The sequence below is a fragment of the Leptospira langatensis genome, from assembly GCF_004770615.1.
Taxonomy (GTDB): Bacteria; Spirochaetota; Leptospiria; order Leptospirales; family Leptospiraceae; genus Leptospira_B; species Leptospira_B langatensis.
Map to the genome: position 1 here is coordinate 344152 of NZ_RQER01000007.1, position 57671 is coordinate 401822.

The window sequence follows — 57671 nt, forward strand, 5'->3', positions numbered from 1 at the left end:
GTGCTTGCCCTAGCCGTCTTTTTATTCTTCAATCCATCCATATTTTCGAAAGATATTATATACGCATTCCGTGACGTAGGAATGCCAAAGAACGTCGGTAAGGACGGAATGCCTCGCAAGGAGAAGATGGTCTTGATCGGAGAGACCATGCTCTTTGACAAGGTCAAGCCGATCGAGTACGACGGAAAATACAAGAGCTTCGAATTAGGATACGATACAAGACCGGATATAGTCACCGTCAAAGTGCACCACGATCCTGGAATACGTCCGGGCCAGATCCTTTACTTGATAGAGAAGGACTTCGATCACGAAACATTCAAAGACGGAAGCATAGTTGGTCAGATAGAAGTAAAGTCCGTCTTTCAAACCGCCTTTATCGGGAAACAATTGAGAGGGATCGGATACCTGAGCATGGCAAAAGACAAGGTGCTCACCGTAGCCTACCCCATCTCTTCCGAGTTGACGGGTCCTGCATTAGTAGAACGTAAAAAAGGCGATTATCATTTCAATCGGGACGAGGTCCCGGAATCCATCCAGTCCTATAGAAAGGCGATCCGTTTGGATCCTCTTTCTCCCGTGCCACATTACAGATTAGGAATGTTGTATTTGAACGAAGCTGGAGTCGATCCCAAGGAACCGATCTGCTCCGGGATATTACCGATGAGCGCAGGTGCGGAATTTTCGTCGGCATGGAATAAGAGATCCAGATTTGATTCCGACCAGGATATGGTGCGATTCACGAGGGAGTATGTCTCCTTCTTAAATTGCAAAGCGGACCAGGCTCCTAGTTTTGCAAAAGGAAACAATATCCCGGAAGAATTGCTCAAGGCGCAAGAAGTTGCCAGAGAAGGCTTTCGTTTAGCAAAATCCGATTACGAATTATTGCTCAGAAGTGCGGAAACGTACTATAAATTATATCTTTCTTATGCACCTTCCAAGAAGCCTAAGACAGTTGCAAGTCCCGAAGAAGATCCTAAGCTCAGAAATCGCCAGGAGAAGTCCTGGGAGATCTCTCAAAAACTTTTGAAAGAAGCAAGCCTGGACAATATTACCGATTACAGGATCCATAGACTGACCTCTCTTTTGTATGGAAGAAGATTCCTAGAACTTTCCGGAGGGTCCAAATCCGCAACCTTGAGCGATGAAGCGAATTTCTTACGTAACAAGGCTCTGGAATCGATCGAAGCGTATAAGCTTCACCGACCTAAATCAGTCGTAGGCGACAAGGATCTCCTGCTCTTGGAGAAAGAGCTTTGAGCTCTTTCAATCCGATAGTAAGTCATCTTGATCTAAAAGGTCCTCTTATCTTATCGCCTCTCGCAGGCGGTCCGTCCACACCTGAATTAATAGCGGCAGTTTCAAACGCAGGTGGCCTTGGTTCTCTCGGCCTTGCCTACGACACTCCGGAACAGATCGGTGCGATCATCCGTAAAACAAAAACCCTTACCTCAAAACCCATCGCAGTAAATCTTTTCGTACCCGTAAAGGATCCGGAATTATCAACTGATCAAAAAGAATCCGCATTGAACTCTACGAAAAAGTATAGAGAAGAACTAGGGATCCCTTCTCCCAAGATCGAAGCGCCTTATAGCTTGGATTTTGATAAACAATTCGAAGCCATGCTAAGAGAGAAGCCTTCCGTATTTAGTTTTACCTTCGGGCTCCTGGACAGATCATATCTAAACGAATGCAACAAGAACGGTATCATAACGTGCGGAACTGCCACAACCTTAGAAGAAGGGATCTTGGCAGAAGAAAGCGGAGTCGACTGGCTTGTGGCGCAAGGAATAGAGGCAGGAGGACATAGAGGGATATTTTCCGAAACATCGGAAGACTCTGGGATCGGGTTATTTCCCCTGATCCGTGCGCTTGCCGCAAAGCTTCGTATACCGGTGATTGCGGCAGGTGGCATCATGGATGGAGCAGGGATTGCCGCTGCCCTGTCTTTGGGAGCAATGGCGGCGCAATTAGGAACCGCATTTCTTCTCTGCGAAGAAGCAGGCACCTCTGCGCCTTATCGAAAAGCTTTATTAGATAAAACGAATCTATTAACTAAGACGACTCGAGTGTTCTCTGGACGTATCGCCCGAGGTCTGCAAAATCGATTTCTAAAGGAAATGGAAACAAAACCCGAATCAGTACTCCCATTCCCTGCCCAAAATGCGTTCACGAGAGACATTCGAAGAAAGTCGGCCGAACTGGGGATGTCCGATTTCCTTTCTCTCTGGGCAGGACAAGGAGTGAGTCAGATCAGACAAATGGGAGCCGGTAAACTTGTAGAGATCTTATTCGACGAACTTAAAGAAGCTACAAAAGATCCGATCTTATAAACTCCAGGTGAGTTGGCGCGCCGTTTACACTCTCCAGTTCTGTTCGATTCGATCTGGTTCAAGGGCAGGAATATTCGATCTAGCTTAGTGGAGAATTATTTCTTCCGTCCTACAAATCGGATCACGGAGCCTTTTCCGTTATGATACAAGCCTTCGTTTAGGTCGATCTCTCTCTCGACTAACTCTATTACCTCGTAATTCGGAAAGTCGGATTGCAATTCTTCGATCGAGAATAACATAGGAAGTTCGCGAGGGCCGCCTATCCTTTCATCCTTCATTACATATTCCAAATGCTTCTTACTGAACGCCTCAAACAGGATCATTCCGCCCTTTCGCAGAAATGTATCTAAGGTCTTATGATATAAAGATTTGATCTCCGCGGGAAAATGAGCGTAAATCAAAGCGATCGCATCAAACTGCTCCGGCTTAAAGTCCAAGGTCTGCAATTCGCCGACCTGGTAATCTATCTTTACATGATTCTTCTCGGCTAACTTCATAGCCTTCTTCTTGCCTTCAATACTAATATCAAAAGCAAACGCTTCCCAACCTAGTTTAGCTGCGTAGATCGCATTCCTTCCTTCTCCTTCGGCTGGAAAAAGGATCTTTCCCGGCTTTAGCTTGTCGAGTTGCTCTTTTAGGAAAAGATTCGGCTCTTCTCCGAAAGCAAATTCTTCCTTACTGTATCTATCATTCCATCGATTCAACCATGTGTCATCCATTGGTCCCTCCCATTCCAAAGCCTAATCTTCTATCTTCAACTTTCCGTCTTTTATTGTTTCGCGAATTGCGCGGAAGGTTTCTTCGTATTGGTTCTGGATATTCCAAACAATAAAGCCATCACTCTCGCTGTCCACACTTGCCTCGATCTGGGCCTTAATATAATCCTTTAAGGATTTTCCCGAAGAACGTATGGACATGGTGAATCCTTGGATCCAACCCACGACCCGAGTCGTCGACAAGGATCTTTTCTTCGTATTCAAGAGTCCGTCGTAGATGGTTTGGTACGGATTTGCGATCCGAGAAGGTTGTCCATAAAAATGCGAAGGATACAGCATGGGATAGATCACGTCGATCGCTTGCGCGAAATTTTCCACCTTCTGTCCGATCTGGTCGTCCTTATTGAAAGGAATTCTCCCGAATATGTCGGCACCTAAGTACGGCAACTTCTCACATTGGTTCGCTTCCGTTCGGATCTGATCGATCACTCCCGATATGTTTTTGTATTTCTGTTTGAGAGGGATCTTGATTTCCGTAATATCCGCATAACGTATATAATCCAATTGGATCTCCGGAAATCCCGAAGCACAAGCCTTTCGTACGTAATTCAAAATGGAATTCATCCTATCTTGGCTAGGCAATTCCGTTTTCAATCCGCCTTCGAAGTTTACGAGTCTCCCGACCGGATAAAAACCTAGTTCTTTAACTCGAGCAACCTCGGAAGCAGAGAGTGTAAAAGGTTGCAAGTCGATCACCAGCACATTGATCCCAGCATCGGAAGCGTCCTGCAGGAGTGTTTCCCATTTTTTCCGGGACTTCTTGTCCGAGATAATCGAGTTATTTACGTACAGGCCCCGATAAAACCTGGGAGGAATCGGTCCAGCAGTTTGGTTCCCTGTTCTCGGCCTGGTCCTTTGTATCTTAGGCAAAGAAGTCTCCCTTTCTCTCTCCTTTGCGGCTTCTTCTGTCACGTTCCGAGAAGCCAATTTTGCTTCCTTCTTCTCTTTCTCCTTGATGGAAACCGTGCGAGGTGAGACTCTTTCTTCTCGACTAGACTCGATCGGCGGGACTTCTTTTTTTCGGGCATTTTCCGGGAACGGTATCGTGAATTCGGCACAGACCGGGAAGGCGATTGTTATAAGAAGGGGTAGAAGGGAAAACGGTTTACGCAATTTCTTTCTCCAATGCTGTTTATAATATCGAATCAATTCGTTCGGTTCTTGTCCTCTTTGTAGGACTTCCTACAAAAAACTGGAGTGGAAAATGAAGCTTGGTTACGCTTATGACGATACCTTTCTTTTGCATGATACCGGTTCCTTTCATCCGGAATCCCCGCAAAGATTGGAATCCATCTTAAATCGATTGAATCAGACCTCTTACTTCAAGGATCTGCATTGGATCAAACCGAGTCCCCTTCCCACCGAACTCATTGAGCCCGCTCATAGCAGAAGACATCTGGAAAAATTCCTAAGCATCCAAGGAAAGAGAGGAGGATTTGACGGAGATACTCCCTTTTCCGAATCCAGTTTCGATGCTGCCTTACTCGCAGCGGGAAGCGGAGTGGAACTTGCAAAAAAATTGATACACGGAGAGTTGGATTCCGGGATCGCGCTAGTCCGTCCTCCAGGACATCACGCGGAGACAGGTAAGGCAATGGGTTTTTGTTTGCTGAACAATATTGCGATCACAGCTCATTATCTCTTAGGCCAAGGCGCTCAGAGAATCTATATATTGGATTGGGACGTGCATCATGGCAATGGGACCCAGGAGATCTTTTACGATTCAGACCGGGTCTTCTTCACTTCTTTACATCAATATCCTTACTATCCCGGCACCGGTTCTTATTCCGAAACAGGTCGTGGAAAAGGAGAAGGTTATACGATGAACATTCCCCTTCCTATGGGCTCCGGCGATAAGGAATATCTACATTATTTTCAGGAGAATGTACTGCCTTCTATTTTGGAATTTTCTCCCGACTATCTTTTGATCTCCGCCGGTTTCGACGCTCATAAACGAGATCCTCTTGCAGGAATGAATCTGAGCACGAACGCATTTGCGGAGTTCACTCGTCTGGCGCTATCGGCCTGCAAACAAACGGACTCCAAGCTCATTTCCTTTTTAGAAGGCGGTTATGATCTGGACGCTCTCGCAGACAGTGTTGAGGCTCATGTGGCAGTGCTCGCCGGATAATTCTAAAATTGAGCAAAAAATTGCCGTCTTACCCAACCACTGGCCGATATTCAAACCATGCAGGAATTCTCTCCACAAACCGATCTCGCCCTGCGATTCAGGAACTATGTGATCCTTTTAGATCGCCTGGTCCGAGAAGTGGAAGAAGAACTCCAACACAACCAATCCGTGCGCAACGAATGGTCCGAATGGCATTCGAATTGGAAACGGGCCTGGCTGTCCCCGGGGACCGGCTCTCAAACTTCCCCTCTGAAAGAAAGATTCTCTGTAAAACGCAGGCTGGGTTAGCCCCACCCTCTTTGGGTGGGGGCCGGTGCGGTGGTACCTTCCTCCATTTTCACAAAACAAGCAATTGAACAAGCGAATTTATTCCCGAACTTTCCTGTGGGAACTCCTCTAGAGCTCCCCCAAAAATGGGTTGAAATTATGTCTCTAAACCAATTCAATCGACCCAGAGGCTTAGAATGGGGAGACGTACGCGAACAAAACTCTTTCTTAGTCTTCTACTTTTAGGGATCCTCTCCCAGTCCGCATTCTCTGAACCCCTTCCCAACTTCGGCCTGAAAGAAAGAGAGGCCAGGACCTTTTTCAAACGTGGACTCGCCTATTATAATAAGGGGGAATTCGCCGCAGCTAGGGAGAATTTCCTCAGATCCCTTTCCATAAAACCCGATTTCGTTCATCCTAAGTTCTTTCTTTCCGAGACCTATTATCTAAGCGGTGATTGGCAAGAAAGCCTTACCGAACTGGAACAATTAGAATCTTCTAATAAACTGAATTTGATCCGCAAGAGCCGTTTAGATGCGCTGAGATATCGCTTAGGCGGCGGAAATAGAAAAGAAGCATTAGAATATTATAAATCGATTCTGGGAGACGACCTTCGTCGTTTTAGATTCCGTAATCCTGCCGATCTTGCCGTAGATGAGGAAGGCTATCTCTATGTAGTGAGCTTCGATACTGCAAACGTGGTTAAGTTCGACGCAAATGGTTTTCCCGTGGAAAATTTCAAAGGCGGTATCGGGCGGAATATGGAAGGCCCGGTGGGAATTTCCATTAGAGGCAAGTCCATCTTCATTGCGGACTATGCTGGGGATAAGGTGTATGAATTCGATACCCGAGGTTCCTTTATAAACAGATTCGGTTCTACAGGAAAAGAACCGGGGCAGTTCCACGGACCGGCGGGCCTCTATTTTACTAAAGAAGGCTTCTTATACGTTTCCGACATGGGGAATAATCGGATCCAAAAATTCTCCAGAGAAGGAGAACTCATGCAGGTCATAGGAGTTGGGGTTCTAAAACAACCTGCAGGCATCAAAGTGAATCAAAGAGGAGAGATCTATGTTGCGGATCGAGGCAATCATAGACTTGTAGTCTTCGATAGCGAAGGGAACTATTTAAAAGAAATTACGAATTCTTCCTTCAAGAAACCTCGCAATCTTGCCATCCGAGAGAATAAGATCTACGTCGCGGATGAGAACGCCGGTCTTTTTGCTTACGATTCCGTCGCTAAGACTTGGGCTGCCTTCGAGAATTTTAGGGATTCCAAAAATACGGTCCGCAATTTCGATCAATCCTTCTCTGTTGCATTCGATTATACTGGATCCATGTTCGTTGCGGACTTCAATCGTCATAGGATCGAAGCCTTCGCTCCCAAAGGACAATTGTCTTCCAACTTGGACCTGATCGTTGAAAGGGTGATCAGTTCCGATTATCCGGATATTTCCTTAGTTGTTCATGCAAAGGACAGACATGGAATTCCTGTCAAAGCAATCCCTCGCAATTCATTTCGTATCTATGAGATGGACAATCTTGCTCCTCTGATCGGGCTCACCGATATGAAGAAGTTCAATAATAGGATCACAGTTTCCATCGTAGCGGAGAATTCCAATTTAGTTTCGGACTCGTATCCCACGGTAGAGAAAGCGTTGAAACCTTTCCTGTCCGAGATCCGTACAGACGATAAGATCCAATTGCTTCGTTCGGGAAGGGACACTCAAACAGCTTATCCTTTCGGGAAAAGCATGTACGATATTCTGAAGGCGATCCGTTCCTTTGTTCCGGAAGAAGATTCCCAGATCGGAAAATCCCTGCAAAAAGGAATAACGGATCTATTAGATAGCCTAGGTCCAAGAGCAATCATTGCGATCGTTTCCGGCAAGGATTCTAAAGCGGCATTCACTCAATTTTCTCCCACAAAGATCATTCGCTTTGCTGTAGCACATGATATCCCCATCTACTTCCTATGCCTGGGAGAAAACGGGGAATCCGTCTCCGTTTACAAGGAGATCGCAGAGAAAACGGGAGGGAAATTCCTGACCATTCCTGCAGGCGGAACGGAGAAGAATCTGAGATCCTGGATCGATTCCAAGAAGGACAGGAGATATCTTTTATCCTTCAAGAGCAGGATCAACTCCGAAGGCGGAGACACATACGTCCCTGTCGTAGTAGAATCAATATTCAGAAATTCTAATGGAAAGGCCGAGACCGGGTTCTTCACTCCATGATCCGATCCCTTCTTCCAAACTTTCAAAAGAAATGTCCGATCAAAGCGGCGTTCCTACTCGTCTGCATCGTATTCTCTTCTTCCTTACTTTCTAAGCAGACCATAGATTGGATCAAGGACGGGGAAGCAGCCCTCTCGAACCGAAACTATCCTTTGGCATATGATTCCTTCCGGGAAGCAGTGAATCTAAACCCCCTTTCTGTTCGCTCTAGAATGGGGCTCTCGGAAGCTGCCTTAAAATTGCATAAGGAGAAAGAAGCACTCCAATCCTTGGACAAGGTCTTAGAACTCGAGCCTAAAAACAAAAAAGCAGTCCGAGAAAAAGCGTCTACTCTTGCAAAATTAGGAAGATACGAAGAAGCATTCAATATCCTAAAGCCTTTCTTAGAAGAAGATAAGTACGATGCAGATCTTTTTCCGATCTATATAGAGGTCCAACTCGCTTCCGGAAAGACCCAAAAGGCAAGCTACGAATTCCATTCGGCATTTTCGCGCATTCCCAAGAATAAGGAAATTCGAATGTTAGAAGCGAAGGTCGCCGCCTTCGACGGAAACTTCTCCAAGGCAGCCGCACTTCGGAACCAACTGGAATCGGAATCCTCCGACGATCCAGGGATCTTTTTGGAGTCCGGAAAATTTCTATTGCTCTGGGCCGAGAAATCGCAAGGATCCAAAAGAGACTCCAAAATTGCCGAGGCGGCGGAGAAATTTGAAAGATCCGTTTCCTTACATCCGAACGAAGAGGAATCCCTCAAACTACTTGCAAAAACCAGAATATACTTCGGTCGCTATTCCGAAGCTGAAGAATATCTGAACAGATTGCTTGTGCTCTTCCCCACTTCCACCGAATACCTTTACTTAAGATCCTATTCCAGATTGAGAAGGGACCCTGCATCCAGGGAAGCAAGAGCAGATCTGGAAAAACTCATTTCTCTCGATGATATAGATCCCATCGCAAGGAATAGAGCCGAGCTATATTCTATAGAGAATCTTCCCGAAGGAAACTCTCTTCGCAGAATTTTAGGAGAATACAGACTGCAAAGATTCAGATCGAATCGAAACAGTTTTCTATACGATCTTGCTTGGTATCATCTGATCCGCGCCAAGGAATTGCTGCCGAACCGACCTGAGATCCTGGTGCTTACTCTAGAGGAATATAAGAGAAGAGGAATGTTCCCGAACTACTTCAATCTTCTTCTGCAGCTTAGAGATAAATTCCCGGACAATAAAAAATACGGATACTCGGTTGAGAACAATCTGGAAGGATTTAAGACCACTCTCAGCTATAGAGAAGGTCTAGTCAAGATAGGAGAATTCGGGATCCAAGAGGATTACGGAAGAACCCCGCCGGAGTTATTGGTATTCGATCCGGAAGACGAAGAATTCCTCGCAAAGCATAGCGATACACCTGCGCTAGTCGGCAAGATCATCCGCCATTTCTTGAGTATAGATCCGAGGATCCGCAACACCGATCTAGATTCGAATCGCAAGACTGATACCTTCGACATAGAGCCATACTCTGGTGCCATATACAAGACAGAGAAAAATTACTCTTCTATCAAGAATCCGAGAGGAGAGAATATTCGTTTTGTAGCAAGCGGCAAGATTAGTTTCAAAGGCGACACTCTTCGTATGGAATGGAGCTTAAGAGATCATAAAGAAGAGAAGATACTCGGCAAATTTAGGATCTATGCTAAAGGAAGGGACGCTCTTGCAGAAGCCGCTCTTCGTACCAGAGACAAGCTCATCTCTCTGATCCCTTCCAGTGGAAAAGTTCATCGAGTCAAAGCAGATTCGGTGATCGTGAATGCGGGTATTGTGGACGGACTCTCCAAGGGCACCACTGTGTATTTCTTTAACTCCGCTAATCTGATCGGGGAAGGGACCGTAACCGAGTCAGATCTTTATACTGCCAAGGTCACGCCTAAGAATACGGATTCTCTTCTTCGCAATATAGCGGTTGGGAATAAGGCTTATTGGAAGAAGGCGGAGCCCGCGCCGACGACGAACTGATCTGTGGAGGCCCCGCCCTCTTTGGGTGGGGGCCGGAGCGGAGCGGCGGAGTTTCCTCCTTTTCACAAAACGAGCAATTTCACAATCAGATTTATGCTCGAACTTCTCTGTGGGAACTCTTGTGTTTTTTTCTTGCCTTATTAATAACGATTTCTCATTATTGACAAAATGCTCTCAGAAAGCAAGAACAAGCAAAAGAGAAGAAGAGGCCTCGGTCTTTCTATACTCGCTCTTTCCGTTTTCTTAGGGGCAATCTTACTCGCAAGCGGGCACACTCACTCTTCGAAAGAATATTCCGAAAAAGGGATCTTCTCCAAACATATTTCCCAGATCTCAGGGAGCTGTTTCGTCTGTGCTCATGCTCATCTATCTTCGGATCTAAATCCTGCGCCGATCAGGGAATCTTCTCCCGAGCCAGGACAAACAGAAGTCATTATATTCAGCTTTTATTATATAGAAGATCCTAAGTTATCGATCCATTCCCAGCGTGGACCTCCGTCCCTTTCCTAAGAAAAACCAATTCCGGATCCGGAGCTGACTGAGAGTCTGCATCCTCCGGTCCAGAATATTGCCCTCTCATTTCGATTCTCTATCGATCTGAGGCAAGATCCTTTCTATTTTGTATAGGGTCTTGAAATTCGCAAAACGTTTTCTCGAAAGGAAAAAATGAAATTATCATTCAATAAATTTAATATACTGACGGCAGTCTTTTTCACCTTTCTCCCCTTTTCCGAGATCTTCTCCTTGGATGTGAATCTAAAAGGAAGTGTCAAGGACGGAGAAGGAAAACCCATACCTGGAGCAAGGTTGTTCATCGTAGAGAATAAGTTCACTGCAAGAGCAGGAAGCGATGGAAGCTTCGAGTTCCAACACCTAACGCCCGGACCGTATACAGTCGTAGCGACTGCGCCGAATTTCCAACCTAAGACGGAAAGATTGGAACTCAAGGACGGAGATAGAAATCTAGATTTCATTTTAAAACCTTCTCTCTTAGAAGGGAATGCAATCAATATTACCGCCAAGTCCGCTGCTTCCGATTTCCTTTCCACTCCTCAACCCACAACTGTTTTGGAAGGTAGACAATTAGAAAGACAGAAAGGGCAGAATATCATGTCTGCCTTGGAGAATACTCCGGGAACGTCCACCATGACTACCGGCGCCGGGACCGCAAAGCCAGTGATCCGGGGTTTGACAGGCCAAAGAGTTTTGGTCATGACAGACGGGGTCCGACAAGAAGAACAACAGTTCGGAGACGATCACACCGTTGACCTGGATACGTTTAACGTGGATAAAATGGAGATTGTACGAGGTCCGGCCTCGGTTCTTTATGGTTCGGATGCTTTAGGAGGTGTGATCAATGTGATCCGCACCAAGGCTCCTACCGCAAAGGACGGAGCTCCCGCACTCGGTGGGACCATCTCCTCGAACAGCTTCTCCAATAATAAACAGGATGCGGGAGCGATCTCTCTCTTTGGTTATAATAAGGATTCTAATATAGGGTACAGAGTTGAGACGGACACTAGAAAGGCGGGAAGGATCACTACTCCGAACGGAAGATTGCCGAATACAGGCTTCAAAGAGCGTAACGTAAATGCATCCATCGGAACGGACGGTTCTTGGGGAAATTTCTATGTGGATTCCTTTCAAAGATACCAAGAACAAGACCTTTATGATAATCCGAACGAATCTCCAGGATCTACTGCCTACCAAACGGTACTACACCAAAAGACACACGCTCACGCGTTCTTTATTCTTCCCTTAGTGAATGTGGAATTGGATGCGGCCTACCAAAGGAATAATCGCAGAGAAATAGAAGATAAGAACAAACTCTTGCCGATCAAGGATACTCTACTCGACCCAACTGTGGACACATATACGAAACTTGCTTCCGTATATCAGGTAACGAAGTACGATTATAAGCAAGGACTGAACTTAAGTTTAGATACTACCACCGCCGATGCGAAAGTTCATCACAAGGAATGGAAGGGCTTAAAGGGAACTCTTGGTGTTTCCGGTATGCAACAGAAAAGTAATACGATAGGTACGGAGCCATTAATCCCGGGCTATAGCTTAAACAATATAGGCTTCTTTCTTTTTGAAGAATGGAAGATTGGGGACTTCTCCTTCTCCGCAGGTGCGCGTTCGGATAAGAGAAGTATGGATGTAAAAGCGAACTCCGATCTAGGCACCGCTCAGCAAACCAGGAACTTTTCGGCAAGCACGGGGACCTTGGGATCCGTTTGGAGATTTGCGAAAGACTTCTCCTTGGCCTTGAACGCAGGGAAAGGATTTCGCGCACCCACTCCTTTCGAATTATTCGCAGATGGCGTGCATGAAGGAAGCGGAAGATTCGAGATCGGGAAGGCAGGCCTTAGGCCAGAGACTTCTCTCAATTACGATGCCTCTTTACGTTTTGCTAATGATCGATTCCAGGCGGAGCTAAGCGTATTCAGGAATAAGATAGACAATTATATTTACTCCGTAAGCGCAGGTTCCTTCGATCCGGATTCCGGTCTGCCCGTTTACAGATACAGACAAGACGCTGCAACTCTGCAAGGTGGAGAGTTCAGTTTCCAGGCCCAGGCTTCTTCTTGGTTGATCGTAACTGGAGGGATCGATATACTTAGAGCCACCATCCAAAAGAATATTCCTCCGGAAGCGTTCCTGAATCCGGGAGGAACGGACATCTCTTCTATCTATACGGATCAGAAGAACAAGTATCTTCCGAGAATGACCCCGAATAGAGGACGACTCGGACTTCGATTCACTCGCAACAAGTTATTCTGGATCAATAATCCTTATTTTTCCGTGAATGGGACATTCGTGCAGGCCCAATACAAGGTGGATAAATTGGAAACTCCCACTCACGGTTATAATCTGTACGATCTTGGCTTCGGAGGAGAAATACCCGGTCTCACGAACGGGAATGATTCCGCCACGTTTGATGTGGCAGTGCTGAACGTTTTCGATAAGGCTTATGTAAGCAACCTAAGCAGATACAAGGATTATGCTTTGAATCCCGGCATGAATATCACTTTCAAGATGACGATCCCGTTCACCTTGATCTCAAACTGAGGTAACCGAAATGTATTTTAAATTCATAATATTCTTTCTTTTAGCGGTTTCCTTTTGGAGCTGCGGCACTGATCCTCTCACGGAGAAGGAGAAGAAGGCCTACGAGCAACAATCCCTTCTTTCTATGGCTACGGATGGGAACGTACGATCGGATTGCGTGTATTGCAGCAATACGCAAGCCTTCCAGGGAAGTTGTTCCTGCTACCAGAATATTCCGGTATTTTCCTGTGCGGGCATTCCTTCCGGAGGAGGAAAATCCAATTCCTACAAGATCTCTTGCTCTAATCTGACCAAATTAGGGATCTGGGCCAAAGTTTCGGCTAACGCGTATTCTTGCACCTATCTAACCTGCCCTCCGGAAGCGTACAGAGCGGCATTCACGGAAGGGCAATGAGGATCTTAATAAATCGGAAGTCCCGTACTGTAATCGATGCGGGTCCTTCTGTAAGAAGTATTCAAAAGATCGGAAGAGATGAGATAATCCGCAGACCTACGATTGTTCGCGATCGGAATATCATATAGAACGGCGATTCTAAGAAGCGCTTTCACGTCCGGATCATGCGGTTGAGCAGTTAGAGGATCCCAGAAGAAGATCAGAACGTCTATCTCTCCATCCACGATCTTTCCACCGATCTGCTGGTCCCCTCCTAAGGGTCCGGAAAGGAATCTGTGGATCGGTAGATCCGTCCTTTCGTGTACGATCTTGCCCGTGGTTCCCGTTCCGTAGAGATGATGTTTGGAAAGAGTCTCCTTATGCAATTGCACCCATTCCACTAAATCCTCTTTCTTATTGTCGTGAGCGATTAAAACGATACGCTTCGTTTTTGGGACTTCGATACTCTGCATGATCTGCTCCTACATCAAATTCCTTGGAGGCCTCTCTTTCTGAAACCATTTTTATGGTTTCTCTAGGAAGGGCCTTTTCACAATCTAGTGTTGATGAAACCCAAAGGGTCCTTCGCTCTATATAGAGGAATTTTCTTCTTCGTACTGTTCTTGTCCTTCTTCTCCGATTCCTTATTCTCTCAGGAAGATCCTCATGACAGACCCAAACGTCTGGAAGTATTGATCCCTGAATCTGCAAAGGAAGGTCCATGGAGCGATACTCCTTTGGAGTTCAAGGACTTGGATCTTTTAGGGGATTTTTCGGAGGACAATTCCAAGCAATCCCTCCAACAAACGGAAGATTATCTCTCCAAGGCAATGGACAGTTTCAAACATGTCTCAGACAGTGTGAAACAGAAACGAGAAAAGGAAGAATCCAAAACCCTTGAGTCCGAAAGATTCGAATGGCAGAGAAAGACAAGATTAGAAAATTCTGAAAGAGCTTTTTCCAGAGAGATCAATAAGGCCAGACTGGAATCGATCCGTCTACTAGCACTCGCGATCAAAAACCTAGAAAAGATCGCAAATCCTAAAATTAAAAAATCCGAATCTTTTTTAGACCTGAGAGCCGGAGTATATAGAGAATTCATAAAGCACCAGTACGCTCTCCAAAACTTCAATCAGTCCGCGGAGTTTCTGGAGAAGTACATCTCTCTCGATCCGAAGTTCAACGACGAAGCGGAACCTCATCGAATTCTTACTCATTGCTATGAAAGATTATACTTAGGCGCAAAAAGATCCAAGAGCCCCGAAGGAATGGAATATTACCTGGCCAGAAAGAAGAAGCATGGGATCCTGTATGCTGAAAAAGCCTATGGTAGGAATTCCTACGAATTCAAAAAGGTATTAGAACTCTTAGCGAAGGAATGATCAAAGTCCCCATTTTAAGAGAGACTTCAGTAAAAGAGTCAGGCTTTAACTAAGATGTAAATATGGATCGCAAGAACGAAGTCAGTTAGAATTCGTTTTGCAGAGATTAGGTGCCTTCCGGCAAGCCCAACTCTTTACGAAGTCTCCTATTCTCTTCGACCAATTCCTTGATTTCCTGTTCGGTGTATTCAAAGAGTTTGGTTTGAGCCTCCAGGATATTCTTCATTTCAATCTCTTCAATGCTGGAATATTCCAAGGCTCTCTCGGTAGCCTTTCTAAGTTCGAGAGCATGCTTCAATTCCATTGTCTTGAGATTGTCTATGATCTCAGAAACTTTCAGGCGCTCATGTAGAGTGAGCAATTCTTGGTTCTTGAGCTCGTTGACGCGATCGATCGCCTTATTGATGTCTTCGTTATTCTTCTTGATCTTGGCTTCGAATTCAAGAATGGCATGTAACGCAGCGTTCGCCTTCTGCGCATCCTTGTATTCCTTATTCGCAAGTTGGAAGACTCCTTCGAAAAAGCCAACATTCGCAAGACAGCTATTCCCAATCTCGTTTGCCACCATCTTGAAGAACTCAGTTTGGATGACCCTGTCCAGAATGATCCGGAGAGTCCTGGCTTGGACCGGGTTTTCGAGGACCTCGGTCTTGCCCTTAGGAGAAAGTTTATTATAGATTTCTTCGGCGTCGGGAGAAGCGATGATGGTAAGAGCCACGAAAGGATGCAGTTCGAATCTCTTCAGGAAATCATCTTTGATCTCGGACCATTCTTTCAGATGAGTATTGATATAAAATACGTTGATGTCTTGCGGATCCAGTTCTATGGATTTATAATCCTTCAACTGAACCTTGCGTAATTCAATATTGATGCGAGGGTGTTTCCAAATATGAACGGGGAATTCAGCTCCAGAAGTTATATGCCAAATATTCGCGGTTTTCAAAGCCGACTTCCCCCTTACTCGACGCGAAAAGAAATGCGTCGAAAACTAAAAACCCTATTCCTGGACGGAAATTAGTTCTTATTCGTTCGATTTCTCCATAAGGATAATTTTTTGATTCCCTCTGTCAATTTCGTTTTTAGGGGGGAAAAAGGGAGAAGGATCCGAGAGAAGAAGGCCCGGACTGGGGAGAAAAACTTTGCCAGGATCTGAAAGAAATTTACCACCCCCGGAGGGAAACGCATATCCGTGCGCTTTAACATAACGACTGAACTCACTGCGGCGATCGCGATATTTCCCAGCCAAGGACCCAACCACACCGGAACCTTGGAACTATCGGAGACATTGGACCCGAAAGTAAAAAGTGCCCAGTATAGGATGATCAGTACAACGGCCATTGTGAAGCTCATTCCCTTACCGGATCGCTTTACGACCAATCCTAAAGGCAAGGAGACTAAAGAAAAGATAACACAGGACACCGGAATGGCAAATCGCCTCTGGATCTCCACATTGAATTGAGAGAGTCTTTTTTTTGCCTCGTTCAATAGAGTGGATAACTGCATAACGACTGTGACCCGTTGGGTCTTTTCCGCGTCGGAAAGCTTTGGATCTGCGAGTGCTACTGCCAAATCCAACTGCAATTTTAATAATCTTTGTTTGAGATTCCCTTCTCCTTCCGTGGAGACTCCCATTTCCTTGAGGATTTCCAGGCCGGGAATTTCCTCTAACTTTCCTTTTTCAATATTATCCCGGATCTGGATAAGCGCAGGCAAGGTGAAGGACGCCGGATCCACATCTATTTCCAGGCTCTTCTTATGATCCGACTTAGGAATATTATAGTCCATCTCCCCTTTTCTCAGATCGCCGATGGAGAACTCATGTTTGACTCGGTCCCATTCCAGGATCCAAGCATCCTTCAATCGGATGGATTTCTCATATTCTCCGTTAGAAGTCACTTTTTCGACTAACGTTCCCTTACGAGCGGAAATGATCTGAGTGATATAGGATTCTCCCAATTGGATCTGACGGTTCGCGCCACCAATGGAAAGCATGAGTGGATCCTGGTTCTGGGGAATGAAGACGGTCCATTCTCTGATCTGGACCCCGGAGAGTTCGCCGGTCTTGGCGTTCACTCCTTCTGTGTACATTGCGATCGCTTTTTCGGAGCCCGCATTCTGCACCTTATCTCCCGCAAACTGCCCAGGCGTGAGAGCGAGAAGAGGATTGTACGCAACGATCCACTTGTTGAACTCGGTCATCTTTCTGGTATTGATGGGAGAAAGATAGAAGCAAAAATAGCAGACCACTCCGGCCAAGAAGAGTCCGAAGGAAATGAAAACCACATAGATCCTGGAGAATCCTATACCAGCGGAACGGATCGCAGTGATCTCCGAATCTCCGGACAAACGACCCGCCGCCATGAGACCACTCATCAAGCAGGCCATCGGCATGGTGGTGGGAAGGATATTCCCTAGCAAATAACCGAAATAATCGATCAGACGAAAAGGATCTACGCCCTTCCCCACGAACAGACCCACCATCTTTTGCAGGGCAATCGCCATATACACTGTAGTGAAGAATAGAAGCGCCACTAGGAAAGGAGGCACGATCTCCGAAAGAATATAACGATCTAAGATAGGAATGAATCTCCAAAGGCGTTCTCTGTCCGTATGAACATAGAATCCGGGCGGAAGATCTTCTACGCTGTGAACCCGAACGGAACGTAGATCTTTTCCCTCAGCGACCCTTCCTTCCGCCTCTAGGCCGAAGTTGGTGGTGTCCGCTTTATGGACTGTGGCGGAAGTTTTTTTCCGAGGAGAAGAACTTCCTCCCGATCGGGAGGAGACCTTTTTCACTCAGACCACCTCTCCTTTCAGAGTGGCACTGGTTGCAGACTTGATCTGTACGTTAAGTGTGGTCCCGATCAAGGACTCGATATTCTTTCCTTCCGGAATGGGAAATACGGTCATTCTGCCGCAAGTAGTACGACCGCTTGCTTCCTTAGAGGATTTCTTGGAGATGTTCTCTACTAACACGGAGAAGGTCTTTCCGATCTTGGACAGGTTTTGTTCGAGAGAGATCGCAGTTTGTAGATCTACGAGACGGGTGAGTCTTTCTCCCTTCACTTCTTCAGGTACATCGTCCGGATATCTTTTCTGAGCGATCGTACCTTCTCTCTCCGAATACTTGAACATGAATGCCATATCGAAACCTACCTTGCGGACCATGTCCAAGGTATCCTCGAATTCCTCGTCGGTCTCTCCCGGAAAGCCTACGATAATATCTGTGGTCAATCCTACGTTAGGCACAGTCTTCTTGATCCGATCCACTACTTCCAAGAACTCTTCGTTGGAATAGTTTCTCTTCATATCCGCGAGCACCTTGGTGTTCCCTGACTGAAGTGGAAGATGGATATTCGGACAGAACCTAGGATTCTCCGCCATCAACTCAAGAAGATGCAAAGGAAAATCCTTAGGATGAGGAGAAGTAAAACGGATCCTTTCGATCTCGGTCTCTTCTAACAGCATGCGGACCAGACCGGCAAAGTCCGTTCCTTCTGCTTGGTACGAGTTCACATTTTGTCCGAGAAGTGTGAGTTGTTTGATCCCTTGGGCCACCAGGTCCTGAGTCTCTCGAACGATGGATTGAGGATCTCTGCTTCTTTCCCTTCCCCGCGTATAAGGAACCACACAGAAGGTGCAGAAATTATTGCAACCTCTCATGATGGTTACGAAGGCCTGGATGCCGTTAATCACCCTTGGCTCTATCTCGTCGTAGGTTTCGATCTTAGAAAGACGAGTTAAGGAGACAGGTTGCTTTCCGGTGCGGATCTTTTGTATGAGTTCAGGAAGCGTCCTATAATTATCCGGACCAACCACTAGGTCCAAAGGCAACTCTTGGTGGAAAAGATCCTCACCCAGATTCTGTGCCATGCAGCCGAGCACTCCAATGATTAGATCCGGATTTCTCTTTTTCAGATAGCCCAGACTTTGGAGACGGCCGTAGATCTTTGCATGGGCATTCTCCCGGATCGCACATGTATTTAAGAAGATAACATCCGAATTCTCTGGATCGGTGACCGTCTCGAACTGAGCGCCTTGCATCAAACTGGACACGATCCCGGAATCGTATTCGTTCATCTGGCAGCCATAGGTCTCAATATAGACCCTTCCTGCTTTTTTCTCTATTGCAAGCACGCTCATAAGACGAGTTTTCGACGGGGAAAGGCCCTGTCAACCCGCTCGAAAGCCTAAAAAAACGTTTCCTTCTTCGCAAGCATCGGGAGATAATCGGAATTCTCGCTTGGAAACGATGAATCGATCAGCTACAGGGATCACTCGTAAGACGGATTATTACGGCCTCTTGGGTTTGCCCAGAGATGCGTCCTCACAATCCGTTGAAGAGGCTTTCAAACTCTATATTGAAAGGATCAAAGAACATTCTTGGGTCCCATGGAAGGATTCAGAATTGAGAGAAGGAGCCGAGGCATATTATCATCTTTCCGACCCGGCCCGTCGCAAACGTTACGATGCTTCCTTAGACTATGAATTGGTGCTTCCGGATCCGGAAGGAGTTCCCGCCGAGTTCGAGCAATATTTCGAGATCCAAAAGATCTCCACGCCCAAGGAATACGAAAGACTCTACAAACAATTCTTAATGTTGAAGTATGAGAGAGAAGACAAGCTCTGGAGCTTTAGAGCGACCATCTATTTCATACTTGCCTGCTTTTCGATGTTAGTGATCTCTTCCTTAGTTTTTGTGGTCTTGCAGAAAAACGGTTGGCTCCCCGCATCCATAGACCTTTTCTATCGTAGATGGGGACTCTTAGTCTCCGCCAGTTTCATGGGAGTCGGCTATCTTCTTTTTCGGATCTCTTATTTGGAAAGAACGCTACACTTCCGAGAAAAAAAAAGAGAAACCGAACTGAATGAAGAAGACTCTTAAAGCCGATCCGAAGGCTCTTACCGAAGACGAGATACAATACTATTATTCTCTTTTACAAGAAGAGATCACGGAATACAATTGCGGAAGCCTATGCGCTCCTTCTAACGGAGGCATCCCGGTTTGTTGCCAATCGGACAACGCTCTTCCTGCCTTATACAAAGCAGAATACGAAATGCTCTCTAAAAGAACCGATCTTTGGAAGGCATATGTTCCTATGACCAGGGAGGAGAAAAAGGATTTCGCGGAATACGATCATAGAAAGATCACATTTTGCGAATGCAAGGGAGTGGCTCATTGCGAAAGAGAGAACCGCTCTATCAGTTGCCGAACCTTTCCTCTGGAACCGTATTTGGATACAAGAGGAGTTTTGGTAGGACTAGTGTTTATGCATGAGTTCAAGAACAAATGTCCACTTACCTCCTTACCCAAGGATATCCGACAAGACTTTATAGATAATCATTTTCTGTTTTGGGAAAAACTTCTCTTCCGAGTGGAATCCGAATACGAGGTCTATACCGAATCTAGCAAAGCATATCGGAGAAGACGCAAACGCACGGGAGTCGATTTCCCGATCCTTTATCCGAGCCATTTGAAAGGAAAAGAATATTTAGAAAAATACGTTTGATCGCGAAAAGGATTTCTGGCAGAGGCCTTTCCAATGTTGAATAACAAAAAGTCCATCAACAATTTTTAATATATAATCCAAAGAGGCAGGCCTCGGCAGGTTACATACTCGCATCGGAACCAGCTTAGTTTAAAGCTAATTCAAAGAAAAACCGGTCTTTTCATCCTAATATTCGAAAAAGAAACGATACGTATAGAATTCCAGATCCAATATCTGCACTTCGAGGGTGTTTTTCCCGTCTTTAAAGCATGAATTCTTAAACGTAGCCAGGATATTCCTGGACTCTTCTTCATAGGCACTTTGCTCTCTGCTTACCAACGGAGAAGAAGTCTTTGAATGTTCTTGTTTGTATTTAGAGACTCTGTCCTTATCTTCTCCCAACTGAGTGGGGAATATATAGTACGTATAAGGATATTCTAATTTATCTTTCGCATCGCAGTGTTCTAAGCGAACGCCTATTTCTCCCACTTTGTCCATAGGCCTTTCCAAATAGTTGGATCGGATCTGAATGAGGAAGACCCGCTTTTCTCCAGGTTTCCAGCCTAAGGCAGGATCGAGAAGGCTCTTGTTTTCCTTTCCGGGAATGCTGTTATTATTCGGATCCTCTAAGACTTGTTTGAGTTTGTCTCCGCGGATCTCCCAGGCCTTTACTTCGAATGCGGCATGTCGCAGTTCAAATGGCTCCGGCGTGCCTTGCTTCTTATCCCAAGAAACCCCGGTTCGGATGAATGCTTGGTTTGGCGCATAACCCATTCTAATGCATGAGAATAGAAAAAGAGGAAGGAGTAAAAAGACTCTCATATATCAATGGGAGACCTTGATCACTAGGATCTCTCTCATTGCCTTTTCCATTTCTAGTTTCACTTCGATCGTCTTTTCGAATACGTATGCATCGAACAATGCAGGAAGACATTCCGGATCTCCGATCACCCTGACCGTATCCACAGCCTGTAAACGAAGAGATAGATTTTCCTTCTTATTATTGCTAGCATAAGAGATCAAAGCCGGGACTGAAGTCTTGTCCTTCAATTCTCCCAACGCTCTTAGAACGGAAAGCTTGACCTCGTTCACTTTTTCCTTTTCGAAAATGCGCTTGAGTTCGCTCGTTCCAGGATTGAATCCTAGTTTTCCCATGGCTTCTGCAGCACGAGAGCGAAGTCCAGGATCCTTGTCCCCATCCAGCACAGTCAAAAGCCCCTGGCCTCCTCCGTGCGCTCCCAACTCTAAAAGAAGATCGATCAGTCTCGCCTTTAAGCCGGGAACGGTTTCTTTTGCCAATTGCTCGGAAACGGATTTGGCGCCCTGCTTATCGCTCAAATAGAAGAGAGCTTCGGTGCTCACCTTTCTGAGATCGGGATTCGGTTCCGTGATCCCCTTATAGAACATACTAATGTACTGACGACTTTTTCTGTTCTTCAGGATCTCCATACCATGGATGCGAACGTCTTCGTCCGGATCCGAGGCAGCCATTTTCTGGATCTGACCGCGATTGTCAGGAATATTATTTTTATTTAATACAAGGAAGAATTTCCTACGAAGCGCAGGACTATCATCCCCTGAGAATTTATTGATGAGATTCTGGACTCTCTCGTCCTTGATCCATATAGAAGCCTCTAAGAAATACTCTCTGTATACCGGATTCGTGGAGATTGCGAGATCCAAAACATGAGGCATGGCTCGATCGTCTTTGATCGCTTGCACATATCTGTATGCGAACTGCCTCACCTCGAAGTCGGTATGAGTGAGTCCGGCGATCACGGCGTAGATGAGCCTCTTTTCCTTTCTCTTGTCTGCGAGTTCCAGGATCTTTCTTTGGATCTCCACATTCTTAGTATTCTTGAATGTGGAATCCAATTCCGGAGCCCAGGTAGGAGCTAAGTTATCTAGATCGTCTAACTCGAAATATAAGGCTAATGCGGCAAAGATACTATCTTCTCTCGCTTCCGGATCGGAAACGATCTTGGGAAGCTCCTTTACCAGATCCAAACGTGCCTTGGATCGGATCTCCGAAATGCTCCTAGCCTGGGAACGACCCTTAGAAAGAACTGCTTCCTTAAAGACGTCTTTTGGTTCTTCGGCTAAGATTTGTCCGGTAAAGATATAAGAGATGAGTAAGAGAATGCAAAAGAATAGATTTCTTTTCAGAAAAGACCGTCCCTCTTGGAGGAATCCTCCAGTGCGGCGGAAGCAGCACGTTTATTATCGTAAGCTTCCGTATTTGAGGGATCTAAGTCTATTGCATTTTGGAAGGAGCGGACCGCCTTTTTGAACTCTCCGTTCTTATAAAAGGCCACTCCCAGATAATTATACGCCGTAGAAGCCACCTTCGGCTTCACTTCCGAACGAACGATTGCAGTCAATTCTTCGATCGCCTTTTCGCGATCTAGAACGGAATTCGAGTCCAATAGGATCTTAGAGAGGACCAATCTACCCTCGTAGTCTTCTGGGTCCATATGAGCCGAACGATACGCTTCGTCCTTGGCCCTATTCTTCAGATCCGGATCCTTGGACTTATTATAGAGAAGTGCAAGCTTCTTATGAGCCTGCTTGATCTCTCCCGTGTTCCTGGACTGATTCATTACTTGCAAGAGTATCTTTTCCGCGCTGGAAGATTCCCCACTGCCCATATAGGCTTCTGCGAGCTTGAGAGCAACCTTATAGTAATCGTTCTTTTGTTTGAACAGGATGGTGTATTCCTCGATCGCTTCTCGATAGAATTTATTCTCTAAATAATAATCTCCCAAGGCTTCCTTGGATTTGAGATCGCTCGGATCCAGATAGGATGCCTTTCGGAAATTCTCGATTGCCTGAGTCCCGTTGCCTGTGTGCTTGTATACCAAGCCAAGATTATAATATGCCTTTGCATTCTTAGGATTCAGATCCAATACACGGTTCAGATATGTGATCGCTTCTCCATATCTTTCCATCTGATCCAAGACTACACCTAGATTCAATAACGCAGTCTCCGTAAAACTGTCGCCAGGAGTAGAGTCTACAATCCTTCTGTAGGTTTCTTCCGCTGCCAGAAGGTCGCCTCGATTATAATATGTTTCTGCAAGTTGGAACAGAAGGTCCAAATTATTCGGATTGTATTTTAGGCCCTTCTGTAGAGCGTCAATGGATTGCTCTCCTTGGTTGAGCTGCTCGAAACCTTCCGCAATGGATCTGAACAATTCGGGATCGTTCGCGCCTGTCTGCTTCGCAAGTTCCAAGTATTTCAAGGACTCTTCTATCTTACCGTTCTTCTTTAATACGATAGAAAGATTATAGAGAGCCTTTGCGTCATTCGGAGAAAGCACCGCTGCTTCCCGGAAATAATGCTCAGAGGCAACGTAATCCCCTCGATTGTACGCGATATTCCCCAAGTAGGAATTAGATAGAGCAGCAAGCTTTCCTCCTCGAGCGCGAAGAACGACTAACTTGAACTGCTCTTCCGCCTGAGGGATCTCACCCTTCTTAAAGTAACTTACGGCAAGATTGTATGTAAGATATGGATCGTCCGGCGCGGAAGTCAAACCTTGCTTGTACGCGTCAATTGCCGCGTCGGGATCATTGATCTCATTGAATAGGTTCCCGACCATAAGAGAGATCTTGGGATCATCTGGAGCGATCTCTTTTGCCTTCATTGCAGTACTGCGAGCGTCGGAGAACTGATTGTTATGTTTATAAGCTAAAGTCAGATTATAATACGCATATACGTTCTTAGGGTCCCGAAGGATCGCCTTCTGCAGAGTGTCTATCGCCTGAGGGAATCTTCCCGACTGATCGTAGATTACGCCTAGAACGGTAAGCGCGAGCGACTTCTCCTGGTCCGTCGCCGGGCCTGTCAAAAACTCGGAACAATAATCGAATGCCTGCTTTGTGTAATTCTCCTTAAACAAATTCACACATTTGGTAAGAAGAGGGTTATTCGTGCCGTTCGGAAGATAGTGCCTTTCTAATTCACGGCTGATATCTCCCTTAGGCATGAGGGGAACCTTCCCGCCGGAATATTCTCCCGCAAGATCGGTGTTCTTGTTCTTAGAATAGAAATACCAGATACCGAAGCCAAGAAGAAGTAGAAGAGCCGCAATCACAGCTCCCCAAACATAGGCCATAGGATTATAATTTCTTTTAGAGCGAAACTCTTCCGGTTCGTCTCCGTAATAATAGGAAGGCTTAGGTTCTTCCGTCTCCAGGAAGATTCGGTTCTTGCGGATCGGGTTTTCCATGTCGGTTCGTCTCGTACTGAAGTATCGAATCTAGAACCCCGTTGATGAACGGAACTGAATTCTCACTTTCGAACTCCTTGGTCAGTTCAACGGCTTCGTCGATCGTGACCCTGGGAGGAATTTCCTTGGAGTGCAATAACCCGTAGATGGACAAACGAAGAATACATTTGTTCACCGGGGATATCCGGGAAAAATCCCAGTTCCTCGAGTACTTCTTGATTAGAGTATCGATTGCGTCCGCGTTTTTCACAACCCCATTTATAATGGAAATGGCGAAATCCCTCTCTTCCGTTTCGATTTTTTTATCGTACCAACGGAACTTCAGGACTTCGGAAAGAGCCGGATTCACTAGCTCTAACTGATATAATGCCATGAGGGCGATTTCACGGGACTTCCTTCTGGAAGAAGAAGACATAGATTAGAGAAGAGTAAGCAAGTTCGCCATTTCAACGGCGGTCAAAGCGGATTCGTATCCCTTATTCCCAGCCTTGGTTCCGGCTCTTTCAATAGCTTGTTCGATCGTATCCGTGGTCAGGACCCCGAAGATCACGGGAACGGAATATTGCACTCCGATAGAACCGACTTTTGCGGACTCTCCCGCCACGAAATCAAAATGAGCGGTGGCTCCTCGGATGACTGCGCCTAAGCAAATGATAGAATTGAATTTTTTACTGGCTGCTGCCTTAGATACTACAACAGGAAGTTCGTAAGCTCCAGGAATACGGATTACGGTAATATCCTTATCTTCTACCCCGGTCGCATAAAGACCGTCTAGGGCTCCTTTCAAAAGGCTTTCTACTATGAATTCATTAAAACGAGAAACGACAATGCAATGCTTTTGTCCCTTTCCGTCCAGTTTGGCTTTCAACTCTTGAGGCATCTGTTTCCTTGTTGCTTCTAATATCGAGAAAACACAAGTTACCCTGAGTGGCAACCGGAAAAGAAGCGCACCGAACCAAATTCTGCGTATTCCTCCTGCTCTTAGCAGTAGGAACTACCTTCCCATCCTGCGAAACTCTACGCTCTTTCTGGAAACCCAAGGACGATTTCGTTAAGACCTTAAATCTTCCGGACTGGGTCCTGGAATCTTCTATCAAGCTCAGGATCTTCAGCGATTTTCCAAACATTGTAAACCCGGAAGACGCCATGCCCGAAGACGATATTGCAAGCTTCGCCAATCAATCCAGGGTCCTAGTCGCCGCTTCTCCCGCCGCGATGAGAGACATATATAAAATGGCAGGTTGCTTGGACGGAAGCGAACTCGTAGGCATCCGAGGAAATAAGCTTACGGACAGCCAAGAAGATATTTGGTACGGACTCTGTAAGAGCGGAGCCCAAGATACTATTGTCTTCAAAGTATTTGAGATGGGGAATGATGAACTCTATCGACTCTACGAAGACGAGCTCGTAAAGAATTGGGAAGAATCCAAGAAGAATATGAACACGAATCCGGACAAGGCAGTCCGACTCGCGACTCGGATCGTGGAGCATGAACCTTCTCATCCGGGAGCAAGAAGATTACTTGGAAGTCTTTATTTAAAAGCGGGATATTGTCCCGGAGCAGTTCGCAATTATAGGATCTATTTGAGGATCCTTCCCCGCACTCCGGAGAAGAGTAGAATAGATGATCTACTCCGAAAGAGCTGTAAAGAAAGCTTGGTCCCTAAAAAGCAAGAGCCTAAAGAATTCACAGAAGACCCTCCCACGATAGAAGAAAGCGGAAGTTGAAACTTCCCACCAAGTCACTGTAATTTCCGGGTTCTCCTTCTTCTTACAGATACCTCGGAATCAAATTTCCGAATTCCAACTCACAAATTGCTAAAAAATAACGAGAGAATCACAATTCCGCTTACCCGTACATTATTAGTCAAGCGAGCCAGTATTATCGCTTGACAATACTATTGTAAGGCAGGAATATTTAGATGATCTTATTCTTTAGATGCAAAGAAACGGAAAAGATCTGGTACCAACAGTTCTCTTACAAGTTCCCTCCGCAGATCCAGTCGATGGCGTATCGGAAACTGGTAATGTTGGACAGGTCCCATACATTCGAAGATTTGAGAATACCTCCTTCGAATCGTTTGGAAAAACTCTCCGGCGACAGAAAGGGTCAATACAGTATTCGGATCAACAATCAATGGCGGATCTGCTTCACTTGGGATGAGGGAATCGCTTCGTTTGTTGAAATTGTGGATTATCATTAGGAGGCAATATGAAAAAAATCCCGAACGTTCACCCAGGCGAGATCCTCAATGAAGAGTTTCTATTGCCAATGGAGATTACAGCGTATCGACTCGCCAAAGAGACGAATCTAAATCCAACTCGTATCAGCGAGATTATCCGCGGAAAAAGAGGGATCTCCGCAGACACTGCACTACGCTTCTCTAAGTTTTTCGGAAATTCCGTGGGATTCTGGATGGGGATCCAAGATGAGTATGAGGTTCGTATGGAAAGAGAAAGGATAGCCGGAGAATTGAAAAAGATCCGGAATTATAAGGAACTCGAAAAAGTCTAAAGGACTTCTTTCAGATATAGAGCGATCTATGTGAAGGAATGCCTTCTTTGCAGAACCTATTCTTTCACTCTAAGAACGAGAGTGATCCTGCCGTCCGCCTTCTCCACTACTTCAAAGCCTTCTTCCCGAAGAGTCTTTTTGATCCTATAGAATCCTAGGTTCACTACTTTGGGAGAATTGGTTTTCTTAGGACCAGTGGGGAAGTATTCGGCAGAGGCATCCATCCTTATTAGTTTCGGTCCTGGGACCCTTCGTCTTGACCTTGACAGAAAGAAATCCTTCTTAGAAATGAGAAAGTAAATGAGACGAATTCTTCCTCTCTTATTTTTTTGCGTTCTTTTAGGTTTAGGATTCCTTGGCTTTTATCTGCAAGAATGGTTCGAATCCCCTTGGGTGAGTTGGGTCTTTTCCAAGTTTTCCTTTTGGGTCTTCTTATCCGTTCTATTCCTTTCCTTTCTTGCAATGCTCCGCATCTTCCGAAGGGCAAAGAAGGCGATCCATTCCCAACACGAGGCGATCGAAAAGCATCTCAGCTCCGTATTGGACGAACTTGTACAAGACTCTCAGGCATTGAGCGAATTCCTAAGGATCGATCTCCCTCAGATGGAGGATAGGATCAAGATCTCTAAGGAGAAGGTCCCGAAAGAGATACATTCCGCATTTACCGCAAACTGGACCAAGATACGATTAGAAGCGGAAAGCGCACTCAGAGATCTGGAGACCCTACCCCTGGAACCGGAATTGGAAAACGGAGCCAAGATCAAGAAGAGCCAATCCGTATTAGAATATAAGGATCTTCTAAACCGTCATACCAAAGCAAAAATGATCATGGAAAGAGTTCGTTCCGACCTTTCCTTACTAAAAGAAAAATTATCGGAGAAAGGATGTTGAGACCCATATCCGCGATCTGTTCCATTCTAATTCTATTTAGCTGTGCTTCCGGCTCGCCCACGCATCTTTCCGTTTTGGAAAATGAGACTCCACTTCTTCCCTTGATTGCCCTTCTCCCTCCCGGCAAGACCCTGGAGACTCTTTCTACTTCTCGTTCCAAATCTAAGGTTAAGGGGATCCTGCTACATCATACGAAGGGCTTAAGTCCGGAAGAGTATATTAGTAAAAGTGCAAATTCAGGTTGGCTCGTTCACTACCTGGTAGATAAAAAAGGAAGACTCTACGGCTTAGAGAATGCGGGTTCCGTTCTCATAAAAGCGGCTCCCAAAATGGACAACCATGTCTTACATCTTGCTTGGGAAGGAGATAAGGAAGATATCCTAAAGCGTCCGATCCAAAGAAAGGCCTTGGTAAGCGCTATCCAAAAGATCTCCAAGGAATTCAATGTTCCTCTTTCGAATTCGGATGTTTCCTCTTTTTCGGGAATATTCACTCATACGCAAGGAAAGAAGAAATTCGGCGCCTTCCTGAATGGAAGCGATTGCGGAAATGAGAACGTTCTTAGATCCATATTAGAAGAGTCTAAAGGATCCTTCTTCTCCGAAATGGAATGGAAGGATAGATACGGGGATTGGGTGCTTCGTAAGGAAAGGCCTTTCGTCGGGCAAAATGGAGAGATCAAAGAACCTAGCTACGACAAGGGAAGAGGAGTTACTCCTACCCCTAAAACGGAGTTAGAGTCGGTAGAAAGAACCATGGACGGTCTTCTTCCGGAAGAAAAAAGGCTTAGATATAATTATAGAGGAATGATCTCCGCAGACTGCGTGGTATTGCATTTCACTGCGATCAACGACTATGATGGAACAATCCTAGTGCTGGAAAAGCGAAACCTTGCAGCCACCTTTCTCGCAGACAAGGACGGAAAGATCTATCAACTCTTGGACAGTCCATTGCATATGGCAGCGGCGGCCACCGGCACCAATCGGAATTGCTTTCAGATAGAGATCGTGGGCAAGGATACGGAAATGCTTCTGGCAAATCCGGCCCAAACTGCGGGAGTCGTAAAGCTCGTAAAAGAATTATCAGAAAAATATAATATTCCATTAAACAACAAAAAAGTGGAATCCCTGAAAGGGGTCTTCTCCCATACCCAAGCAAAGAAGAAATGGGGAGGCTCCATCTTCCTCGACGCGCAAGACTTCGATCCCGGTGAACCCTATATGAAGAAGGTACTAGAACTCGCAGGTGGGACCTTTAACGAAGAAAAGGATTGGTTTGAGAGAACGCAAGGGGATTGGGTCCTTCTATTCACCGAGTTCCAGCCTTAAGAGATCTGACGGGAAAGAGATTTGTTCTGCCTCAATTGACTAGGCGTCTTTCCGGTAACTTTTCGAAAGGCGTCGTTAAACGAAGACTTGGAATTGAATCCTACAAAATAGCAGATGGAGAGAATGTCCTGATCCGACTTCTCTTCCAATAGTTTCACCGCTTCCTCTATCCGAAACCGATTGATATAATTGTGAAATCCTGTTTGCAAATGCTCGTTCAAAAACTCGGTCAATTGATACGGCTTGATCCCAAGATCGTCGGAAAGAGAATGCAAAGTCAACTCCGGATCCCGGTACAACTTATCTTCCTTCATCAATTCTTCTATCCGTAACTCTAATAGATTCAGATCCAAACCTACCAGTAAGGATTTTTCATACTTCTTCTTGCGGACCTCTCTTGTCAAAGGCGCGAAGAAATCAGGATAGCGAGAAGGAGCCAAAAACAACATAGTCACGATCAATGCAACCAGCAGTCCACCGACCCGAAACAGAAGATCCGAAGCAAACATGAATCCGAATACCAATCCGGACATTGCAAATACTGTGACCGTAGCCAATATGAATATGAATCTGATCTGAGATCGGATTTCCGGTATGGAGATCACAGTCAAAAGCATCCTGTATCTAAATGCGAAGTACATTGCGGTCAATGCTGTGGTCAGAAAGAATCCAATGGATAAATAATGCTTATATCGAATTTCCCTAAATTCCCCTAAGTCGGCGATGATCGAATCCCAAGGCCTTCCGAAAAATAAAAGCTCCCCTACAAAGAACATTCCCGGGATCAGAAAATGCAAACGTATGTCCTTGTACAGTGTCTGGTTCGGGTAGACCAAGGCATGAGTGTACAATAGAGAAAGAGGGCCGATCGTAGAAAAAGAAGTCAAAAGAAGAAAGATAGCATGCGGATACTTGCGGTCCACTTCCAAAATAACGTTCGCGACCGTAAATAGTATGATACCCAACGAAAGGAACAAAAGTGCGCTAATCCTGTCTTCTCTTCGTTTTTTACGCGGAACCAACCTTTGTAGCACTAATAGAAAAGAAAGGCCGCTTCCGAAGTAGAGTATGGGAGTCACCACCTCGGGATTTAACATGGTCGGTATATTAAGAAAATAGATAAGCTTGTCAAGTGTTCTCAGTCGGAATGCTCTAAGCCAAAGAACGGTTTATTAAAAACTGATATGGAATCTTTTTATTTCGAACGCTTGCCTTGATCTCTTCTCCTTTGGTTTATCAGCCTTGGCCTCTTATATTTTGCTTATTTTATAAGTTTCGGTTTTTATACAACTGTTCGAATAATGAAACTCGAACGTTCGAATTCCGTGTCTCGGACGACCCTCCTCTTTTTTTGCTTTATCCTACTCTTCCAGAACTGTGATCCGTGAGTTTGCCTCTGCATCTCCGGACTAGGAGCGGAAAATGGAAATGCAAAGAATACGTACTGCAAAGAAATATTTGCAGTACGCCTTGGTCGGATTCGGGGTATTAGTCGCGGGATGTCCCGTGGGAGTATTCACCGAATTCCCTAACCAAGAAGAAGTGTGTAAATTTGATCCCATCCGGGAAGGAGCGCGCGCTATTTCCGCCTCTTCTTTCCCGCAACCGGTGCTTCAATCGATACTCATCAACGGTAGTCTGGCCTGGCAAACTACAACGAATGGCCAGACCTACCCCACGCCTACATTCAGCCCGGGGCAAACAATCACCTTAAGAGGAACCGGTTTTGGAGCCGGCCCGGATATCGATTACTCTAAGATCATGATCGGCAATACGAGGATCCTTGAAACCAATCTGAAAATGTACGAGCAGTTGTTGGACGTCACTAAGCAGGTGAACTTTGAGACTAGCAACGTTCACGATAGTTGGAATTCCTATATTCTTGCCTGGACCGACACTCAGGTCCAGTTCAAGGTTCCTGAACATACAACAAGCGGTCCTCTTGTAGTACAGATCCAAAAGAGGATCGGATATAACGATTCTCTTCTTCGCCCTGGACAACCGCATAACGTGATAAATGCGCAGACAAGTAGGATCACCGATGATGATTTTCCTCAGACATGCGATGTAGTTTCCTTACTTAGCGACGCAAAAGGAACGGATCCTGTTCAGATCAATGTGAACAACCCTGGATTCAGTGCACTTCTCGCTTTGGGAGAGCAAGTGTTCTGGTCTTATGATTTCAATATCGGGATCGCTCATTCCATTCGCAATTTGGATTGGACCAAGATCTTCGGATATCAGGCAAAAGATCCTGTGACCGGAAATATAGCGGACCCTCTTCTTTTGTTCGGAGCGTACCAAACAGTCGCCGGGGAAGTTCCATCTGCTGCAACGGATAACGTATATTTCGATCCGTATCCGCAACCCACTCCGATCCCGGGCTTCTTAGGAGCGGATCCTTTATTGAAAGGAAATACCAGAAGCACTGGTTGGGCAGGGTATCGTTACGCACAAGCATCCAATCCTTATACTGGCAGTGGAGAATGGATCGGATTCAACTGTGCTTCTTGCCATGGCTATAGACTGAGCTATGAGGCTTCTCCGGGAAACGTAGTTACGAAAGTAGTTCCCGGACTTCCAAATCCGAAATGGTCCATGAAATGGTCTGTATTGGGGAACTTTACAGGCATCCAAGCAAGTGAGCCTGGTCCTAGCTCGGATCCTTCTTCCAAAGATGTGGATAAGACCATGTTGATCTATGTGATGCCTCAAGGTGCGGGTGAGCACGCTCTTATCCGGGTAAAAGGAGAAGGTAGCGAGACAGACAACGACTATCAATTCTCTCCGATCGCCATCCCGAACGTGACCAATTATATGGGTGTTCGTAGATCCCTTTCTCACACAGAATCCTATGTGGGTTTCGAAGGTTCCTATATCCATTCGGAAGAACCGGACGGTGCGACCGGATCCATGCATACGAGAGAGTTACAAGCTCTTACGGCATACATGACCAAACTGGATCAGTACGACAAACCTCTCAGACAAGTAGGTATGTATCGCTGGTTGAAATACAAAGGCAAACTCATCCCACAAGCAGGAGCTGATTCCGGAGAAGGAGCATTCGTGCAAACCGGTTGGGAGAATGTTCCTGGTATCACTGCTGCAGTGGGCAGAGGAAAAGCAACCTTCCAAAGAGATTGCGGCTCTTGTCATAGCGATAAGGTAGGCCTTAACTCCAACGAGAGAATGTTCAAACTCAATGAAGTGGGAAGATTCTTTACTCCTACCATCTACCAAAGAAAGCAACAATCCATTCGTGCTACTTTCTTGAGAGATATGTATTGGGTACAGCACAGAGGATTGTTAAGCGACGGCCACGTTCGAAATCTGGAAGACTTAGTGAATCCGGATCGATGCACCGAAGGTTCAGCACTCTACAACCAATACTACACTCTGCATTCGCCTTATTCTCCTGCGTTAGGTGGTCCGGACTTCCCGGCTCCTTATCCTCCGCAGAACAGAAAAGCAGATGTGTTCCGTGCCTTCAAATCCCCAGCCACGGATGCCGGTATCAAGAGAAACAGGTTCATCGAAAGACATAAATACTTCGTAACCGTTCCTTGGGACACCGACTGGTACTATTGGGATTACCAAAAGATGAGAAGAGAATACGGCCCGACAGAGTTAGGAACTTCTGCTCCGATCGGAATGCCTGCCGCTCCTCACCCTTGGTGTACACAATCCGCAACGGATGTGGACGACTTAGTGGAGTATATACTCACTCTCTAAACTCTTCACAGTCCGGCAAGGAAGGCTTCCGCCTTCCGCGGATCTCGGTGCATAGGCCGCCCGCTAAAACCGAGGTTTGTTAACGAAAGTTTTTGCCGGACTCTTCTTTTCAGGATTTTTATTAAAAGATATGAACGAATATTCTCCGAAAGAGAATATTCGTTTTTTATTAAGTGGGGAATTACTCGAGCATGCTTCGGAGCATCCAAGCCGTCTTCTCGTGGATATCCAATCTTTGGGTAAGAAGATCGGTAGTCACCTCATCCCCTCCCGAATCTGCAGAAGGAAGGATCGCTCTCGCGGTTCTGATCACTGCTTCATGACCTTCCACCAGATTCTTTAGCATTTCTTCGGCCTTAGGGACTCCGTCTTCTTCTTTCAAGGAAGTCAAACTAGAGAATGCCTTGTAAGTTCCCGGCGCAGGATATCCAAGGGAACGGATCCTTTCTGCAATGAGATCCAGTGCATTCCAAAGCTCCGTGTACTGGGTCATGAACATCAAATGCAATGTATTGAAAAGAGGCCCAGTAACGTTCCAATGGTAGTTATGAGTTTTCAGATATAAAAAGTATGTATCCGCTAGAAGCTTTTGCAAACCCTGATTGATCGCTTCTCTGTCTTTTTCTGGAATTCCGATATTCGGCTTCATAAGAATCTCCTTATATTCCCGCAATTTAGAACCATTCTAAATACAGTATTTAGACCCTGACAATTCATTTACGGAAAAAACTTTTCCCTTTTCTCAGGATCTTCTCTACTCTTTTCCGGAGTAGGAAAGAAAATATAGAAATAAAAAAGCCGCTGGATAGCGGCTTTTCTCAAGTCTTTGCTTCTTTCTCTCGGATCTATTTCTTATATTCTTTGATCGCGGAGAACACTTCTTCGAACTCTGCGTCCGTCATGTATGGAAAGAGAGGGAAATTCAAAACGGAATCACAGATCCTTCCGGTCCTATGCTCCTTTCCGAATCTTCCTTTGATATAAGGCTTAGCACCCGGTTGATCGCTCATGGCTCCCGGATAGATGACCCCGAATCCGATTCCCTTACTTTTCAGGACTTCTTGGATCTTCGGTCTTTCTGCCGGATCAAAGAGAGTAACGTTGCAGTATCCATTCTCCGCGAAATCTTTCGGAGGTTGGATCACATTCACCCCTAGTCCAGGAAGCACTTGGTAGTATTTCTCTGCGGACTTTCTGCGGGACTCGATCCTTGCTTTTAAGTAAGGTAGATTCAAATTCAAGAATCCTGCCTGCAAGGTATCCATTCTAGAATTCCAACCCACATCTCCATAACCGTAGTGAGAAGTCCTTCCGTGGTTTCCAAGCATTCTGACCCGGTTGGCAAGCTCTTCGTCGTTTGTAAAGACCGCTCCTCCGTCCCCGGCACCACCTAATACTTTTGCCGGATAGAAGGAAGTGGTCGTGATCAATGCATCTTGATAAACAGGCTTTCCTTTGTATATGACTCCGAAGGATTGCGCTCCGTCTTCTAACAGAAAGACTCCCTTCTCTTTGCAAAGTTTACGATAGTCTTCTAACTTTGCGCTTCCCCATCCGTAAAGATGCACGATGATCGCAGCCTTCGGTTTCACTTCTTCTAAGGCTTTTTTGAATTCTTCAAAGTCCATTTGAAGATCGTCCGGATTGGTGTCTACAGTAGCAGGATCTGCTCCTACGTTTACTACGGATTCGAAAGTGGCCCAGAATGTGGAATCGGGAACGAGAACTGTGTCTCCCTTACCGACTCCTAAGGCTCTCAATGCGAGTTGTAATGCGTCTGTTCCATTGGCGCAAGCGATCGAATATTTCGTTCCAGCCGCTTCGGCCAGATTCTTTTCTAAAAGGCTTACTTCTTCTCCCCCGATAAAGGAAGCGTTCTTGCTAAGAGTCTTGACTTTGTCCTCCCAAGCTTCGAGTAATCCCGGTTCGAATCGTTTGATATCTATAAAAGGTACGCCCATATGGTCTCCTTCGAACAGGTTTAGAGACAGGGTCTAAAAAGCAAATTATTTTGGCCGACTTATGGGCCGCTGCTTACGCACCTAAAATACAGAAAATTCGTTTTAGTTTGGAGAGCCATCTCCCTGGTATCTGCAAGATTAGCATATGCTTGATTTTCCTGAACGCCTCCTCCTTGAGAAGAAGATGTCCAATATGCAGCGGAAGCAGTAGAGTTAAACACAGAGTATATTTTAGGATCGGAAGTATCCGTATAATCCGTAAGAAGATGTAACTCATCCAAATTTGGAAGTCTCCAATTGAAACCTCCTAATACGAAACTATCGCAGATAGCAACTGCGGTTTCCCAATCGATCGTGTTCGCTCCGGTTCCGCAGGCTCCAGCAGTATATGTTTCTCCATTATTGCATTTTTGAAAATAGATCTGACTTCCTTGTTCCAGAACGATCCCGTTCCCTTGGTCTACAAAGCTAGGCTCCGACATAGTCCTGCCGGAAACACAACGAACTGCGAATGAAGAAGCCTTATTGTAAGACATGGAACTTCCCAGATTGAAATCGATCGCATACGCTTGTACAGAGCTATCCGCATTTTGTGTGGAAGTCCAATATCCCGAAGCCCCGCTGTTCGGAAAATATGTGCTTTCTACTAAAGGAGTAGAAGATCCCAAGTATACGAGAGTGAGTAATTCTTTCATGGTGGGAAGTCTCCAAGTCGTGAAACCTGCATATCCCGGAGCGACATTCAAATTGCTACATACGTTAGACGCCCACGTCCAATCGCCTAAAGTGGGAGTCCCCGAGCAGGTCGGATCTGCTTGCCCTTCCGAACATGTCTTCCAATACAATCCTCGTATCATATCCACACTAGCCTGTTGGTTAGTGTATGTAGGATGAGGCACCGGCCCGTTATAACTTCTAAATCCAGGTATATTGGAAAATTCTCCGTCCTGTCCCGCGCAGGAAGTCCCGGTACCGGTATTATCCGTGCAAGTGGCTTTTCCGGTGTCCGGTATTGCACTAGGATCCCAGACGGAAATATAAAATGTATCGGTTGAATTCCCAAACGTATTTGTCGCGGTTACTCCGAATGAAGTTAAAACTGCCGTTGCGGTTGGAGTTCCAGAGATCTGGCCGTTACTTGTATTGAAAGATAATCCCGCAGGCAATGCCCCGGTCGATATCGAATATGTGACCGGCCCTGCTCCAGTTACGGTCGGATTAAAACTTCCCGGAAAGCCAAAATAGAAATCAACACTATTTAACAGATTTTTCTTATATAAGATCGTAGGAGGAGCCGTAGAAGGCTCCACAGCACATTCTGCAAGTTGTCCGAGCATGCATTTTAATATTTGGGTTTCATAATACTCATTAGTACTAGGATCCCCGGGATTATAACCGTTCGTCGCCTTACAGAAGCCAAGAAGAAGGCTTAGGCACAGAAATGAGGCTTTAAAACGAAACGAACGGGACCGCATGGCAAATTTTCAAGAGTATATAGAAACGCGCCAAGGAATTTATTTCTTTCGAAACGTTCTCTTCTTTGCCTTCGCAGAAGGCTTCTGTTTCTTCGGATCTTCCTTGCTGACAGCCTTCTCACTCTCCTTGGGAGAAGTTGACTTTTCGTTTTTTCCAGAATGAGTTTCCTTTTTTGAGAGAGCTTTTTCAAGGACCTTCGGTTCGAAGAGTATATTTGCCACTTCTTCGAATCTGGTGACCGGAAAGAATTCCATTCCCTTCTTCACATAGTCCGGGATCTCATCCAGTTGAGGCCTATTGTCGGAAGGGAAGATGATCTTATGCACACCCACTCTCTTGGCTGCCACGATCTTTTCTCGCAACCCGCCTATAGGCAAAACTTCTCCGGTAAGAGTCAATTCGCCTGTCATCCCGAATCCGAGCTTGATCCTTTTGTCTAATACCAAGGAAAGTATAGTAGTCGCCATGGTGATCCCGGCACTCGGTCCATCCTTAGGGGTGGCGCCGTCCGGAACATGCAGGTGGATCGTCTTCTCCGTAAACAATTCTTCGGAACCTAAGAAATTCTTAATATAGCTGAGAGCGATACTAGAGGATTCTTCCATGGATTTACCGATCATGCCGGTAAGAAGAATGCCTCCCTTACCTTTTACGAATACTGCCTCGATCAGGAGTGTTGCGCCACCGATAGAAGTCCAGGCCAGCCCCAAGGCTGTCCCAGGAACAGTAGGTTTAGTCATTCGATCGTCTGTGTATTTCGGGACACCCAGGAATTTCTCCACGTCGGTGGCTTGGATATGTTTCGGATAGGGCTCCCCTTTTACGATATGCAATGCCAGTTTACGAGCGAGCTTATCCGATTGTTTTTCAAGACCCCTCACTCCAGATTCCCTGGAATAATGATCGATCAGGGAGACCACAGCCTTCTTGTCCATCTGGATGCCGTAAGAATCGATCCCGTTTTTCTCCAGTACCTTCTTCCATAAATGTTTGGAGAAGATCTGGAACTTCTCGTCCGTAATATAACCGGAGAGCGTGATGACCTCCATTCGATCCAAAAGGATCCTACTAATAGAGTCTAACGTATTTGCCGTAGCAATAAAGAATACCGAAGAAAGATCGAAAGGAAGATCCAGATAATGATCTCGAAAGGATTTATTCTGCTCCGGGTCCAAGACTTCTAAAAGAGCGGCAGAAGGGTCTCCTTGCATCCCGATCCCTAGTTTATCTATTTCATCCAATAGAATGACCGGATCTTTTTCCTTGGTGATCCTAAGAGCGGTGATGATCTTTCCAGGCATGGAACCTATATACGTTCTTCTATGTCCTTTGATCTCCGCCTCGTCCCTCATTCCGCCTACAGAGAAGCGGAAGAATTTCCTGCCCATCGCTTCCGCAACCGACTTAGCAATGGAGGTCTTTCCCACTCCGGGAGGTCCAACCAAAAGAAGAATGGAGCCCTTCTCCGAAGGTTTCAACTTCTTGACCGCCAAGAATTCTAGGATCCTTTCCTTGACATCGTCCAATTTATAATGATCCCGATCCAAGGTCTTACGCGCCTTGTCCAGATCTATCTCCCGACTAGGAGCTGACTCCCAGGGAAGACTTTCCAAGATATCTAGATAATTTCGGATAACGTTATAATCTGCGGTATTCTGATCCGTGTAGAAGAACTTATCCATCTCCCGTTCCACTTCTTCGATCACTTCGGGATCGGCGGGAATGGACTTCAATCGCTCCATGAATTTTTCGTATTTCTTCTCGTACTTTCCGTCTTTTTGGCCAAGTTCGGATTGGATCGCCTTCAGCTGTTCTCTCAGGAAGAACTGTCTCTGCTGTTTGTCTATCTTGTCCTGGATATTTTCCTGGATCTCTCTTTGGAGACTGACCAGATCGATCTCCTTTTTCAGATAGAGTAGCACTTTTTCGATCCGATCCTTCAGATTGACGGATTCTATTACGGATTGATAATCTTCCTTCTCTATATTCAAAATACTGCATACAAAGTCCGCCATCTTACCTGGCTCGTTCACATTCAGCATGGTAAGTTTCATCTCTTCGGTAAAGAGAGGGTTGTTTTGTGCGAGTTCCCTCGTCATGATGAGAAGGGTCCTCATCATCGCCTTGATGGTGTTTTTGGGTGCTCCTGGCTCTTCTTCCGGATAGGTAACTTTTGCGACAAGCAATGGCTCGACTGATACAAAGGATTCTACTTTGAATCTACGGACCGTATTGATGAGTATATTCACCGCTCCGTCGGGAAGATTCACCTTCTTTAGGATCTTTGCCACCACTCCGTAGGAGTAGATATTCTCTTCCGTCTTCTTCTCATTCTCTTCATCTTTTAGAAGTACGAGTCCTATGAACGAATTCCCTTTGAGCACCTCTTCCACTGCCTTAGCGAATTTTCCTCCGGGAACGATGAGAGGAGTAATGATGCCTGGAAAAACGGGACGGGTCTTGATAGGGATCAAAAATAATTCTGGAGGAAGTATGGAATCGACCGGGATAATACCGTTCTCGATCTCGCCTAAACTATCAAATAATTCCACGTTTTCACCTTTGCTTTCGAATTAGAAGAGCCGATTCCAGTTTTTGATCTGAGCCGCGATATTCAAACCTTTCTTTTCGCTCTTTTACCCTGAAAAGGCCCGCTTTTCCCGCAAAAGTTACGCAATTTTGGCGTAGTTTTCTCGAAGAATTTTTCCGCTACTTTTCTTGAACTGACGTTCAAATGATTACGGATAGATCCATAACATCCGTTTCCCTTTATCAAGGGAAGAAAAGAGGATACCGATTGACTTTTAGCAGTCTTATATATAGCCTAATTCGAAATATATATATCTCGTTCTAACGAGAAAGAGTAGTGGGGAAGCCATGCGAACATTCGCCAAAAGTCCGTTCCTTATTTCCGTTCTTGCGCTTGCGTTAAGTGTTCTGGATTGCAAGACGGAATCCCAGGATACTACCAATCAAACGATAGGACTGGGGCTTGCAGTTGTATTGCAAAATCCCTACCAAAGGATCAATGCGAATCCGGATACGATCATCATCCCTAACTCGAACGCCACGTATCAATCTCCGGGAAGAAGCTACATCCCCGCTTGCTTCGGGAACTCCGGCAATACCAGTTTTCATTTCTATCGTAAATCGGTTGCTTCCAATAACAAGAAATTGCTCATCAATTTCATGGGAGGAGGAGCCTGTTGGAGTAACGATAATTGCTTCGGGAATAATACCACTACCTTCTTCAACTTCTTGGATACCGTTCCGGATCTCTTCGTAAAGGTGGCCTTTCAAGGCATTTTGGATGCGGATGTTTCCGCAAATCCATTAAGGAATTACGATGTTCTTTTTATTCCGTATTGTACTGGAGATCTTCATATTGGTTCGGCGGACCCGACAAATTACGATGATCCTTATGTAGACCCCGCCAGTGAACCTAGCGCTTATCATCATCGTGGACACGATAATACACTCGCCGTCTTAAAATATATCCAGCAAAACTACACTCAGGTTACCGACATTGTGGTCGCAGGGCAGAGTGCCGGCGGATACGGAGCGATTTTAAATTATCCTCATATACGACAAATGTTTAAGGATACGGCCACCTTCCCTGCCGTGGCAAATGTAAGCCTGTTGGCAGATGCTTCGAATGGAGCGGTAGTCGACAATTTCTTTCAGGATATAGTCAGGGACCAGTGGGGTAGCGCAGTAAATATGCCGACCTGGATCGTAGGGTCAAATTATCTGAGTGGGACTCCTACTATCCAAGACTTTATCAGCAAGACCGCTAACGCCTATACAAACGATAAAATAGGGCAATATGCCGCTCAATTCGATAGTACGCAAAGATGGTTCTATAACGTTATGGGCATTATTAAGAGTGGGACCCCCGCCTATACCGATTCTTCTTCCTTCTTTGGCCCTGGGGATGCGAGTGAAGTCAGCGATCTTCCGAACAGCCTTGCCGACAATACACCGTCCAATTGTAACTGGGCACTTCATTCTAAGAATGCAATGCAGACCGCTCAAACCGCGGCTACTAACGGAAATTATTATTACTATATCGCTCCCGGGGATGTTCATACAATTACCACAAGCAACGAGATGTTTAACCTCACCAGCCAGGGTAAAAGTTTTAATTCTTGGTTCGCCAATATTGTGACAAATACGGGCACTACTCCGGAGAATGTGGACTGTTCTCTCGGTTCCGGTTCCCATCCTTGCACGGATACGAATTATATCTCAAATCAGTACAATAACAGTTTGAAGAGATCTACTTCTCACCAATCTTTCAACAGTGGGAAAGATCTGGCGGAAACCTGCTTATAAACGAGCCTTCGCTTCCCTTGACATTTTAGAAACCTATCTTACAATATTCTTAAGCTTCTATCCATATCGAACAGGAGCTTAAGAAGGTTTCTTCATGTTTCGCTTTTTAATCGTTCTTATCTTCTTCTCCTCTATTCTCTGCACTAAATCCTCCAACCATTCCGATAACGAAGCAGCAATGAACGCAGCTATCCTAGGCCTCGTAGTCTCTCCGTATCATAGGATCACTCCTCATCCGGATACTTTCACCACTCAGGTGGATCATGGCTCGGGAACTCCTTACACGTATACGGCAAGTTTTACTCCGGAATGTTCTGGTACTCCGGGAAATACGAACTTCTATTTCTTCCGTAAGACTGTCAGAAATGCGAATACCAAACTTTTGATCAATTTCATGGGGGGAGGCGCTTGTTGGGACGACGCAAACTGTTTCGGGGACAATACCACAACTTATTTCAATCAGTTGAACACCATTCCGGATTTCGCGATCAATCTCATCTTCAAAGGCATCATGGACCAATCCGTTGGTGCGAATCCGTTCCGAAATTATGATATTATTTTCATCCCCTATTGCACCGGGGATCTGCATATAGGAAGCAAGGTCACTACGTATGCAAGAGGCACCATCCAGCACCACGGATATGATAATGTGATTTCCGTTCTGAAATTCATCCAAAGTGCATACAGCAATCTGGAGGAGGTATTTGTGATCGGACAAAGCGCGGGAGGGTACGGAACCATTCTGAACTTCCCTATCATCCGAGAAACCGTGACGTCCATCAGTTCTGGAGTGCAAGTCCGGATGCTTTCGGACGCGTCTAACGCAGTCGTTCCTACTTCTTCTTATACTCCGGGTCCCGCGTTCTTTCCTGTTCTAGAGAATTCTTGGGGGGTAGAAAACGGCATCGGGAACGCAAGCGGGCATTTTACTTTTTCCAATCTTCCCCAATGGGTGTCGGGAATAGGTAGCACATATACCACATCTGCGGGCGCCTCCTTGAACGATTACTTTAAGAAGGTAGCGGACGAATATCCAAACGACAGACTAGCTCAGTATGCCGCAGTCTTCGATGGGAACCAAAGATTTTTTTATAATGTGATGGGACAGATCAATAAGATCAATGCGTCCCAGTTGGCTTATACCACCGCAACTGTAGCCGATCCGTACCAGTCAGGAAAATCCTACTCTTCTATTTTCGGGGACAGCGACGGAAGCTCTATGCCGGACGGGAATGGCTCTTCCTCCAATGATTATACTACTTGCGATTGGTCCAAACAGGCAATCTCCAAGATGAAAGATGCAGCTACCAAATCGAATTATAGATATTACCTAGGCCCCGGAGATGTTCATACAATTAGCACAAGCAATGATATGTATTCCTTGGTCAGTGGGACCGTAAACTTCGGGACCTGGCTAAGCGATTTTGCGATCGGATCCATGCCGACAAGCGTTCAGTGCAACGACTCGGCTGCTTCTTGTGTGAACACGAATTTGATCACGAGCACGATCAATACCACTTTGGGTGAAGCGACTTCAGACACTTCTTATGCAATCTCACCGAAACAAAATCTCTTTACTACTTGCGGAGGAGTCGCGGGACTCGGCCTCTAAAAGAATCTCAGAAGGATTGGATCCCTTCTTTGAAATTCACACCTAACTCTTTTAAGGTTTTCTCATATAGATCCTTGGTATCCTTGTCGAAGCATATGAGGGCAAGTTTTCTGGGGAATTGGTCCTTATGATCCAAAACCGTTTGGATCGCAATCGGGGTCGCAAGCTCTTTCGGATAGGCGAAGATCCCGGTGCTGATACTTGGGACGGCGATCGACTCAAAAGCCCTTTCTTGAGCCAACTGAAGTATATTTCTATAGCAGCTTTCCAATAAGGACGCTTCTCCGAACTCTCCTCCCTTCCATACCGGCCCTACCGCATGGATCACATATTTTGCGGGAAGCTGCCCTCCCGATGTCAACGTACATTGGCCCGTAGGTAGTCCGTTCGGATACCGTTTCAATTTTAGGATCCTGCATTCTTCGGCGATCTTGGGTCCACCTACCCTATGAATGGCGCCGTCGACTCCGCCTCCCCCCATTAAGGAAGAATTGGCCGCATTGACCACAGCATCCGCCTGGATGGATGTTATATCGCCTTTCCAAACATATATTTCCATCGCCTATATAAAAGAAGGTAAAATCGGGATCTTGCAAGAAGATTTTTATATCTCATTTTTCGAATTCGTTTAATAATATAAACAAAACCATATCCGTAAAGAGGCGAAATCCGCTTAAGAGCTATCAATCGGGAATTCAAATCGATTCCTTCTTATTATAATAATCGTTATCCGATAAAAGAAAGCGAAGGGATCTAAGTGTGATCTTGTTCGATCAAAAGAAAAGCCCTCGATCTCATCGGGAAACCCGGATCCATCGAGGGCCGAAATAACGAAAAGAATTGCTTATAAAAAGGTTATTGAGATCAAATTCCTTTTAACAAGAGCTCAAGGGTCTTGGAGAGAACAGCACGAATATCGTCCTTTGCATCCTCATCCGGGAGAACCCGATTATTCCAGATCTTCAGTCCGAAGCGGATAAAGAAATTGTCCAAGAACTCGGTCTCTATTTGCGTTTTCATCAGCGTCTTGGAGGCATCTCTATCCCATCTTAAGACCACGCTGGTGCCTTTTCCGTTATTCGCTTTCACGACTGTCTCGGTGAATTCATAGATAATGGACTGCAGGTTTCCCGGTACGAAAATATTGATCGCCCAAGAAGGAGCGAAATAGGCGAATGCGCCGCTCACATCGAATTCCTTGATCTTCGTTACCTTTAGGCTCAACACTCCGGAGTTTGCTGTATTGGAAAATCTTCCCAATAATTGTATATCATCGTTTTCTAATACAAGTCCGTACAAATTCGCTTCTACACTAGCCTTAGCGATAAAAGGAAAATCCGTCAGACTAGTCAAAAGAAACCCGTCCTGAGGATAGAAATTCCCTTTAGTATCGTAAGGGATCACCTTTCCGTTATGAGTGTAGAATTTGAATCGGATCTCTCTGGACTTGGACTCGATCGCGAATTCTCCGAGGCTTCTACCTTGTAGGTTCATGAGCCTCACTTTTATGAATCCCAAGTATTTAATATCATCCAGATAATCGCCAAAATCCGGATAATCCCGCATTAGAGTTTGCTCAATATTCCCCTCGAAAGCAAATGCCGTGAGTCCTGGGATCTTTCCGTCATGTTGCACTTTTAAGAGGGAATCCATTCCAAAATAATACTGCATGAATTTAGCAAGAGCAGGATAAGATTCCGTAAAATCGTTAATTGCCTTTCTCGCTTCCGGATCTTTTATCTTTTTGAAGTAGGAAGTATCGGGAGAAGCGATAGCCTTGAGATTATTCGAATCCAGATAATGAAGACCAGAATCCATCGCATTCAATCCATGCTTATGAGTGAACGGGCCCAGATTAGTAGATACATCCAAATTTCCAGAATAGGAGTTCCCACCGTATGTCGGATTCGGATTATGCTTGAGAGCAAACTCGGCGGAGAAGTCCCCGAAATTCGGAGTGGATACTTCTTTCATTCTCACCGTTTCCAGGCTCACCTTGTATCCGTCTGGAAAATACTTTCCTCTGTACGTCACATAATGCTGACCATTACTATCCTTGGTCATGTATTCGGAATTAAAAAGGTTCTTTAATTCGAATCTCTCTAAAGAGCGGTCCAGATACTTATGAAAACCTTCCGCTCTACCATCGTATTTATTCTTAATGATTGCCGATCTCAAAAACTGAAAGAACTGTCTGGAGATATTCCTTCCATCCGGACCAATTGTGTCAGGAATATGTTTGAGCGATAACGCTGCGGATAAGGATCCGCTCAACGCCAAAAGTAAAATTAGAAAACGAACTAGCAGTTTCCCGGATTTTTTTTCTCTTTCTATTCTTTGATTCATAAGGCTAGTACTGCCTCTTCCTTTTTGTAACGTTTGTATGATATAAATTCTTTCGCTTGTTCACCGAGAATAGTCTCAAATAGACTTCTGTCAAGCCTATAGCGATCGCTACAATGTCTCTTGTCTAAGCGTAAAAATTCGCTTCGAGGAACTCATCGAAAAATTCCAAAAGAATTCGATTTCTCTGGATTTATAGCCCAAATCGTATAAAATCTCGCGCGGAGTTATTATATGATTTGGTATTCACGATTAAATTTAAAGACGAAACTTGCGATCCTCTTTGCTTCTGTCCTCCTCCCTTTCCTAGCGTTAGTGGCCTTATCCATCATCAATTCATCTTCTAGGATCCAGGATATCGAAACAATCCGTAACGATAGACTCATTCCTCTCAAACAACTCAAAACGATTTCCGATCATTATGCGATCTCCATCGTAGATTGCGTTCACAAAGTGAGAAGTGGCGCCTTCACGTATGAAGAAGGGATCGCGAATCTGGACAAAGCAACTTCCGATATCGACAGGGAATGGAAAGCATATCTTGCAACGACCTTAGTAGAAGAAGAGACAGTACTGATCGAAGAGCTAAAACCTCTCTTCCAAGAAGCAGACACTGCAGTAGAACAAGCTCGAGCCTTAATGAAGGAACAAGATAGGCAAGGTTTGGGAGAATTCGCGGATAAGATCATGTATCCGAAGATAGATCCTGTAGCTGGCAAGATAGAAAAACTGATCTCTGTCCAGCTGATGATCGGAGAACGGATCTACCAAAGAGCGGAAACTGAATATGCTTTTAGCCTAACCGTATTTCTTACGATTTCGACAATTACATTGGTCTACATACTTTATGCTTCCATAAAGTTCTCCGTGACTCTCGTAAAAGGTCTGAACCTGGTCCGGATCTCCATCCGGGATGCGGACTTCTCTCATGCTATACTGGTAGAAGAAGACCAACACAATCAGGATGAGCTGTATCTTCTTTCCATCGTTTTTAGGAATTTCCAGCATAAGGTAAAGGATATGCTTTCTTCCATTCTTACCTTTTCAGAATCCATTCTGGCCTCTGCGGAGCAACTCTCCAAATCCAGCGATTATCTTTCCGAGAATGCACAAACAGAATCCGCGTCCGTCGAAGAGATCTCCGCTTCTGTCGAAGAGATCAGCGCCGGAATGGAGCAAGTTACAAATAACGCAGAAGCCCAGTATAAACTGATCCTATCCTTTTCCGGAGAAATGAAAGAGTTAGACAGCCTCATCACTAGAGTGGGCGAATCCGTTGGAGATTCTTTAGGAAGGATCTCGGATATGTATACCAAGACGGAAGCAGGTAAGAAGACTATGGGAAGTCTTTCCGAAAGCATGATCAAGATCGAATCCAGTTCCGGAGAGATGAGATCCATCACTGCGATCATCCAAGAGATCTCGGAAAAAGTAAACCTTCTCGCATTGAACGCTGCGATCGAAGCGGCTAGAGCGGGAGAACACGGAAGAGGATTTGCAGTCGTCGCACAGGAGATCACAAGACTCGCGGAACAAACGGACCAAAGCACCAAGACGATCGAAGAACTGATCCGAACTAGTAACCAGGAAATACAATCCGGAAAAGGATTCGTGGACAGTTGCGTGAAAGTCTATGCGGAGATCTTAGAAGGATTAGCCTTTATTAAGAGCGCCTCGGACAGCATTGTTTCCACAATGAGAGTACAGCAAGAGAAGAAGGAACTCATCCGTGTAGCGGTGGATCAGGTGGATTCGAAATCGGAAGAGATCCGTTCTTCCGTAAGAGAGCAGAAGGTTGCGATCCTGGAAACGGCAAACGCGGTCACAAATATTTCCGTTACGGTGCAGAACAGCGCCGCCAACTCGGAAGAGATCGCAGGAAGCGCATCCGGACTTCTCCAAATTGCAAAAAATCTAGGAGAGGCGATGAACTTCCTGAAAGGTTAGTTACTCGTTAGGCTCTTCCGGTTTCTCTTCGGTCTTGATGAGATAGAAAGTCGGATATTGTAAGAAGATATCCGAAGTCAAACTGAAGAATAATACGAATAAGATCACGATCTGTCCGAAGAAAGAGGTTACCATTTCTTCGGAACCGGAAATGAGGAACATTACCAGCGTAGGAACGAACATGATCACGTACGGGGTCCATGCCGCCACTACGTAATCGGAACGTTTGATGCTGGAAAGAAGAGCCTTTAGTCCTTGTAGTATATTCAATTTTGCGAATAGAACAGGAACGATCAGATAGAATACCAAACCCATGAGGAAAGGAGTGATCAAATATAGCCTGGTCAATTCTTCCGGCATGGGCTTGCTCGGATCCTTAGCGTATTTCTCGAAGGCTGCCTTCGTTTCCGGACCGATAAACGGAGTGATCAGGAAATTCAAAAGCAAGAACAGAACGAGCACGAATACTACCAAGAGCAGAAAGAAGACCAAAAACTGAGGGAGTGCCACAGGTTTTTTCGGATCCATACCGGATCGGATCACATACCCGTTTGCCACATACGTCCCGAGTAAAGCCAGCACAAGAGGCACAAATAGTAAGGCGACCGCGCCTCCGGCCTGCATAGAAGGCACTGCTGCGAGCACTAAAATCAATAGAACAGATCGAATCGCAAGTATGGCACGGACCTGTCCTTTGCCGAGTAAGTATCTTAGGTATTCTTTAAACATAAAGACTCTTCCGATAGGATTTTGGAACTGGGATCCAAAGCAAGCAAAAGTTCCGGAAGAAAGGCCCGAGTTCCCCTTCCGTCAAAGCCTATTCTTCCTGGAGCGTTACTCCGCCGATCTCTTTCACAAAGGAGAAGAGTAAGTACAAATGGATCAGTTCTGTGATAAAGAGCAAAAAGAACTGAGAATTCAAACTAATGATCGCAAATTTATAATAGGAATCCCCATCTTCGATATCCGGAAATCCGCAATACGCAACCGGAAAAATATGTCCGAAGGCAGTGAGTAAAATCAATGCCAAGGTACCTAATCTATAATTCTGGTTGAGAGCCGCAAAACGATAGTCGGACCAACTCGGGAGCACCTTCACTCTCGCAAAAGAAATGGAAGAATATAAGATCATTGCGGGGATCGCAAACACCGTCCCCGCAAGAAGCGCATATTTCATCTGGATTCCCGGACTTTGGACCATTTCTTTAGAAGTCTGAAGGATTGCTCCTACGGCTAAGAAGGCAATCCCCAGGATAAGCACCAGTAAAAGTGCTACCAGGAAGATCCTAAGTAAAAATAGAAAGAAGTCCTTCCCACCAACACGATTCTTATCGTCTAATTTTTCCCGAAAGAAATAGAGAGAAAGGAATAACAAGGGAACTTGCAGAATTCCTAATAGATTCACATATCCGGGAACGGAATACAGATAGTTGTGATTTAGGAATTCCTCGAATTTCTTCATCGCATAGGAATATACCAAAGATAGGATGAAGATCCGCATCACCCAGACAGCTAAAAACGATCTGCAACGGATCAGATAATCCTTAAATTCTAAGATCAGGGTCAATGCAACATTCTCCTTGAAGCTGAGACTTTACGATCTTTCAAGGAGAGATCACGAAACGGATCGGATTGCCTTTTCGATCCTCCAGATCGTGAAGGCTCTCATTGATATCCTCTAGTTTTCTCACGTCTGTGATGGAACGAGACAGATTCAATTTTCCCTGCACGTACAGATCGATCAGTTCCGGGATGGCCCTTCGATCCGAGCCGTAAGATCCGGCGATCGTTATTTGTTTCTCTATAATTACGAATGGAATGGCAAATTTCAAAGGCTCTCTTCCGATCCCGACCATGACCATTCTTCCTCCGGGATTCATTGCTCTAAGAGACTCCTCAATATTACTCACTCTTCCAGAAAAATCAGCGAGTAGATCGATCCCTTTCGAGATCTCTTTCAAGGCCTTTCCTGGATTCTTGACCTCTCTTAAGTTCACAACTTCGTCCGCTCCGTAGGCAATAGCGTTGTCCAAGGCTCCCTTATCGACATCGAGCGCGATTACCTTTCCTTTGGTGAGAGCTCTCGCGATCACTACTCCGTGGATCCCAAGACCGCCACAACCAAAGACAGCTACATTATCTCCGTCCTGGATATTTCCTCTGAACTTAATCGCATTGTACGGCGTCGAGACTGCATCCGCAAGGATCGCTCCCTGCTCGAAGGGAATAACATCCGGCAGAGGATATAAATAACGCTCCTCAACTATATTATATTCTGCGAAATTACCTTCTCTATCGAAACCGAAGACACCGATGTCTTTGCAAAGATTCTCTCTTCCGCTCAGACAATGCGCGCATTTCCCGCAACTGGTTCCTGCAGCGATCACCACTCGGTCTCCCTTCTTGAACCGGGTCACCTTCTCACCGATCTCTTCGATCACGCCGGACGCCTCATGGCCCGGGATCTTAGGATAATGTTTGCACTTCAAAGTCCCATGCAGGATCAAATGCACATCGGAGCCGCAGATCCCGCAGGCCTTGATCCTTACTTTTGCTTCATGCGGTCCAACCTTAGGAACAGGAATATCTTGGATCTGAAGACTTCTTTTACCGGATTCTAATATGGCAGCTTTCATTTTTCCCCTACTTGAGACCTGAATAGAAATATCCAAAGCAAAGAAACGGTCAAGGATTTGAGAGAGAAAGATCTCCAAATAAAATACGCTGTTCGGTATGGACCTCTCTCTTTTTTCCTCCTTGTTCCGAGTAGGTCCCGTTTTTCCATGGTTACTAGCTGTAGGATCAAATGACTTCCGAAGAAATATATAGAGAGATCAAGGCCAGTCAAAACGGACAGGACTGGCATCATAAGAATTGTTTCGGTTGCGGCCCCGATAATCCCAGAGGACTGCATGCAAGTTTCCCGTTTCATGAACCGACGGGAGAAGTTCGCTTCGATTGGAAGATCGAAAAAGCCTTCGAAGGAGCCCCCGGTTACGCGCATGGGGGTGCACTTGCGACTCTCTTGGATGAAGCGCAAGGAGTTCTCTGTTTTCATTTAGGCCATTTTGTGATGACCGACCAATTGTACATGAGATATTATAAGGCCTGCCCTTTGGGAGAAGAGCTCGAAGTGCGTTGCTGGGTCACCATGGTCCGTCGCCGAAGATTGTACACGAAGGGCACAGTACATTTAAAAAGAACGGGTGAATTACTCTTAAGCTCCAAGGCACGTTGGTATGATATGCCGGACCGGGTCTTCGCGAGAATGTTCCAAGGCACCGCTTTTCCTGTAGATACCATCCTCAAGGTTCTGGAAGAAAATCAGAAAAGAGGAAAGGAAATCAGAAAACGTCTCAAACGGGAAAAGGCCAAATCCGTCTAACTGATAATCAAAGGAGATTACATTGATCGAGCTTTACACAGCAGGCACACCGAACGGAAAGAAAATTTCCATAATGCTGGAAGAATTAGAAATTCCTTATACAGTCCACCCTATCGATTTCGGAAAAACCGAACAAAAAGCAGAATGGTATCTTAAGATCAATCCGAACGGAAGGATCCCTGCAATCATCGACAAGGACAATGGGGATTTTCGGGTTTTCGAGTCTGGCGCAATCATGATCTATCTTGCCGAAAAAACGGGGAAACTCCTATCCAAGGATCCGAAGGAAAGATCCATCGCTATCCAATGGTTGATGTTCCAAATGGCGGGAGTCGGCCCTATGCAAGGACAAGCAAATCACTTTATTAAGTATGCGCCGGAGAAGATCCCTTACGCGATAAAACGTTATGTCGACGAGACAAAAAGATTGTATTCCGTCCTGGACAAACGCTTGCAGGAATCCGAATATTTGGCGGGGAAGGAATTGTCCATTGCGGATATCGCAACCTGGACCTGGGTCAAGGCTCGTAGTTTTATCGAGCTTACCATTGACGAATTCCCCCATCTCAAAGCATGGGAAGAGAAATTAGGGAACAGACCCGCCTTCATCAAGGGTTCGGAAATTCCTAAGAAAAATTGATTACAGATCCGTTCGTCTGCGGCGGGTTTTATCCATCGAAATAAGAAAGGGATCTTTGATCCCTTTCTCTTGTTTGGTCCTGTTAGATCAAACTCGTTTCGGCTAAGGGGAGATATACTCTAAAAGTTGTTTTCCCTGGCTTAGAATCGAATTCTATTCTTCCATTATGCATCTCTACGATCTTTCTGCAAATATCCAAGCCTAGGCCGCTGCCTTCTCCCTTTTCCTTTGTAGTGAAGAACGGCTCGAAGATCTTGTCCTGGATCTCCTCGGGAATGCCAGGGCCATTGTCCGTAACGGATACTACGATAAAATCCCCCTCCGTATAGGATCCCAATTCCAAAACACCTTGGTAAGCGATTGCCTGGAACGCGTTATTGATCAGATTGGCCCAGACCTGGGTCAACTGGTCCGCTTGTCCTCTAACTACGGATCGATCCGAGAATTTGCGAACGATCTCCACTCCGTATTTTAGTTTATTATAATAAAGTGTGAGCACTGTATCCATCTGTTCGCGGATATCGATAATGCTCAAAACAGTTTGGTCTTGGTAGACATACGTCTTAAGGGCTCGGATCACTCGGGAAGCCTTGATTGCAGCTTCTCGGATCACATTGCTATGCCTGATAATCCCGGAAAGACTAGACGCATTGGAAACAACTGTGGAGAATTTTTCCTTAGGGACCTCTTTCACAAGTTCAGGAAGATCTTCCGGTCGAATTCCCAACTCGGCCAGATTTTCAGAAACGAATTCCAAGGAAGGATAACCCAATCGATGCAAGGCTTCTCGGATCAATTTCCGATTCTTTCTCTCTTCTGCTGAATCGTAGAACTCGGGGAAAATACTTCCTTTGGAAAAGATCATTTTCCAGGATTCTCTTTCACTCGGGCTCATTTCCGCAAAATCACAGAGAAGCTTTTCCCAATCTTGTCGGAAGAGACTCTGTATCCCTTCATTCGAAGAGATGATCGCACCCAAGGGAGTATTTACCTCGTGAGCGATCCCTGCGATCAATTGTCCTAACACCGCCATCTTCTCGGATTGAATGAGCTGCGCTTGAGTTGATTTCAATTCATCTAAAGTCACGATGAGATTCCGGTTCGTATTCTCGAGATAGGTATTTGTCGCCTTTAATTCTTCTGTTCTTAAGACAACTTTCTGTTCGAGATCCTCGTTCAGTTTCTTGATCTGCTCTTCCGCCTTCTTTCTCTCTGAGATATCTCTCACAATTGCCTGAAGAAGTTTACGGCCGTTCAGGGTGACCGAGGTCAAGGTTACTTCCGCATCGAAGGTCGAACGATCCTTTTTGCAATGAAGCCAATCGAAAGTCTGAGGTCTTCCATCTAACGCAGCCATGATCTTCTGCTTTGCTTTTTCAGAAGAAGCTGATCCGTCAGGTTGATATTCCGGAGAAAAATCCACAGGAGAGGCTCCTACAATATCCTCACGATCGCAGCCGAACATCTCCTCCGTCTTCGGATTACATTCTAGAAAGATCCGATCGTCCATGAGAAAGATTGCCTCTCCCGCAGAATGGAAAAGAGTTTTGAATTTAACCTCGTTTTCCTTAAGCGCAGCTTCTACCGCTAATTTCTCGGAAAGAGAGTTGGCAAGTCTCGCCTCGGTCTCCATCCTTTCCGTCAGATTCTCGAAAATCAAAGCGATACCGACTAACTTTCCTTTCTCCATTAGAGGATTCACTCGAAAGCGGACTTGCAATATGATATTACTGATCGTGGTACGATAAGGGCCCTCGTAATCCGAAGCCTCCCCTTTCAATCCCTTCCCCAGCAATTCGGATACTGTCTTGTCCTTAAGATCCTGATAGGAAAGGCCTATGATCCTTTCCTTAGTTGCCTTTAAAAAATGCAAAGAGGATTCATTCGCCTCTACAATCGTACCATTCTGATCAAAGATCATGAGTCCGATCGGAGATTGCTCAAACAAAGCTCGATATACGTTTTTGTTATCAATCTGGCTCATATTTTTATTCTGAAAGCGAATCGAATAAGAATCTCTCACAACTCTCCGTTGCGCGTTCCTTGAGATCAATCGAATATTTCGCTTATTAAAGGTAGCTTAGTTTAGACAGATTTCGCTTCAGGAAAAGCGGGTAGAAGAACATAGAACGTTGTCCCGGAGTCGGTAGTGGTAAAATGGATCTTTCCCCTATGCTCTTCAACTACGTTCTTGCAGATATCTAAACCTAGTCCTGTCCCTTCTCCGGGGGATTTAGTCGTGAAGAACGGATCGAAGACCCTATCTTTGATCTCGTCCGAGATCCCGCTTCCGGTATCCTGTATGGAAATCTCCCAATAGTCGTCATCTTGCAGCGTTGCATCTATAAAGATCCGTCCGGAATAATTCATGGAATGAAAGGCATTCGTGATCAGATTCGTCCATACTAAGTACAATCTTTCGGAATCTCCCTGTATCCTTGCCTCATCCGGGATCTGAATATCTACTAACACCTTATTCTTTATTTTAGAATAATATAAAGTTATGATATTTTCTATTTGTTCTTTCGGAGAGACCGACTCGACTTGAGGTCTCCAATCCCCTTCTCCTGCGGCATAACTCTTCAATGCCTGGATCACTCTGGAAGCCTTGACGGAGGCATCCAAGATCAACTGGCTAGAACGGGATATACTGGATAACGCAGATGCGTTGTTCACTATCTGCCAGCCTCTTTCTCCTACCGGTAATTTCTGGAGAATTTCCTTCACTTGCTCCGGAGAATTTCCCATATCGGTAAGAATATCCGCCATTATATGAGCGTTTAAGAAACCCGCGTCCGCAAGGACGGATTCGGAGAGTTTCCGTTTTTTTCTTTCTTCTTTAGAATCGAAATCCGTATAAGCAACCCCTCCTCTCTTAAAAAGAGTGGCCCAAACTTCTTTCTCTTCCTTAGTAAAGCCTGCGTATTCCTTGATCAAATCCTCCCATGGTTCGTTTAGAATGGAACGGATCCCTTCTGTCGAGGATCGTATCGCTCCCAAAGGAGTATTCAATTCATGAGCGATCCCCGCGATCAACCTTCCGAGTACCGCCATCTTTTCGGATTGGACTAGATTCTCTTGGGCCTTCTTTAATTCGCTCATCGCGGATCTGAGTTTTTCGTTGGTATCCACCAAATATTGGTTAGCTGATCGAAGCTCTTCCGTTCTTTCGGAAACTGTGATCTCCAAGGCTTCGTTCGCATTTCGGATCACCTTTTCCGCAATCGCTAGATCGGAGACGAGTAAACTCTGTCTTAGGCTCGCAATTACCACCATTACTCCTGCACAAAACCAGATCACGAGCCGAATGATCTCCGGAAGACCCGGAAGAGTAAGAGATAGAACGATAGCAGCCGAACAAACGATCACTTCCAAAAGCGGAAGTATTCTCAAGAGTCCGCTTTCCGTTCCTGTATTCTTCCTCAATGCGGAGAGATCGGGCTCCCAGGTCAGAGCACTGTATGCTAATAGCAAGATACTCGCAGAGAAGCCGGCGTTCGTAAGAGTCCCGTCTGCGGGGACCTGTATTAGAAAAATGGAATTCCATTGCAACCAACTGATCCCAGTTCCAGCAAGTCCAGCTACCAAGCAAAGATAAGAGAGACTGATCTTAATTCTAAGAGATGGTTGCATGAGCACTGCGACACTTGCCGCAGAAAGCATGAAGACCGGATAGACGGCAAGAGCAAGTAATTGCAACCAAGGCCTATCTTCTTTTTTGGAGAGATATAATACGAGAGTTACCGCAAGCACCGCGATACTTAATCCGATCGCATCCATGACCGCTACCTTCATTCTGTTCGAAGGAACTCGATCTTTTAGGACTCGGGCGAAGCCTAATACGAAACAAGGTCCGAGCCATGGATAGAATACATCGCTAGGAGCGGGAAAGCTATAGAATTGGGTAAGAACCTGTATGTCCCAAACCACTTGCCCGACAAAATAGGAAAGTAATCCAAGGAAAAACCAAAACCTATATCTCCTAACTTCTCCTTCTGAAGATCTATATCCGAACCAAGAAACGATGGCGGCAAAGCCAATAGAGGTAGTCCAATGTATATTGTCGAAGATCCGCAGTAATTTGGCTTCATTTGTGAAATAAATAAATGCAAAGAGTATGAGTACGAATACGAACCCGGAATAGAGAAAGAAGAATCCTAAATTTCTATCCTTTGAGGAACGGATTGTTAAAGCGGAAACCGAGGAATTCATGCGAATTTGCGGGGCTAAATACTAATATTCTAAAAGATCAAAGTCCACACTTTTTTCCAAAGTATAAGAACAATACGTGAGACCGTAATGGATTTAGGTATTTATCAGAACATGTTTAATCTTGTTTAATAAAGGGTCCTGTTCTTCTTATCAGGGATATGAGGAAGGAAGTTCACGCTAATAGGCACATAAGCTCCCCTCACCCAGCGGAATACACTGAGAGAAGTATTCCAGATCCAAGGCATCCAGGTTAGCATGTCCTGGTCCTGCTTTAACATTCTGTTCAAAGTCAGAGAGATGGGGGTCCCAGAGGTAAAAATAAAGACCCTCTCCGCTGAAGAAGGCTGAAAGTATTTTGTAGAAGCAAGTTGGACCCTGGATTCGAAATGAGCATAGGTCTCGATCCCTTCAGGAGTATAGGAACCTTCTCTCCAGAAATTTAATATTTCTTCGGTCAGTTTATAGAATAAGGCGGCGGAGCGTATTCCCCCCTTCAATCGGACCTGAGAGAATAAGGCCAACGATTTTGCAAAGTCCGGACGAATTCCCGCAAGATAACCCGCATAGGTCTTCCATAATTGGGAATGAAATTCGTTCCAATTCGAGTCTTGCTGAAAGAAATTCGGATCGATCTCCGGTACCCTTGCCGAGTCCACAGAACGAGCGCCTTCCAAGAAGGATTCCGCCGTTTCCTTGTGGCGTCTCATGGTCCCGACTATGATCTTGTCCGGAAAATCCTCATTGGAAGCCATGTATTTACCTAGGAGAAAAGCCTGTTCTTTTCCCCTAGGAGTGAGTAGATCGTAATCCTCTCCCTGGGAGTTTGCCTGACCGTGGCGGATCAGATATATTACGGACATTGTATATTATGATTCCGTTGTGAAGCGAGGATTTACGATCTCCACTTTCTCGATTACGGATTCTTTTACATGTTTCCAGTAATCGGCATCTTCCAAGGATTTTTTTTCCTTTCGGATAATGTCCCTAAGCTCCTTGTTCCAAGCAGAAGCCAACGCTTTCTTCTCGTTCCAAGTCTTAGGGAAGTCTTGTTTCTTTTTCAAGAGAGAAGCCGCACGAACCAATTCCTTGTCCAGCAACTCCTCTCCGGATCGGATCTCTCTTGAGATCACTCCCAGCATGTTCCAACTTACTAATGTTTTATACGCCAAGAGGTCCTTTTCCTTGAACTCTGGTAGGACTTCCTTCATTAGAAAATCCTGGATCGCTTCCAATAATTCCGTAGCGCTCGGTTTATCCTGCATATAAGTTCCCTTATTTAACGGACTCTTCTATGAGTCTCATGGCTTCGTATTCCATCTCGCAGGCTCTTCTTCCGATAGATGCGAGCTCGATTCCCTTATCCTTTCCGGAAAGATGTCTTTCTGCCTGTCCGATACAACCTATGGCCCAGCGAAGATTTCCCATCACTTCCCAATAGGTTACTTTCTTAGGATCCAATTTTACCTTGGCTGCTTTTTCATAAGCCTCGTAAAATTCGGAGCGATCCGCAAAGCCTCCCGCTTCCTTATTCAATTTTCCGAATCTCCAATCCCTCATGCAAAGCCAGGTAAGGTCTTCGTGTCTGTCTCCCCAATGGGCGAATTCCCAATCCACGATCCCTTGCAGTCCTTCCGAATTCACCATGAAGTTGCCTGTTCTAAAGTCCCCATGGATCAGAACGGATGCGTCACTCGGCTTTGCATTCTTCTCCAACCAATTCAGGATAAGCTCCATAGCAGGATAGGCTCCGTCCATAGAATCCAACTGCAATCGTAGAGCATGAACGGAACCTTCTGCCACTGTCTTACCGGGAAAGGATTGTCCCAGATCCAATACTCGTTTTAGATCCTCGTCCTTGCATTGAGCCGGAGTAACGGAATGGATGGCGGCTAAATTTTCCGCAAGTTCTTGGGTGAGTTGCTTTCTGACCTTATTCAAGCTTGGATCCTTGACCACGAATCTTCCCGTAGCCTTGCCTTGGATCCTCTTCATAAAGTAGAATGGATTTCCAGTGACGGAGGCATCCGATTCCAACCAAAATGGTTCCGGGGTCTTGACCCCGGCCTCGAATGCCATTCTGCAAACCTTGAACTCGTTGATACGGGACAAGGAAGCGAGTAAGGATGCGCCCTTATCCGTGCGATAGACTGTTTGATAGATCCCTTGCTCAGGACCTCCGTCTACCTGGATGTCTGCGGAGAAGTTCTCCTGACAGGCACCTCCGGAAAGAGAGACCATATGATTGATCTCCACTTTTCCTTTTAGTCTATTTCCTAAATACGTTTCGAGTCTTTCTTTCAATTCGGAATCTTTCACGATCAAAAGCTCTCCTTGCCCGACATGAGATTCCGTCCGATCACCATTTTGTGAGTTTCCGTAGGACCGTCCGCAATCCTTGCTGCCCTCGCATCTCTATAAAATAATTCTAATTTAAGATAACGGCTAAAGCCGTGAGAACCGCAGATCTGAATAGCTCTATCGATACATTTGTTCAATGTCTCGCTTACCTGCCATTTCGCTAAGGAAACCGCCTGTCTTGCGTCTCCCCCCTTGCTCAATATCTCTGCGGCTTTTAAGGTAAGAAGAAATCCCGATTCTATCTCTAACGCAGACTCAGCAAACATCCATTGAATGCCTTGGTGCTCGGAAAGTTTTCCTCCGAACAATTCCCGTTTGAGCGCGTATTCTCTTGCGATCTCCATGGATCTTCTAGCGAGACCGATCCATCTCATGCAATGGGTAAGTCGAGCCGGCCCCAATCTTTCTTGGGACAAACGAAATCCTTCTCCGATCTTTCCAAGAACTTGAGATTCTGGAACTTTCACATTTTCGAATGTAAGCTCGCAATGTCCTCCCGGTCCATGAGATCCAAGCATTCCTATCTCTTGCACCATTGTGTATCCGGGAGCATCCGTCGGCACCAGGAACATAGAAGTCCTTCGGAAACTGTCGTTCACCTTTGCCATTACGATCAAGAAGGCTGCACCGTT

General features: G+C 45.5%; 50 protein-coding genes and 1 pseudogene (2 of these 51 only partly in view). 23 read left to right on the forward strand and 28 right to left on the reverse strand.

Going from position 1 to position 57671, the window contains the following annotated elements:
* Positions 1–1257, forward strand: the 3' portion of a protein-coding gene (locus EHO57_RS13280; protein ID WP_135645623.1) for a tetratricopeptide repeat protein. Its footprint begins 18 nt before the window's first position; 1257 of the gene's 1275 nt are visible here — the last part of the coding sequence; the start codon falls outside the window, past its left edge; its stop codon occupies positions 1255–1257.
* A complete protein-coding gene (locus tag EHO57_RS13285; RefSeq protein WP_210410036.1) occupies positions 1254–2330 on the forward strand; it encodes an NAD(P)H-dependent flavin oxidoreductase in 1077 nt (358 codons plus the stop codon). Before EHO57_RS13280 ends, EHO57_RS13285 begins: the two co-directional genes overlap by 4 nt.
* 95 nt (positions 2331–2425) lie before the next feature.
* Here the strand turns inward: EHO57_RS13285 and EHO57_RS13290 are convergent, their stop codons facing one another.
* Positions 2426–3049, reverse strand: a complete 624-nt coding sequence (locus EHO57_RS13290; protein WP_135645622.1) for a class I SAM-dependent methyltransferase — start codon at positions 3047–3049, stop codon at positions 2426–2428.
* 21 nt (positions 3050–3070) lie between these two features.
* Positions 3071–4219, reverse strand: a complete 1149-nt coding sequence (locus tag EHO57_RS13295; protein ID WP_135645717.1) for a putative glycoside hydrolase — start codon at positions 4217–4219, stop codon at positions 3071–3073.
* Positions 4220–4310: 91 nt separating this feature from the next.
* Between EHO57_RS13295 and EHO57_RS13300 the strand changes: the two genes are divergently transcribed.
* The 7 genes from EHO57_RS13300 to EHO57_RS13330 all read left to right on the forward strand — a co-directional run bounded on the left by EHO57_RS13300 (position 4311) and on the right by EHO57_RS13330 (position 13222).
* The gene (locus tag EHO57_RS13300; protein WP_135645621.1) at positions 4311–5237 is read left to right on the forward strand and encodes a histone deacetylase family protein; all 927 of its coding nucleotides are present in this window, start codon (positions 4311–4313) and stop codon (positions 5235–5237) included.
* Between the two features lie 57 nt (positions 5238–5294).
* A complete protein-coding gene (locus EHO57_RS13305; protein ID WP_135645620.1) occupies positions 5295–5525 on the forward strand; it encodes a hypothetical protein in 231 nt (76 codons plus the stop codon).
* Between the two features lie 176 nt (positions 5526–5701).
* Positions 5702–7741 carry a 6-bladed beta-propeller gene (locus EHO57_RS13310; RefSeq protein WP_135645619.1) on the forward strand — a complete coding sequence of 680 codons (2040 nt, stop codon included), beginning with the start codon at positions 5702–5704 and terminating at the stop codon, positions 7739–7741.
* A complete protein-coding gene (locus EHO57_RS13315) occupies positions 7738–9753 on the forward strand; it encodes a tetratricopeptide repeat protein (RefSeq protein ID WP_135645618.1) in 2016 nt (671 codons plus the stop codon). The genes EHO57_RS13310 and EHO57_RS13315 overlap by 4 nt, the downstream gene beginning before the upstream one ends.
* A gap of 168 nt (positions 9754–9921) precedes the next feature.
* Positions 9922–10263, forward strand: coding sequence for a hypothetical protein (locus tag EHO57_RS13320; protein ID WP_135645617.1), 342 nt, complete (start codon positions 9922–9924; stop codon positions 10261–10263).
* Between the two features lie 156 nt (positions 10264–10419).
* Positions 10420–12828 (forward strand): TonB-dependent receptor, encoded by a 2409-nt coding sequence (locus EHO57_RS13325; protein ID WP_135645616.1) that lies wholly within the window; start codon positions 10420–10422, stop codon positions 12826–12828.
* A gap of 10 nt (positions 12829–12838) precedes the next feature.
* Positions 12839–13222: a hypothetical protein gene (locus EHO57_RS13330; protein WP_135645615.1), complete on the forward strand. Its 384-nt coding sequence runs from the start codon at positions 12839–12841 to the stop codon at positions 13220–13222.
* Between the two features lie 5 nt (positions 13223–13227).
* On the opposite strand, the gene EHO57_RS13335 is transcribed toward EHO57_RS13330, so the two are convergent.
* The gene (locus EHO57_RS13335; protein WP_135645614.1) at positions 13228–13674 is read right to left on the reverse strand and encodes a methylglyoxal synthase; all 447 of its coding nucleotides are present in this window, start codon (positions 13672–13674) and stop codon (positions 13228–13230) included.
* A 93-nt stretch (positions 13675–13767) separates the two neighbouring features.
* Between EHO57_RS13335 and EHO57_RS13340 the strand changes: the two genes are divergently transcribed.
* Positions 13768–14583, forward strand: a complete 816-nt coding sequence (locus EHO57_RS13340; RefSeq protein ID WP_246050689.1) for an FcpA-related putative periplasmic flagellar protein — start codon at positions 13768–13770, stop codon at positions 14581–14583.
* Between the two features lie 106 nt (positions 14584–14689).
* Here EHO57_RS13340 and EHO57_RS13345 read toward each other — a convergent pair whose 3' ends face one another.
* From EHO57_RS13345 to miaB, 3 genes are all read right to left on the reverse strand, one after another.
* Positions 14690–15526 (reverse strand): hypothetical protein, encoded by an 837-nt coding sequence (locus EHO57_RS13345; RefSeq protein WP_135645613.1) that lies wholly within the window; start codon positions 15524–15526, stop codon positions 14690–14692.
* Between the two features lie 71 nt (positions 15527–15597).
* On the reverse strand, positions 15598–17379 hold the full coding sequence (locus EHO57_RS13350) for an LptF/LptG family permease (protein ID WP_135645612.1): 1782 nt from the start codon (positions 17377–17379) through the stop codon (positions 15598–15600).
* The gene (miaB, locus tag EHO57_RS13355; RefSeq protein WP_135645611.1) at positions 17380–18726 is read right to left on the reverse strand and encodes a tRNA (N6-isopentenyl adenosine(37)-C2)-methylthiotransferase MiaB; all 1347 of its coding nucleotides are present in this window, start codon (positions 18724–18726) and stop codon (positions 17380–17382) included. It lies immediately after the preceding gene.
* Between the two features lie 109 nt (positions 18727–18835).
* Here miaB and EHO57_RS13360 point away from each other — a divergent pair, with 109 nt between their 5' ends.
* Positions 18836–19468 carry a molecular chaperone DnaJ gene (locus EHO57_RS13360; RefSeq protein WP_135645610.1) on the forward strand — a complete coding sequence of 211 codons (633 nt, stop codon included), beginning with the start codon at positions 18836–18838 and terminating at the stop codon, positions 19466–19468.
* On the forward strand, positions 19452–20093 hold the full coding sequence (locus EHO57_RS13365; protein ID WP_135645608.1) for a hypothetical protein: 642 nt from the start codon (positions 19452–19454) through the stop codon (positions 20091–20093). Before EHO57_RS13360 ends, EHO57_RS13365 begins: the two co-directional genes overlap by 17 nt.
* A 165-nt stretch (positions 20094–20258) precedes the next feature.
* Here the strand turns inward: EHO57_RS13365 and EHO57_RS13370 are convergent, their stop codons facing one another.
* From EHO57_RS13370 to ribH, 5 genes are read right to left on the reverse strand one after another with little or no spacing between them, the layout of a single operon-like run.
* Complete coding sequence (locus EHO57_RS13370; protein ID WP_135645606.1) at positions 20259–20894, reverse strand: hypothetical protein; 636 nt, start codon at positions 20892–20894, stop codon at positions 20259–20261.
* Positions 20895–20897: 3 nt separating this feature from the next.
* Positions 20898–22214, reverse strand: a complete 1317-nt coding sequence (locus EHO57_RS13375) for a HEAT repeat domain-containing protein (RefSeq protein ID WP_210410039.1) — start codon at positions 22212–22214, stop codon at positions 20898–20900.
* Between the two features lie 20 nt (positions 22215–22234).
* On the reverse strand, positions 22235–24304 hold the full coding sequence (locus EHO57_RS13380; RefSeq protein ID WP_135645602.1) for a tetratricopeptide repeat protein: 2070 nt from the start codon (positions 24302–24304) through the stop codon (positions 22235–22237).
* Complete coding sequence (gene nusB / locus EHO57_RS13385; RefSeq protein WP_135645600.1) at positions 24252–24719, reverse strand: transcription antitermination factor NusB; 468 nt, start codon at positions 24717–24719, stop codon at positions 24252–24254. Before nusB ends, EHO57_RS13380 begins: the two co-directional genes overlap by 53 nt.
* A 3-nt stretch (positions 24720–24722) precedes the next feature.
* Positions 24723–25184, reverse strand: a complete 462-nt coding sequence (gene ribH, locus EHO57_RS13390) for a 6,7-dimethyl-8-ribityllumazine synthase (protein ID WP_135645598.1) — start codon at positions 25182–25184, stop codon at positions 24723–24725.
* Positions 25185–25231: 47 nt separating this feature from the next.
* On the opposite strand from ribH, the gene EHO57_RS13395 reads away from it, so the two are divergent.
* The 3 genes from EHO57_RS13395 (at position 25232) to EHO57_RS13405 (ending at position 26819) form a co-directional block, all read left to right on the forward strand.
* A complete protein-coding gene (locus EHO57_RS13395) occupies positions 25232–26032 on the forward strand; it encodes a tetratricopeptide repeat protein (protein ID WP_135645596.1) in 801 nt (266 codons plus the stop codon).
* A gap of 194 nt (positions 26033–26226) precedes the next feature.
* Positions 26227–26508 (forward strand): type II toxin-antitoxin system RelE/ParE family toxin, encoded by a 282-nt coding sequence (locus tag EHO57_RS13400; protein WP_135645594.1) that lies wholly within the window; start codon positions 26227–26229, stop codon positions 26506–26508.
* Positions 26509–26516: 8 nt separating this feature from the next.
* Positions 26517–26819, forward strand: a complete 303-nt coding sequence (locus EHO57_RS13405) for a HigA family addiction module antitoxin (protein WP_135645592.1) — start codon at positions 26517–26519, stop codon at positions 26817–26819.
* Between the two features lie 56 nt (positions 26820–26875).
* On the opposite strand, the gene EHO57_RS18820 is transcribed toward EHO57_RS13405, so the two are convergent.
* Positions 26876–27043, reverse strand: coding sequence for a hypothetical protein (locus EHO57_RS18820; RefSeq protein ID WP_167882284.1), 168 nt, complete (start codon positions 27041–27043; stop codon positions 26876–26878).
* A 76-nt stretch (positions 27044–27119) separates the two neighbouring features.
* Between EHO57_RS18820 and EHO57_RS13410 the strand changes: the two genes are divergently transcribed.
* Both EHO57_RS13410 and EHO57_RS13415 read left to right on the forward strand, forming a co-directional pair.
* Entirely contained in the window at positions 27120–27710 is a 591-nt protein-coding gene (locus EHO57_RS13410; RefSeq protein ID WP_135645590.1) for a hypothetical protein, read from the forward strand.
* Entirely contained in the window at positions 27704–29038 is a 1335-nt protein-coding gene (locus EHO57_RS13415) for a peptidoglycan recognition protein family protein (RefSeq protein WP_135645588.1), read from the forward strand. The genes EHO57_RS13410 and EHO57_RS13415 overlap by 7 nt, the downstream gene beginning before the upstream one ends.
* Here the strand turns inward: EHO57_RS13415 and EHO57_RS13420 are convergent.
* Positions 29035–30135, reverse strand: a complete 1101-nt coding sequence (locus EHO57_RS13420; RefSeq protein WP_135645586.1) for a helix-turn-helix domain-containing protein — start codon at positions 30133–30135, stop codon at positions 29035–29037. The genes EHO57_RS13415 and EHO57_RS13420 overlap by 4 nt on opposite strands.
* A 331-nt stretch (positions 30136–30466) precedes the next feature.
* Between EHO57_RS13420 and EHO57_RS13425 the strand changes: the two genes are divergently transcribed.
* On the forward strand, positions 30467–32770 hold the full coding sequence (locus EHO57_RS13425) for a hypothetical protein (protein WP_135645716.1): 2304 nt from the start codon (positions 30467–30469) through the stop codon (positions 32768–32770).
* A gap of 181 nt (positions 32771–32951) precedes the next feature.
* Here the strand turns inward: EHO57_RS13425 and EHO57_RS13430 are convergent, their stop codons facing one another.
* The 4 genes and pseudogenes from EHO57_RS13430 to lon all read right to left on the reverse strand — a co-directional run.
* Positions 32952–33419: a Dps family protein gene (locus tag EHO57_RS13430; RefSeq protein WP_135645584.1), complete on the reverse strand. Its 468-nt coding sequence runs from the start codon at positions 33417–33419 to the stop codon at positions 32952–32954.
* Positions 33420–33615: 196 nt separating this feature from the next.
* Positions 33616–34731, reverse strand: coding sequence for a DegT/DnrJ/EryC1/StrS aminotransferase family protein (locus EHO57_RS13435; protein WP_135645582.1), 1116 nt, complete (start codon positions 34729–34731; stop codon positions 33616–33618).
* Positions 34732–34790: 59 nt separating this feature from the next.
* Entirely contained in the window at positions 34791–36068 is a 1278-nt protein-coding gene (locus tag EHO57_RS13440) for an Lcl domain-containing protein (protein WP_167882283.1), read from the reverse strand.
* A 321-nt stretch (positions 36069–36389) separates the two neighbouring features.
* Positions 36390–38759: pseudogene (gene lon, locus EHO57_RS13445) on the reverse strand (endopeptidase La); the annotation flags it as partial.
* Between the two features lie 325 nt (positions 38760–39084).
* Between lon and EHO57_RS13450 the strand changes: the two are divergent.
* The gene (locus EHO57_RS13450) at positions 39085–40542 is read left to right on the forward strand and encodes a pectin acetylesterase-family hydrolase (RefSeq protein ID WP_135645576.1); all 1458 of its coding nucleotides are present in this window, start codon (positions 39085–39087) and stop codon (positions 40540–40542) included.
* 94 nt (positions 40543–40636) lie between these two features.
* Positions 40637–42154, forward strand: coding sequence for a pectin acetylesterase-family hydrolase (locus tag EHO57_RS13455; RefSeq protein ID WP_135645574.1), 1518 nt, complete (start codon positions 40637–40639; stop codon positions 42152–42154).
* A gap of 7 nt (positions 42155–42161) precedes the next feature.
* On the opposite strand, the gene EHO57_RS13460 is transcribed toward EHO57_RS13455, so the two are convergent.
* Both EHO57_RS13460 and EHO57_RS13465 read right to left on the reverse strand, forming a co-directional pair.
* A complete protein-coding gene (locus EHO57_RS13460; protein WP_135645572.1) occupies positions 42162–42713 on the reverse strand; it encodes an O-acetyl-ADP-ribose deacetylase in 552 nt (183 codons plus the stop codon).
* Between the two features lie 305 nt (positions 42714–43018).
* Positions 43019–44500: a hypothetical protein gene (locus tag EHO57_RS13465; protein WP_135645570.1), complete on the reverse strand. Its 1482-nt coding sequence runs from the start codon at positions 44498–44500 to the stop codon at positions 43019–43021.
* Between the two features lie 231 nt (positions 44501–44731).
* On the opposite strand from EHO57_RS13465, the gene EHO57_RS13470 reads away from it, so the two are divergent.
* Positions 44732–46444: a methyl-accepting chemotaxis protein gene (locus EHO57_RS13470; protein WP_135645568.1), complete on the forward strand. Its 1713-nt coding sequence runs from the start codon at positions 44732–44734 to the stop codon at positions 46442–46444.
* On the opposite strand, the gene EHO57_RS13475 is transcribed toward EHO57_RS13470, so the two are convergent.
* The 3 genes from EHO57_RS13475 to EHO57_RS13485 form a co-directional block, all read right to left on the reverse strand.
* Positions 46445–47173 carry a hypothetical protein gene (locus tag EHO57_RS13475; protein WP_135645566.1) on the reverse strand — a complete coding sequence of 243 codons (729 nt, stop codon included), beginning with the start codon at positions 47171–47173 and terminating at the stop codon, positions 46445–46447.
* A gap of 88 nt (positions 47174–47261) precedes the next feature.
* Positions 47262–48011 carry a hypothetical protein gene (locus EHO57_RS13480; protein ID WP_135645564.1) on the reverse strand — a complete coding sequence of 250 codons (750 nt, stop codon included), beginning with the start codon at positions 48009–48011 and terminating at the stop codon, positions 47262–47264.
* A gap of 37 nt (positions 48012–48048) precedes the next feature.
* Positions 48049–49080, reverse strand: coding sequence for a zinc-binding dehydrogenase (locus EHO57_RS13485; protein WP_135645562.1), 1032 nt, complete (start codon positions 49078–49080; stop codon positions 48049–48051).
* Positions 49081–49250: 170 nt separating this feature from the next.
* Here EHO57_RS13485 and EHO57_RS13490 point away from each other — a divergent pair, with 170 nt between their 5' ends.
* Positions 49251–49829 carry a PaaI family thioesterase gene (locus tag EHO57_RS13490; RefSeq protein WP_135645560.1) on the forward strand — a complete coding sequence of 193 codons (579 nt, stop codon included), beginning with the start codon at positions 49251–49253 and terminating at the stop codon, positions 49827–49829.
* Positions 49830–49851: 22 nt separating this feature from the next.
* Positions 49852–50469, forward strand: coding sequence for a glutathione S-transferase family protein (locus tag EHO57_RS13495; protein WP_135645558.1), 618 nt, complete (start codon positions 49852–49854; stop codon positions 50467–50469).
* 82 nt (positions 50470–50551) lie between these two features.
* Here the strand turns inward: EHO57_RS13495 and EHO57_RS13500 are convergent, their stop codons facing one another.
* The 6 genes from EHO57_RS13500 to EHO57_RS13525 form a co-directional block, all read right to left on the reverse strand.
* Entirely contained in the window at positions 50552–52453 is a 1902-nt protein-coding gene (locus EHO57_RS13500) for a sensor histidine kinase (protein ID WP_135645556.1), read from the reverse strand.
* A 101-nt stretch (positions 52454–52554) separates the two neighbouring features.
* The gene (locus EHO57_RS19025; protein ID WP_135645554.1) at positions 52555–54681 is read right to left on the reverse strand and encodes a sensor histidine kinase; all 2127 of its coding nucleotides are present in this window, start codon (positions 54679–54681) and stop codon (positions 52555–52557) included.
* Between the two features lie 125 nt (positions 54682–54806).
* Positions 54807–55541, reverse strand: a complete 735-nt coding sequence (locus tag EHO57_RS13510; RefSeq protein WP_135645552.1) for a histidine phosphatase family protein — start codon at positions 55539–55541, stop codon at positions 54807–54809.
* Positions 55542–55547: 6 nt separating this feature from the next.
* Positions 55548–55943, reverse strand: a complete 396-nt coding sequence (locus EHO57_RS13515) for a DUF6285 domain-containing protein (protein WP_135645550.1) — start codon at positions 55941–55943, stop codon at positions 55548–55550.
* 10 nt (positions 55944–55953) lie between these two features.
* Complete coding sequence (locus EHO57_RS13520) at positions 55954–56997, reverse strand: phosphotransferase family protein (protein WP_135645548.1); 1044 nt, start codon at positions 56995–56997, stop codon at positions 55954–55956.
* 2 nt (positions 56998–56999) lie between these two features.
* Positions 57000–57671, reverse strand: the 3' portion of a protein-coding gene (locus EHO57_RS13525) for an acyl-CoA dehydrogenase family protein (RefSeq protein WP_135645546.1). 504 nt of this gene lie beyond the right edge of the window; the window shows 672 of its 1176 coding nt (coding positions 505–1176); its start codon lies off the right edge, out of view — the gene reads right to left on this strand; its stop codon occupies positions 57000–57002.

Bases quoted from the DNA above. Each gene is read 5' to 3' on its own strand.
- EHO57_RS13330 (WP_135645615.1), top strand. From the start codon at position 12,839: ATGTATTTTAAATTCATAATATTCTTTCTTTTAGCGGTTTCCTTTTGG.
- EHO57_RS13450 (WP_135645576.1), top strand. From the start codon at position 39,085: ATGCGAACATTCGCCAAAAGTCCGTTCCTTATTTCCGTTCTTGCGCTT.
- EHO57_RS13510 (WP_135645552.1), bottom strand. From the start codon at position 55,541: ATGTCCGTAATATATCTGATCCGCCACGGTCAGGCAAACTCCCAGGGA.
- EHO57_RS13325 (WP_135645616.1), top strand. From the start codon at position 10,420: ATGAAATTATCATTCAATAAATTTAATATACTGACGGCAGTCTTTTTC.
- nusB (WP_135645600.1), bottom strand. From the start codon at position 24,719: ATGTCTTCTTCTTCCAGAAGGAAGTCCCGTGAAATCGCCCTCATGGCA.
- EHO57_RS13335 (WP_135645614.1), bottom strand. From the start codon at position 13,674: ATGCAGAGTATCGAAGTCCCAAAAACGAAGCGTATCGTTTTAATCGCT.
- EHO57_RS13490 (WP_135645560.1), top strand. From the start codon at position 49,251: ATGACTTCCGAAGAAATATATAGAGAGATCAAGGCCAGTCAAAACGGA.
- EHO57_RS13365 (WP_135645608.1), top strand. From the start codon at position 19,452: ATGAAGAAGACTCTTAAAGCCGATCCGAAGGCTCTTACCGAAGACGAG.
- EHO57_RS13310 (WP_135645619.1), top strand. From the start codon at position 5,702: ATGGGGAGACGTACGCGAACAAAACTCTTTCTTAGTCTTCTACTTTTA.
- EHO57_RS13435 (WP_135645582.1), bottom strand. From the start codon at position 34,731: ATGGGCGTACCTTTTATAGATATCAAACGATTCGAACCGGGATTACTC.
- EHO57_RS13415 (WP_135645588.1), top strand. From the start codon at position 27,704: ATGTTGAGACCCATATCCGCGATCTGTTCCATTCTAATTCTATTTAGC.
- EHO57_RS13380 (WP_135645602.1), bottom strand. From the start codon at position 24,304: ATGGAAAACCCGATCCGCAAGAACCGAATCTTCCTGGAGACGGAAGAA.
- EHO57_RS13470 (WP_135645568.1), top strand. From the start codon at position 44,732: ATGATTTGGTATTCACGATTAAATTTAAAGACGAAACTTGCGATCCTC.
- EHO57_RS13460 (WP_135645572.1), bottom strand. From the start codon at position 42,713: ATGGAAATATATGTTTGGAAAGGCGATATAACATCCATCCAGGCGGAT.
- EHO57_RS13315 (WP_135645618.1), top strand. From the start codon at position 7,738: ATGATCCGATCCCTTCTTCCAAACTTTCAAAAGAAATGTCCGATCAAA.
- miaB (WP_135645611.1), bottom strand. From the start codon at position 18,726: ATGAGCGTGCTTGCAATAGAGAAAAAAGCAGGAAGGGTCTATATTGAG.
- EHO57_RS13515 (WP_135645550.1), bottom strand. From the start codon at position 55,943: ATGCAGGATAAACCGAGCGCTACGGAATTATTGGAAGCGATCCAGGAT.
- EHO57_RS13370 (WP_135645606.1), bottom strand. From the start codon at position 20,894: ATGAGAGTCTTTTTACTCCTTCCTCTTTTTCTATTCTCATGCATTAGA.
- EHO57_RS13400 (WP_135645594.1), top strand. From the start codon at position 26,227: ATGATCTTATTCTTTAGATGCAAAGAAACGGAAAAGATCTGGTACCAA.
- EHO57_RS18820 (WP_167882284.1), bottom strand. From the start codon at position 27,043: ATGGATGCCTCTGCCGAATACTTCCCCACTGGTCCTAAGAAAACCAAT.
- EHO57_RS13475 (WP_135645566.1), bottom strand. From the start codon at position 47,173: ATGTTTAAAGAATACCTAAGATACTTACTCGGCAAAGGACAGGTCCGT.
- EHO57_RS13340 (WP_246050689.1), top strand. From the start codon at position 13,768: ATGAAACCCAAAGGGTCCTTCGCTCTATATAGAGGAATTTTCTTCTTC.
- EHO57_RS13500 (WP_135645556.1), bottom strand. From the start codon at position 52,453: ATGAGCCAGATTGATAACAAAAACGTATATCGAGCTTTGTTTGAGCAA.
- EHO57_RS13405 (WP_135645592.1), top strand. From the start codon at position 26,517: ATGAAAAAAATCCCGAACGTTCACCCAGGCGAGATCCTCAATGAAGAG.
- EHO57_RS13300 (WP_135645621.1), top strand. From the start codon at position 4,311: ATGAAGCTTGGTTACGCTTATGACGATACCTTTCTTTTGCATGATACC.
- EHO57_RS19025 (WP_135645554.1), bottom strand. From the start codon at position 54,681: ATGAATTCCTCGGTTTCCGCTTTAACAATCCGTTCCTCAAAGGATAGA.
- EHO57_RS13360 (WP_135645610.1), top strand. From the start codon at position 18,836: ATGAATCGATCAGCTACAGGGATCACTCGTAAGACGGATTATTACGGC.
- EHO57_RS13320 (WP_135645617.1), top strand. From the start codon at position 9,922: ATGCTCTCAGAAAGCAAGAACAAGCAAAAGAGAAGAAGAGGCCTCGGT.
- EHO57_RS13425 (WP_135645716.1), top strand. From the start codon at position 30,467: ATGCAAAGAATACGTACTGCAAAGAAATATTTGCAGTACGCCTTGGTC.
- EHO57_RS13455 (WP_135645574.1), top strand. From the start codon at position 40,637: ATGTTTCGCTTTTTAATCGTTCTTATCTTCTTCTCCTCTATTCTCTGC.
- EHO57_RS13485 (WP_135645562.1), bottom strand. From the start codon at position 49,080: ATGAAAGCTGCCATATTAGAATCCGGTAAAAGAAGTCTTCAGATCCAA.
- EHO57_RS13465 (WP_135645570.1), bottom strand. From the start codon at position 44,500: ATGAATCAAAGAATAGAAAGAGAAAAAAAATCCGGGAAACTGCTAGTT.
- EHO57_RS13420 (WP_135645586.1), bottom strand. From the start codon at position 30,135: ATGTTAAATCCCGAGGTGGTGACTCCCATACTCTACTTCGGAAGCGGC.
- EHO57_RS13305 (WP_135645620.1), top strand. From the start codon at position 5,295: ATGCAGGAATTCTCTCCACAAACCGATCTCGCCCTGCGATTCAGGAAC.
- EHO57_RS13290 (WP_135645622.1), bottom strand. From the start codon at position 3,049: ATGGATGACACATGGTTGAATCGATGGAATGATAGATACAGTAAGGAA.
- EHO57_RS13440 (WP_167882283.1), bottom strand. From the start codon at position 36,068: ATGCTCGGACAACTTGCAGAATGTGCTGTGGAGCCTTCTACGGCTCCT.
- EHO57_RS13430 (WP_135645584.1), bottom strand. From the start codon at position 33,419: ATGAAGCCGAATATCGGAATTCCAGAAAAAGACAGAGAAGCGATCAAT.
- ribH (WP_135645598.1), bottom strand. From the start codon at position 25,184: ATGCCTCAAGAGTTGAAAGCCAAACTGGACGGAAAGGGACAAAAGCAT.
- EHO57_RS13410 (WP_135645590.1), top strand. From the start codon at position 27,120: ATGAGACGAATTCTTCCTCTCTTATTTTTTTGCGTTCTTTTAGGTTTA.